This window comes from Amycolatopsis rubida (genome assembly GCF_900115345.1).
GTDB classification, from domain to species: domain Bacteria; phylum Actinomycetota; class Actinomycetes; order Mycobacteriales; family Pseudonocardiaceae; genus Amycolatopsis; species Amycolatopsis rubida.
In genome coordinates this window covers 111,501-166,939 of sequence record NZ_FOWC01000002.1, presented here as the reverse complement: position 1 = coordinate 166,939, position 55,439 = coordinate 111,501, and the positions used below count along the sequence as shown (strand labels likewise).

Annotated in this window: 57 protein-coding genes (2 of these 57 cut by a window edge); 29 read left to right on the top strand and 28 right to left on the bottom strand. The window is 69.7% G+C overall.

Going from position 1 to position 55,439, the window contains the following annotated elements:
• The 7 genes from hpaD to BM362_RS09700 form a co-directional block, all read right to left on the bottom strand.
• On the bottom strand, positions 1-734 hold the 5' portion of the coding sequence (hpaD, locus tag BM362_RS09730) for a 3,4-dihydroxyphenylacetate 2,3-dioxygenase (RefSeq protein WP_093572890.1). The gene continues 319 nt to the left of window position 1, outside the view; only the first 734 of its 1,053 coding nucleotides appear in the window; the start codon lies at positions 732-734; the stop codon falls past the left edge of the window.
• The gene (hpaE, locus tag BM362_RS09725) at positions 731-2,239 is read right to left on the bottom strand and encodes a 5-carboxymethyl-2-hydroxymuconate semialdehyde dehydrogenase (protein ID WP_093572889.1); all 1,509 of its coding nucleotides are present in this window, start codon (positions 2,237-2,239) and stop codon (positions 731-733) included. Before hpaE ends, hpaD begins: the two co-directional genes overlap by 4 nt.
• A gap of 2 nt (positions 2,240-2,241) precedes the next feature.
• The gene (dapA, locus tag BM362_RS09720; protein WP_067580707.1) at positions 2,242-3,186 is read right to left on the bottom strand and encodes a 4-hydroxy-tetrahydrodipicolinate synthase; all 945 of its coding nucleotides are present in this window, start codon (positions 3,184-3,186) and stop codon (positions 2,242-2,244) included.
• Between the two features lie 15 nt (positions 3,187-3,201).
• Positions 3,202-3,876, bottom strand: coding sequence for a GntR family transcriptional regulator (locus BM362_RS09715; protein WP_067580709.1), 675 nt, complete (start codon positions 3,874-3,876; stop codon positions 3,202-3,204).
• A complete protein-coding gene (locus BM362_RS09710) occupies positions 3,864-5,309 on the bottom strand; it encodes a fumarylacetoacetate hydrolase family protein (protein ID WP_067580711.1) in 1,446 nt (481 codons plus the stop codon). The genes BM362_RS09715 and BM362_RS09710 overlap by 13 nt, the downstream gene beginning before the upstream one ends.
• A gap of 490 nt (positions 5,310-5,799) precedes the next feature.
• Positions 5,800-6,873: a DmpA family aminopeptidase gene (locus BM362_RS09705; RefSeq protein WP_067580713.1), complete on the bottom strand. Its 1,074-nt coding sequence runs from the start codon at positions 6,871-6,873 to the stop codon at positions 5,800-5,802.
• A complete protein-coding gene (locus tag BM362_RS09700) occupies positions 6,870-7,481 on the bottom strand; it encodes a TetR/AcrR family transcriptional regulator (protein ID WP_067580715.1) in 612 nt (203 codons plus the stop codon). Before BM362_RS09700 ends, BM362_RS09705 begins: the two co-directional genes overlap by 4 nt.
• Before the next feature lie 163 nt (positions 7,482-7,644).
• Between BM362_RS09700 and BM362_RS09695 the strand changes: the two genes are divergently transcribed.
• The gene (locus BM362_RS09695; protein ID WP_093572888.1) at positions 7,645-9,039 is read left to right on the top strand and encodes an APC family permease; all 1,395 of its coding nucleotides are present in this window, start codon (positions 7,645-7,647) and stop codon (positions 9,037-9,039) included.
• A gap of 75 nt (positions 9,040-9,114) precedes the next feature.
• Positions 9,115-10,068, top strand: coding sequence for an MsnO8 family LLM class oxidoreductase (locus BM362_RS09690; RefSeq protein ID WP_093572887.1), 954 nt, complete (start codon positions 9,115-9,117; stop codon positions 10,066-10,068).
• 166 nt (positions 10,069-10,234) lie between these two features.
• Here BM362_RS09690 and BM362_RS09685 read toward each other — a convergent pair whose 3' ends face one another.
• On the bottom strand, positions 10,235-10,810 hold the full coding sequence (locus tag BM362_RS09685; protein WP_067580721.1) for a TetR/AcrR family transcriptional regulator: 576 nt from the start codon (positions 10,808-10,810) through the stop codon (positions 10,235-10,237).
• A 63-nt stretch (positions 10,811-10,873) separates the two neighbouring features.
• Here BM362_RS09685 and BM362_RS09680 point away from each other — a divergent pair, with 63 nt between their 5' ends.
• Positions 10,874-11,698 carry an LLM class F420-dependent oxidoreductase gene (locus tag BM362_RS09680; RefSeq protein ID WP_093572886.1) on the top strand — a complete coding sequence of 275 codons (825 nt, stop codon included), beginning with the start codon at positions 10,874-10,876 and terminating at the stop codon, positions 11,696-11,698.
• 61 nt (positions 11,699-11,759) lie between these two features.
• Here BM362_RS09680 and BM362_RS09675 read toward each other — a convergent pair whose 3' ends face one another.
• Entirely contained in the window at positions 11,760-13,067 is a 1,308-nt protein-coding gene (locus tag BM362_RS09675) for a lipase family protein (protein WP_093572885.1), read from the bottom strand.
• An 88-nt stretch (positions 13,068-13,155) separates the two neighbouring features.
• On the opposite strand from BM362_RS09675, the gene BM362_RS48775 reads away from it, so the two are divergent.
• The 8 genes from BM362_RS48775 (at position 13,156) to BM362_RS09635 (ending at position 19,914) form a co-directional block, all read left to right on the top strand.
• Positions 13,156-13,560, top strand: coding sequence for a RidA family protein (locus BM362_RS48775; RefSeq protein ID WP_244287097.1), 405 nt, complete (start codon positions 13,156-13,158; stop codon positions 13,558-13,560).
• 51 nt (positions 13,561-13,611) lie between these two features.
• A complete protein-coding gene (locus tag BM362_RS09665) occupies positions 13,612-13,956 on the top strand; it encodes a PadR family transcriptional regulator (protein ID WP_338080316.1) in 345 nt (114 codons plus the stop codon).
• 76 nt (positions 13,957-14,032) lie between these two features.
• On the top strand, positions 14,033-14,989 hold the full coding sequence (locus tag BM362_RS09660) for a hypothetical protein (RefSeq protein WP_093572884.1): 957 nt from the start codon (positions 14,033-14,035) through the stop codon (positions 14,987-14,989).
• 22 nt (positions 14,990-15,011) lie between these two features.
• Positions 15,012-16,739 (top strand): ArnT family glycosyltransferase, encoded by a 1,728-nt coding sequence (locus tag BM362_RS09655; protein WP_093572883.1) that lies wholly within the window; start codon positions 15,012-15,014, stop codon positions 16,737-16,739.
• 79 nt (positions 16,740-16,818) lie between these two features.
• On the top strand, positions 16,819-17,556 hold the full coding sequence (locus tag BM362_RS09650) for an IclR family transcriptional regulator (protein ID WP_067580735.1): 738 nt from the start codon (positions 16,819-16,821) through the stop codon (positions 17,554-17,556).
• A gap of 89 nt (positions 17,557-17,645) precedes the next feature.
• Positions 17,646-18,626, top strand: coding sequence for a thiamine pyrophosphate-dependent dehydrogenase E1 component subunit alpha (locus tag BM362_RS09645; RefSeq protein ID WP_093572882.1), 981 nt, complete (start codon positions 17,646-17,648; stop codon positions 18,624-18,626).
• 23 nt (positions 18,627-18,649) lie between these two features.
• On the top strand, positions 18,650-19,684 hold the full coding sequence (locus tag BM362_RS09640) for an alpha-ketoacid dehydrogenase subunit beta (protein WP_093572881.1): 1,035 nt from the start codon (positions 18,650-18,652) through the stop codon (positions 19,682-19,684).
• Complete coding sequence (locus tag BM362_RS09635) at positions 19,681-19,914, top strand: biotin/lipoyl-containing protein (RefSeq protein WP_067580742.1); 234 nt, start codon at positions 19,681-19,683, stop codon at positions 19,912-19,914. The genes BM362_RS09640 and BM362_RS09635 overlap by 4 nt, the downstream gene beginning before the upstream one ends.
• A gap of 46 nt (positions 19,915-19,960) precedes the next feature.
• Here the strand turns inward: BM362_RS09635 and BM362_RS09630 are convergent, their stop codons facing one another.
• On the bottom strand, positions 19,961-20,440 hold the full coding sequence (locus tag BM362_RS09630; protein WP_067581267.1) for a carboxymuconolactone decarboxylase family protein: 480 nt from the start codon (positions 20,438-20,440) through the stop codon (positions 19,961-19,963).
• A 183-nt stretch (positions 20,441-20,623) separates the two neighbouring features.
• Here BM362_RS09630 and BM362_RS09625 point away from each other — a divergent pair, with 183 nt between their 5' ends.
• Positions 20,624-21,592, top strand: coding sequence for an EamA family transporter (locus BM362_RS09625; RefSeq protein WP_093572880.1), 969 nt, complete (start codon positions 20,624-20,626; stop codon positions 21,590-21,592).
• On the opposite strand, the gene BM362_RS09620 is transcribed toward BM362_RS09625, so the two are convergent.
• On the bottom strand, positions 21,567-22,043 hold the full coding sequence (locus BM362_RS09620; protein ID WP_067580747.1) for a (2Fe-2S)-binding protein: 477 nt from the start codon (positions 22,041-22,043) through the stop codon (positions 21,567-21,569). The genes BM362_RS09625 and BM362_RS09620 overlap by 26 nt on opposite strands.
• Positions 22,044-22,051: 8 nt before the next feature.
• Positions 22,052-24,388: a molybdopterin cofactor-binding domain-containing protein gene (locus BM362_RS09615; RefSeq protein WP_093572879.1), complete on the bottom strand. Its 2,337-nt coding sequence runs from the start codon at positions 24,386-24,388 to the stop codon at positions 22,052-22,054.
• 184 nt (positions 24,389-24,572) lie between these two features.
• On the opposite strand from BM362_RS09615, the gene BM362_RS09610 reads away from it, so the two are divergent.
• Positions 24,573-26,192, top strand: a complete 1,620-nt coding sequence (locus tag BM362_RS09610; protein ID WP_067581269.1) for a sigma-54-dependent Fis family transcriptional regulator — start codon at positions 24,573-24,575, stop codon at positions 26,190-26,192.
• On the opposite strand, the gene BM362_RS09605 is transcribed toward BM362_RS09610, so the two are convergent.
• Positions 26,189-26,743: an SDR family NAD(P)-dependent oxidoreductase gene (locus BM362_RS09605; protein ID WP_157904882.1), complete on the bottom strand. Its 555-nt coding sequence runs from the start codon at positions 26,741-26,743 to the stop codon at positions 26,189-26,191. The genes BM362_RS09610 and BM362_RS09605 overlap by 4 nt on opposite strands.
• Positions 26,744-26,953: 210 nt before the next feature.
• On the opposite strand from BM362_RS09605, the gene BM362_RS46800 reads away from it, so the two are divergent.
• Positions 26,954-27,133 (top strand): hypothetical protein, encoded by a 180-nt coding sequence (locus BM362_RS46800; RefSeq protein ID WP_067580755.1) that lies wholly within the window; start codon positions 26,954-26,956, stop codon positions 27,131-27,133.
• Positions 27,134-27,187: 54 nt separating this feature from the next.
• On the opposite strand, the gene BM362_RS09600 is transcribed toward BM362_RS46800, so the two are convergent.
• Complete coding sequence (locus BM362_RS09600) at positions 27,188-27,673, bottom strand: hypothetical protein (protein ID WP_093572877.1); 486 nt, start codon at positions 27,671-27,673, stop codon at positions 27,188-27,190.
• Positions 27,670-28,698 carry a DNA polymerase III subunit beta family protein gene (locus BM362_RS09595; protein ID WP_208865152.1) on the bottom strand — a complete coding sequence of 343 codons (1,029 nt, stop codon included), beginning with the start codon at positions 28,696-28,698 and terminating at the stop codon, positions 27,670-27,672. Before BM362_RS09595 ends, BM362_RS09600 begins: the two co-directional genes overlap by 4 nt.
• A gap of 78 nt (positions 28,699-28,776) precedes the next feature.
• Between BM362_RS09595 and BM362_RS09590 the strand changes: the two genes are divergently transcribed.
• Positions 28,777-30,114 (top strand): aminotransferase class I/II-fold pyridoxal phosphate-dependent enzyme, encoded by a 1,338-nt coding sequence (locus BM362_RS09590; RefSeq protein ID WP_093572875.1) that lies wholly within the window; start codon positions 28,777-28,779, stop codon positions 30,112-30,114.
• A gap of 88 nt (positions 30,115-30,202) precedes the next feature.
• Here BM362_RS09590 and BM362_RS09585 read toward each other — a convergent pair whose 3' ends face one another.
• From BM362_RS09585 to BM362_RS09555, 6 genes are all read right to left on the bottom strand, one after another.
• Entirely contained in the window at positions 30,203-30,463 is a 261-nt protein-coding gene (locus BM362_RS09585; protein WP_244287096.1) for a VOC family protein, read from the bottom strand.
• Between the two features lie 24 nt (positions 30,464-30,487).
• Positions 30,488-31,918 carry a pyridoxal phosphate-dependent decarboxylase family protein gene (locus BM362_RS09580; RefSeq protein ID WP_067580762.1) on the bottom strand — a complete coding sequence of 477 codons (1,431 nt, stop codon included), beginning with the start codon at positions 31,916-31,918 and terminating at the stop codon, positions 30,488-30,490.
• Between the two features lie 289 nt (positions 31,919-32,207).
• The gene (locus BM362_RS09570; RefSeq protein WP_093572873.1) at positions 32,208-32,402 is read right to left on the bottom strand and encodes a hypothetical protein; all 195 of its coding nucleotides are present in this window, start codon (positions 32,400-32,402) and stop codon (positions 32,208-32,210) included.
• Positions 32,403-32,417: 15 nt separating this feature from the next.
• A complete protein-coding gene (locus BM362_RS09565; protein WP_093572872.1) occupies positions 32,418-32,822 on the bottom strand; it encodes a hypothetical protein in 405 nt (134 codons plus the stop codon).
• Positions 32,795-33,508: a CatB-related O-acetyltransferase gene (locus BM362_RS09560; protein ID WP_425285693.1), complete on the bottom strand. Its 714-nt coding sequence runs from the start codon at positions 33,506-33,508 to the stop codon at positions 32,795-32,797. Before BM362_RS09560 ends, BM362_RS09565 begins: the two co-directional genes overlap by 28 nt.
• 270 nt (positions 33,509-33,778) lie before the next feature.
• Entirely contained in the window at positions 33,779-34,408 is a 630-nt protein-coding gene (locus tag BM362_RS09555; RefSeq protein ID WP_067580764.1) for a DUF5701 family protein, read from the bottom strand.
• Between the two features lie 93 nt (positions 34,409-34,501).
• Here BM362_RS09555 and BM362_RS09550 point away from each other — a divergent pair, with 93 nt between their 5' ends.
• Complete coding sequence (locus BM362_RS09550) at positions 34,502-35,131, top strand: TetR/AcrR family transcriptional regulator (RefSeq protein ID WP_067580766.1); 630 nt, start codon at positions 34,502-34,504, stop codon at positions 35,129-35,131.
• A gap of 101 nt (positions 35,132-35,232) precedes the next feature.
• Positions 35,233-36,759, top strand: coding sequence for an MFS transporter (locus BM362_RS09545; protein WP_093572871.1), 1,527 nt, complete (start codon positions 35,233-35,235; stop codon positions 36,757-36,759).
• A 96-nt stretch (positions 36,760-36,855) separates the two neighbouring features.
• On the opposite strand, the gene BM362_RS09540 is transcribed toward BM362_RS09545, so the two are convergent.
• The 3 genes from BM362_RS09540 to BM362_RS09530 all read right to left on the bottom strand — a co-directional run bounded on the left by BM362_RS09540 (position 36,856) and on the right by BM362_RS09530 (position 39,187).
• Positions 36,856-37,701, bottom strand: a complete 846-nt coding sequence (locus BM362_RS09540; RefSeq protein ID WP_093572870.1) for an SAM-dependent methyltransferase — start codon at positions 37,699-37,701, stop codon at positions 36,856-36,858.
• 137 nt (positions 37,702-37,838) lie between these two features.
• Positions 37,839-38,378: a cysteine hydrolase family protein gene (locus BM362_RS09535; RefSeq protein ID WP_093572869.1), complete on the bottom strand. Its 540-nt coding sequence runs from the start codon at positions 38,376-38,378 to the stop codon at positions 37,839-37,841.
• Between the two features lie 47 nt (positions 38,379-38,425).
• Positions 38,426-39,187, bottom strand: coding sequence for an alpha/beta fold hydrolase (locus tag BM362_RS09530; RefSeq protein ID WP_093572868.1), 762 nt, complete (start codon positions 39,185-39,187; stop codon positions 38,426-38,428).
• 67 nt (positions 39,188-39,254) lie between these two features.
• On the opposite strand from BM362_RS09530, the gene BM362_RS09525 reads away from it, so the two are divergent.
• A complete protein-coding gene (locus BM362_RS09525; RefSeq protein WP_093572867.1) occupies positions 39,255-39,674 on the top strand; it encodes a MarR family winged helix-turn-helix transcriptional regulator in 420 nt (139 codons plus the stop codon).
• Here the strand turns inward: BM362_RS09525 and BM362_RS09520 are convergent.
• Entirely contained in the window at positions 39,617-40,615 is a 999-nt protein-coding gene (locus BM362_RS09520; RefSeq protein ID WP_067580780.1) for a helix-turn-helix transcriptional regulator, read from the bottom strand. The genes BM362_RS09525 and BM362_RS09520 overlap by 58 nt on opposite strands.
• Positions 40,616-40,699: 84 nt before the next feature.
• Between BM362_RS09520 and BM362_RS09515 the strand changes: the two genes are divergently transcribed.
• On the top strand, positions 40,700-41,098 hold the full coding sequence (locus BM362_RS09515; RefSeq protein ID WP_067580782.1) for a VOC family protein: 399 nt from the start codon (positions 40,700-40,702) through the stop codon (positions 41,096-41,098).
• Between the two features lie 156 nt (positions 41,099-41,254).
• On the opposite strand, the gene BM362_RS09510 is transcribed toward BM362_RS09515, so the two are convergent.
• Entirely contained in the window at positions 41,255-42,163 is a 909-nt protein-coding gene (locus tag BM362_RS09510; protein ID WP_093572866.1) for an SAM-dependent methyltransferase, read from the bottom strand.
• A 106-nt stretch (positions 42,164-42,269) separates the two neighbouring features.
• Here BM362_RS09510 and BM362_RS09505 point away from each other — a divergent pair, with 106 nt between their 5' ends.
• The 10 genes from BM362_RS09505 to BM362_RS09460 all read left to right on the top strand — a co-directional run bounded on the left by BM362_RS09505 (position 42,270) and on the right by BM362_RS09460 (position 53,658).
• Complete coding sequence (locus BM362_RS09505) at positions 42,270-43,880, top strand: thiamine pyrophosphate-binding protein (protein ID WP_067580787.1); 1,611 nt, start codon at positions 42,270-42,272, stop codon at positions 43,878-43,880.
• A 124-nt stretch (positions 43,881-44,004) separates the two neighbouring features.
• The gene (locus BM362_RS09500; protein WP_093572865.1) at positions 44,005-45,450 is read left to right on the top strand and encodes an aldehyde dehydrogenase family protein; all 1,446 of its coding nucleotides are present in this window, start codon (positions 44,005-44,007) and stop codon (positions 45,448-45,450) included.
• 162 nt (positions 45,451-45,612) lie between these two features.
• Positions 45,613-47,067: a 4-hydroxyphenylacetate 3-hydroxylase family protein gene (locus BM362_RS09495; RefSeq protein WP_093572864.1), complete on the top strand. Its 1,455-nt coding sequence runs from the start codon at positions 45,613-45,615 to the stop codon at positions 47,065-47,067.
• A gap of 17 nt (positions 47,068-47,084) precedes the next feature.
• Positions 47,085-48,086, top strand: a complete 1,002-nt coding sequence (locus BM362_RS09490; protein WP_093572863.1) for an amidohydrolase family protein — start codon at positions 47,085-47,087, stop codon at positions 48,084-48,086.
• A gap of 12 nt (positions 48,087-48,098) precedes the next feature.
• On the top strand, positions 48,099-49,115 hold the full coding sequence (locus tag BM362_RS09485) for a DODA-type extradiol aromatic ring-opening family dioxygenase (RefSeq protein WP_093572862.1): 1,017 nt from the start codon (positions 48,099-48,101) through the stop codon (positions 49,113-49,115).
• Positions 49,116-49,117: 2 nt separating this feature from the next.
• Positions 49,118-49,786, top strand: coding sequence for an RraA family protein (locus BM362_RS09480; RefSeq protein ID WP_093572861.1), 669 nt, complete (start codon positions 49,118-49,120; stop codon positions 49,784-49,786).
• Positions 49,786-50,433: an RraA family protein gene (locus BM362_RS09475; protein ID WP_093572860.1), complete on the top strand. Its 648-nt coding sequence runs from the start codon at positions 49,786-49,788 to the stop codon at positions 50,431-50,433. The genes BM362_RS09480 and BM362_RS09475 overlap by 1 nt, the downstream gene beginning before the upstream one ends.
• Complete coding sequence (locus BM362_RS09470) at positions 50,430-51,068, top strand: 4-carboxy-4-hydroxy-2-oxoadipate aldolase/oxaloacetate decarboxylase (protein WP_067580801.1); 639 nt, start codon at positions 50,430-50,432, stop codon at positions 51,066-51,068. The genes BM362_RS09475 and BM362_RS09470 overlap by 4 nt, the downstream gene beginning before the upstream one ends.
• 5 nt (positions 51,069-51,073) lie before the next feature.
• The gene (locus BM362_RS09465; protein WP_093572859.1) at positions 51,074-52,036 is read left to right on the top strand and encodes a flavin reductase; all 963 of its coding nucleotides are present in this window, start codon (positions 51,074-51,076) and stop codon (positions 52,034-52,036) included.
• 11 nt (positions 52,037-52,047) lie between these two features.
• On the top strand, positions 52,048-53,658 hold the full coding sequence (locus tag BM362_RS09460; RefSeq protein WP_067581271.1) for an FAD-dependent monooxygenase: 1,611 nt from the start codon (positions 52,048-52,050) through the stop codon (positions 53,656-53,658).
• A gap of 61 nt (positions 53,659-53,719) precedes the next feature.
• Here BM362_RS09460 and BM362_RS09455 read toward each other — a convergent pair whose 3' ends face one another.
• On the bottom strand, positions 53,720-55,096 hold the full coding sequence (locus tag BM362_RS09455; protein ID WP_067580806.1) for an aldehyde dehydrogenase family protein: 1,377 nt from the start codon (positions 55,094-55,096) through the stop codon (positions 53,720-53,722).
• Positions 55,097-55,162: 66 nt separating this feature from the next.
• Positions 55,163-55,439: the 3' end of a PucR family transcriptional regulator gene (locus tag BM362_RS09450; RefSeq protein WP_198545303.1), read on the bottom strand. The gene runs 875 nt beyond the window's last position; 277 of the gene's 1,152 nt are visible here — the last part of the coding sequence; its start codon lies beyond the right edge, outside the window; its stop codon occupies positions 55,163-55,165.

Below are 55,439 nucleotides of genomic sequence, written 5' to 3'. Positions count from 1 at the left end.
TTCGACACGCCGTGCCGTCCGGGCCCGCGCTCGATCTGGTCCGATTTCCGCACCGCGCCGAGGTGGTCGCAGATGTGCAGGATCTGGTGCCGCTCATGGGTCGCGAACGCGATGTGGTGCAGGCGAGGGCCCGCGCCGCCGGTGAGCGCGACGTCGTGCACGGTCGGTTTGCGGAACATCCACGCCGCGTACACGGTGCCCTCGTCGTCCACGATGTCTTCCGACACCCGGAAGCCGAGGCCCTCGTAGTACTTCCGCGCGGCCGGGACGTCCGGCGTGTTCACGTTGAAGTGGTCCAGCCGCGCCAGCGCACCCGGGCCGTGCACGTCGTAGCGCTGGGTGAAGCGCTCGACGTGTTCGGCCTCGTAGAAGAACTCGATCGGGAAGCCGAGCGGGTCCAGCACGCGCACCGCTTCGCCGATGCCGCGCGTGGTGCCTGCCGGCACGCGGCGCACCTCGACACCGAGTTCCCGGTAGTACGCCTCGGCGACGTCGAGTTCGGCTTCGCCGCGCACCCGGTAGGCGAGCACGGACAGCGCCGGCTCCGCGCCCTTGCGGATGATCAGCGAGTGGTGCAGGTATTCCTCGAACGCGCGCAGGTAGACCGCTTCGTCGTCCTCATAGGTCACCACGAGACCGAGAATGTCCACATAGAACTCTCGCGACGTTTTCAGGTCGCTGACGATGAGTTCCGCGTAGGCACAGCGGATGACGTCCGGCGGGGTCGTGGTCATGCCTTGTCCTTCCCGGCCCCGAAGCGCGCCGTGTGCACGTCGCCGAGCGTGATGTGCACGGCCTGCTGTTCGGTGTAGAAATCGATCGAGCGGTAGCCGCCTTCGTGGCCGAGGCCGGACGCCTTGACCCCGCCGAACGGCGTGCGCAGGTCGCGCACGTTGTGCGAGTTCAGCCAGACCATGCCGGCGTCGATGCTCTGCGCGAAGTTGTGCGCGCGGGTCAGGTCGGCGGTCCAGACGTAGGCGGCCAGGCCGTACTTGACGTTGTTGGCCAGTTCGAGGGCTTCCTCGTCGGTGTCGAACGGCGTGATCGCCACGACTGGGCCGAAGATCTCCTCTTGGAAGATCCGCGCGTCCGGCTTCACGTCGGCGAACACCGTCGGGGCCACGTAGTTCCCGGTGTCCAGGCCCTCCGGACGGCCGCCGCCCGCGAGCAGTTTCCCTTCCGTCTTGCCGATTTCGAGGTAGCTCATCACCTTGTCGAAGTGCTCCGGGTGCACCAGGGCGCCGACCTCGGTGGCCGGGTCGTGCGGGTCGCCGACCACGATGTCGCGGGCGCGTTCGGCGTACCGGGCGCAGAACTCCTCGTAAATCGGGCGCTCGACGAGAATCCGGCTGCCCGCCGTGCAGCGCTCGCCGTTGAGCGAGAAGACGCCGAACAGCGTGGAGTCCAGTGCGGCTTCGAAGTCCGCGTCGGCGAACACGACGGCCGGGGACTTGCCGCCCAGCTCCATCGACATGCCCTTGAGGCCGGGCGCGCAGTTGCGGAAGATCGTTTCGCCGGTGGTGGTTTCGCCGGTGAACGAGATCAGCCGGACGTCCGGGTGCTTGACCAGCGCGTCGCCCGCTTCCTCGCCCAGGCCGTTGACGAGGTTGAACACTCCGTCCGGCACGCCCGCCTCGCGGAAGATGTCCGCCCACAGGCTCGCCGACAGCGGCGTGAACTCGGCGGGCTTGAGCACCACGGTGCACCCGGACGCCAGCGCCGGCGCGAGCTTCCAGCTCTCCAGCATGAACGGCGTGTTCCACGGCGTGATCAGCCCGGCGACGCCGACCGGCTTGCGGTTGACGTAGTTGACCTGCTTGCCGGGCACCTGATAGGTGTCGTCGGCCTGCGCGACGATCAGATCGGCGAAGAACCGGAAGTTCTCCGCGGCGCGCTGCGCCTGGCCGAGCGCCTGCTTGATCGGCAGGCCGGTGTCGAAGGTTTCCAGCTCGGCCAGCCGCTTGTCGCGACTCTCGACGAGATCGGCGATCTTGTTGAGGATCCGGGCGCGCTGCCGCGGCAGCAGCTTCGGCCACGGCCCGTGGTCGAACGCCTCCTTCGCCGCGGCGACGGCGAGGTCGATGTCCTCGGCCTTGCCCGCCGAAGCCGTCATGTACGGCTTGTTCGTGACCGGGTCGAGCACCTCGAAGGTCTCGCCCGAGACGCTGTCGGCCGGCGCGCCGCCGATGTAGTGGCGGATGTGCTCCGGCAGGTTCTCCGGAACGTAGTGCGCGGTCATGGTCACTTTCCTTCCACGGTGAAGCCGTCGACGGGCGAGAGGTACTGCTCGCCCTGGCGCATCAGTTCGGTGATCCGGGCGATGCCCGGTTCGGTCGGGGTGATCAGCGGCGGCCGCACGAAACCCGACTTGATCAGGCCGCGCTGCTCCAGCACCCACTTGCCCGGCGCCGGGTTGGTCTCGACGAACAGCAGGTCGACCAGCGGATGCAGGCCGTAGTGGATCTCGCGGGCGCGGTCGAAGTCGCCTTCGGTCCACGCGCGGTACATCTCGGCGCTGGCGGCCGGGGCGATGTTGGCGGTGGCGCTCACGAAACCGGTGCCGCCGAGGGAGAGCAGCGGCAGGCACAGCAGCTCGATGCCCGACCAGACGAGCAATTCCTTGCCGCACAGGTGAAGCACGCGGGAGAAGTGCTCGAAGTCCTTGGTGGTCTCCTTGATCCCGACGAAGTTGCCGAAATCGCGGAACAGCCGCGCGACCGTCTCCGGCGCGAGGTCGACCGAGGTCCGGCTCGGCACGTTGTAGGCGACGATCGGCAGGTCCGGGAATTCCTTCGCGACCGTGGCGTACCAGCGGTAAAGCGCTTCCTGGGTGGGCCGCGCGTAGTACGGGGTGATGATCAGCGCGGCGTCGATGCCCGCGTCGCGTGCCTCGGCGGTCAGCTCCAGCGTCTCGTCGAGCTTCGCCGAACCGGTGCCGGGCATGAACGGCACCTTGTCGTCCACCGCCTTGGCGACGGTGCGGATCGTCTCCGCGCGCTCGGCCACCGTCATCGCGCCGGGTTCGCCGGTGGAGCCGCCGATCGAGACGCCGTGCGAACCGGATGCGAGCTGCCAGTTCACCAGGTTGGCCAGGCTCTCGTGGTCGACTTCGCCGTCTGCGGTGAACGGGGTCATCAGCGGCGCGATCGAGCCGGTGATGGCGTTCGGGGTACTGCGGAACCTCATGGGGTGGGGTCCTTCCTAGGGAGCTTCGGCGGGCGGGGCGGCCCGCCGGTCGAGGTAGGCGTCGAGGGTGGCGGTGCGGTGCCTGCGCGCGGCCAGTTCGAGTTCCAGCGGGTCGGCGTTCTGCTCGATCAGCACCAGCAGTTGTTCGTGTTCCTTCACGGATTCGTGCGCGCGGCCCGGGACGAAGCTGAACGTCGAATCGCGCAGCGAGGCCAGCCGGTGCCAGCCGCGGTGCACGAGATCGAGCACGTGCGGGTTCGGGCACGGTTCGAAAAGAACAGAGTGGAACTCCTGGTTCAGCTCGGTGAACCGGTGCGGCTCGAAGTTCTCCAGCGACAGGCGCAGCTGCTCGTTGACCGCCCGTGCCCGCTCGATGTCCTCGGCGGACAGTTTCGGGGCGGACAGCGAGGTGGCGAAACCTTCCACCAGGGCAAGCGTTTGCATGGTGTGCTCGTAGGCGGTTTCGTCGACCATCACCACCTGCGCGCCGACGTTCCGCTCGAACGTGACCAGCCCTTCGGCTTCGAGCAGCCGGATCGCTTCGCGCACCGGGACGACGCTGACGTCCAGTTCCCTGGCGATCTGCCCCAGGACCAGGCGATAGCCGGGGCCGAAGGTCCGGTCCGCGATCCGGTCCTTGATCCAGCGGTACGCGCGCTGGGATTTGCTCTCGCCGGCTACGGGCGCCACTGGGCGTACCTGGCCTTCCAGCGCTCGTTCATCGGGTAGAGGCCGTCGACGCTTTCGCCGTTCGCGACCTGCTCCGCGATGAACGTTTCCTGGCGTTCCTGCTCGATCGCCGCGTCCGCGATCTTTTCCGCCAGGTGCGGCGGAATCACCAGGACCCCGTCGGAATCGCCGACAATCACGTCGCCCGGCTGGACGGTCGCGCCGCCGCAAGCGACGGTGATGTCGACGTCCCAAGGAACGTGGCGGCGGCCGAGCACGGCCGGGTGCGGACCGGAGTGGTAGGTCGGAATGTCCAGCGCCGCCACCGCCGCCAGGTCGCGAACGCCGCCGTCGGTGACGATTCCCGCCGCGCCGCGGACCTGGGCGCGCAGGGCGAGGATGTCGCCGATCGTGCCGGTTCCCTTTTCGCCGCGGGCTTCCATGACCAGGACGTCGCCGGGGTTGAGCGAATCGATGGCGCGTTTCTGGGCGTTGAAGCCGCCGCCGTGGGATGTGAAGAGGTCCTCGCGGAAGGGGACGTAGCGAAGCGTCCTCGCCCGGCCGATGAGTTTCGTGTCCGGCCGGGTGGAGCCGAGGCCGTCGATGGAGACGTGGTTGTAGCCGTTTTTGCGCAGCTGGGCGGAAAGCGTTGCCGTGCCTACGCTGGTGAGCTTGGTCTTGAGTTCCTCGGTGAGCACGAATTCCGCCGGGAGCCCCGCGGATTCCCGGTCGCCGTAAGCCTGCTCGCGCTGGTTGTCGTCGATCTTGGGCTGAGCGCTGAACTCCGGGAGCGGTGTGGTGCCCTCCGTGACCGGCGTGACCAGCCGCCCGGTGGTCAGGTCGCCGTGGCTGACCTCGACCTCGACCGTGTCGCCCGGCTGCACCACCGACGATCCCGCCGGGGTCCCGGTGAGGATGACGTCGCCGGGTTCGAGGGTGCTCAGCTGGGAGAGGTCGGCGACGAGGGTGCCGAAGTCGAAAATGAGGTCTTCGGTGGTGTCGTCCTGGACGAGTTCGCCGTTGACCCAGGTGCGGACCCGGAGGTTCCGGGGATCGACCTCGGCGGCGGGGATCGTGGCCGGGCCGAGCGGGGTGAACCCGTCGCCGCCCTTGGAGCGGAGATTGGAACCGCCGTCAGCGTGCCGCAGATCGTATACGCCGAAGTCGTTGGCGGCGGTGACGCTCTCGACGCAGCTCCAGCCTTCGCCGGGGCTGACGTGGCGGGCCTGCTTGCCGATGATCAAGGCGATCTCGCCCTCGAAGGCGAGGAGTTCGGTGCCTGCCGGGCGCTCGACGGGGGTGCCGGAGGTGCTGATCGAGGTGGTGGGTTTGACGAAGTAGGAGGGCTTCGCCGGGGTCCGCCCGCGCTGCTTCGCGCGGGACGGGTAGTTCAGGTGAAGCGCGATGACCTTGCCCGGCCGCTCCGGCGGGGTGGTGCTCGATACGGGACTCATGGGGGTTGACCTGCCCGGATGTCGTCGGGAGAGGAAGATATCTCAAAAGATATACGATCCTGGCGTATGGGGGCAAGGGTGCGACGTGGGCTGGCAGCGGAGCAGGCATCGTGCTGTCTCCGTCTGACCGGTGAGATTCCGGGCACCTGTGACTCACGGTCCCCGCGGGGATCTCCGGAAGTGCGGCCTGCCAAGCAGCGCGGGGTGCCGGCTTGTCGGACGTGAGTCATGACAACGCATACAACTCGAAGCGGCAACATCGGCGCCGGGGCCGGGGCATGTCGTTGCGGAGTTGACTTGCTGATGCCAATGACTTCCCTGTGCGCCCTGACTCGGCCGTGCGGCGGTCGTCGTTCGCCGGACTGGGGGACCGGAGGTATCAAGGGGCTTCGAGATCTCGCGGTTCTGATCCGCCCGTCGGGGCGACTTGCGCGTCGGCGGCAGCGTTGTGCGTGGCTTTTTTCGGTGGGGCGAGCCCGCCGCGCCTGCTTCAGGCCCCCTCCTGCCAGCGGCTCAACGGAAGCGCCGGAACCCGATGCCCCCGATGCCCGGTCATCTCCTCGTTGGCCACCAGCGCGTTCAACACCGCCTCCTCCACCGCCTGCACCACCGCCTCGAAGAACGGATCGATCGCACCCCACGGGATGAACCGCATGCTCTCGTAAGGCTCATCGTCCGGCCGCGGGAAATGGCTGGTCAGCGCACCTGCGTTGGCAGTGCTGAACGCCAGGAACAGATCCCCCGAGAAGTGCGACCCGGTGGTCCCGGTCCGGGCCAGCCCCAAAGGCACCCGGCGGGCGAGCGCGGTGCACTGACCGGGCAGCAGCGGCGCGTCGGTCCCGACCACGACGATCACCGAACCCGCACCGGCGGGGGCGAGCCAGCTGGTGTCGGCCATGGGATTGTCGTCGGCCAGCGCCACGCCCAGGTGCGACCCGGCCACGGTGAGTTCCGGACGGCTGCCGAAGTTCGCCTGCACCAAAGCACCAACGGTGTAGCTGTCCGGCCCGTGCGCGACAACCCGTGACGACGTACCAGTCCCGCCCTTGAAGCCGTAGCAGGTCATCCCGGTGCCGCCGCCCACCGAACCCTCGGCGATGGGGCCGGAGGCAGCCGCGTCGATGGCGGCGACTGCGTGGCCGGTCCGGATGGTCGGGGCGTTGACGTCGTTGAGATAGCCGTCCCACGTCTCCGCGACCACCGGCAGCAGCCACTCCGCCGCGGCGTCCGGGCGTTCGCGGACAACCCAGTCGATCGTCCCCCGATGACACTGCCCGACCGAGTGGGTGCTGGTGATCAGAACCGGCAGGGTCAGCGAACCCGTCTCGGCCAGCCAGGCACGGCCGGTCATTTCTCCGTTGCCGTTCAACGAAAAGGTGCCTGCGGAGCAAGGCACGTCGAACCGGGAACGGCCGCGCGGCAGGATCGCGGTGACGCCGGTCCGCACCGACGCGCCTTCGATCAGGGTGGTGTATCCGACCTCGACGCCCGGGATGTCAGTGATCGCGTTGTGCGGGCCGGGCTTGCCGCCGAGGGCCAGTCCTAGGTCGCGGGCGCGGGTCATGCGGGGTCCTCCAGGGAGCATCGGGTCGACACGCGCGCGTAGGACAGCACCATCGCCTCGGCGACGGATCGGTCCAGCGGCGGGACGGCTTGGGTCAGGTGGAGCCCGTACCCGTCTTCGAGGGTGACGAGGTTGCGGGCGATGGTGACCGGGTCGTCGGTCAGGTCGAAAATCCCGGTCGCGGCACCGGCTTCCAGGATGCCGACGTAGCCGCGGACCTGGCGTTCGTACAGTGCGATGTGCCGCGCGGCGTAGGCCGGTTCGCGGCGGGCGATGGTGCCCAGTTCGTACAGCAGCACGCACAGTTCGTCGTTCTTGCCGTTCGGCAGTCCGCTGCCGATCATCGCGCGCATCCGGGCGCGCGGGTCGGCCTCGGCGGCGACAGCGGCTTCGCGCGCTACACAGAAGCGTTCGACGGCCTCCTGCTGCACGTCTTCGAGCAGGTCGCTCAGGGAAGGGTAGTAGTACAACAGGGAACCCGGCGACATGCCGGCGTGGTCCGCGACGTCGCGCAGCTTCAGGTTCAGCACGCCGCGTTCGACGACCGTGTGCCGTGCCGCGGCCACCAGTTCCGCCCGCCGCTCGGGGGCCTTGCTCGGTCTTGCCATGCCCTGATTCTTTGAACAAATCTCGAAAAATGCAACCCCTGGACGGATCGAGACCGCTGAAGTCTTGACGTGACGACCGTGAGGGCCTTAGCTGAACGCCCGGCTGGTTATTTGAGTTCCATTCAAACAACGTACCTGAGCAACGACTTGATGGAGGCCAGCGTTGTCCACCCCCGTCTTGCGCCGCGGGTTGCGCACCCTCGGCATGCTGCTGATCACGCTTTCCGCGATCAGCCCGGCGTCCTCGGTGTTCGTCATCGCACCGGGCGTCCTCACCGGCGCCGGATCGGGCGCCTTCTACGCCTTCCTCGCCGCCGCCGTGGTCGGCGTCTTCATGGCCTTCGTGTACGCCGAACTGGGCTCGGCCTTCCCGAGCGCGGGCGGGGAGTACACGATCGCCGCCCGCACGCTGGGCAAACTGCCCGGATTCATGGTGCTGGGCATCATGATCGTGACGCAGGTGCTGATCGTCGCGGTGATCGCGCTCGGCGTCGGCACCTACCTGAGCGTGGTGCTGCCCGGCGTCTCGCCCGCGGTCGTGGCGTCGGTGACCTGCGTGCTCGCCGCGATCGTCGCGGTGTTCGACATCAAGCTGAACGCCTGGGTCACCGGCATTTTCCTCGCGGTGGAGCTGCTGGCGCTGGCCGTGGTCGCGGTGCTCGGGCTGGCCAAGCCTGCCCGGCCGTTCACCGACCTGCTCGCGCATCCGGTCGCCCCGGGCGGCGGCCCGGCGACGATCAGCGCGGTGATGATCGCTACCGCGATCGCGATCTTCGCCTACAACGGCTATGGCTCGGCTGTCTACTTCGGAGAGGAAACCCAGGACGCCGGACGCGGAGTGGCGCGCGCTGTCCTCATGGGACTCGGGGTCACCGTGCTGGCCGAGCTGATCCCGGTCACCGCGGTACTGATGGGCGCACCGGATCTCGGCACTTTGTTCAGCTCTCCCAACATGTTGTCGTACTTCGTGCAATCCCGCGGCGGCAGCACGCTCGACACTGTGCTGAGCCTCGCGGTCGCGCTCGCCATCATCAACGCGGTGCTCGCGATCGTGCTGATCAGCTCGCGGCTGGTGTTCAGCAGCGGCCGGGACCGCGCGTGGCCGAAGGCGATGAACCGCGCGCTCGCCGCGGTGCATCCGAAGTTCGGCACCCCGTGGGTCGCGACGCTGGCGACCGGCTTCATCGCTGCCGCACTGTGCTTTGTGGACCCGCAGATCCTGACCGTCGTGACCAGCACGTCGATCGTCGTCGTGTACGCGGCGCTGTGTCTCGGCGCGATCCTGGGCCGCCGCTCCGGAGCGACGGCGGGGGCGAAGTACCGGATGCCCGGGTTCCCGATCGCGCCGGTGGTGGCGTTGGTCGCGCTGGCGTTCGTGCTGTACGTGAACGCGACCGACCCGGTGATCGGGCGGCCGAGTCTCATCGTCACGGCGGCGATTGCGTTGCTGGCCTTGGGGTATTACCTCGTGGTGCTGCGTCGCCGGGGCGGCTGGCAGCTGAGCGAAGCGGTGGAAGAGGAGGAGGTCGCGCCCGCGCCGGTGCGGGAGACCTCGTAAGCCGCGGCCGGACCGTCCACTTGAGACGCGGGCGGTCCGGTTGTCGTGGCGCACCCGGTCCGGGATGATGCGCGGATGCGGGTTTCAGTGCTGGACACATCGCCGATCGTCGCGGGGTCGACCGCGCGCGAGGCGTTGCAGCGCACGGTCGACCTCGCCGAACTGGCCGACGAGCTGGGATATCACCGCTACTGGCTGCCTGAGCACCACGGCATGCGCGGGGTCGCGAGCGCCGCGCCCGCCGTGTCGGCCGCCCGTGTCGCGGACGCGACGAAACGGATCCGCGTCGGCGCGGGCGGCGTCCTGCTGCTCAACCATCCGCCGCTCGTCGTCGCCGAACAGTTCGGCACGCTCGCCGCGTTCCACCCCGGCCGGATCGATCTCGGGCTCGGCCGGGCGCTCGGCGGTCCGCGACGGGCGGCCGATGCGCTGAACCCCGGCCCGGCGGAAAGCTTTCCCGGCCGGATCAAGGAGTTGCTGGAGTACTTCGCCGACGCCGACCAGCCGTTGCGCGCGACTCCCGCGCGAGGAAACGTGCCGGAGGTCTGGCTGCTCGGCTCAGGCACGGCAAGCGCCCGCCTCGCCGCGGAACTAGGCCTGCCGTACGCGTTCGCCTACCACCTCCGCCCCGCGGAAGCCGCCGCCGCGACCCGGATCTACCGCGAGACCTTCCGTCCCGGCCGGACGCTCGAACCGTCCATTGTGGTCAGCGTCGCCGTGGTCGCCGCTGCGACCGAAGACCGGGCCGAATGGCTCGCCAGGTCTGTTCGAGCCAAGGCGCTGAGCCGTTCGCGCGGCGAGCGGATCTTGTTGCCACGGCCGGAGGACGCGACCGTCGACCCGGCGATCGGGCCTGGTCCAGTCCTTGCCGGAGCCCCGGCCGCACTGCGGAATTCGTTGCGCGCGGTCATCGCCGAAACCGGTGCGGACGAGCTGATGATCACCACCCCGATCCACGACCACGCGGAGCGGAAACGGTCCTATGCGCTGGTCCGGGAGATCTCGGACGCTTTACCGCCGCGCGCTTGATCCCGTTTCGCCCGACCGGCCGTGACTGAACCGGTTCGTGTGCCGGACCTCTCGCACGGTGCCGAACCGGACGTCGCCGACCGCGCGAGACCGGTGCCGGGACGTGCATTCCATCGGCCGATTCGGGCGGCTGATTCGCTGGCCGGCGAGGAAAAGCCCGGTTCGCTCAGCCCGCGGGCAAGGGTTTTCCGGTGGGCAGCGCGGAAGCCGCGGCCGGGGAAAGGCCATCGAGCAGCAGGGCGAGATAGCGGCGCCAGTGCGCGCCCGCGACCGCGGTGACCATGGTGATCAGGCAGGGGAGATCTTCGAGCGTCAGGTCCGCGCGCGCCGCGCCGGATTCCTGTGCGCGGGACAGCACCTCGCCGAACGTCCCCAGATGCCGCCCGGCGATCTCGGCGGCGAGTGCGTTGCCGTTGACCAGCGCGAGGATCCCCGGGTGCTCGCGAAACGCCTCGACCCCGCTCTCCAGCACGATTTCCAGCGCCCGCCGCGGATCCTGCTCGGCAGCGACCCGACGGCGGATCGGCTCCACCTGTTCGGCGAAGTAGTCTTCGAGCACCGCGGTCAGCAGGTCGTCTTTGGCAGGGAAATGCCGATACAGCGTGCGCGCGCTGACCCCCGCGGCCTGCGCGACCTTGTCGAGCCAGACCTCGCCGCTGCCTTGGACGGCCGTGCGGGCCGCGGCGAGGATCGCGCGCCGGTTGTGCTGGGCGTCGGCTCGCGGGCGTTCGGTTCGGGGCACGGCGTCACGCTAGCACCGCCGAGATAAGTGTCATACGACTGACATTTAGGCTACGGTGGTCGCATGGACCACGGAATCGTCACCTTCCTCACCGACTACGGCATCGCCCCCGTGCGGCTTGGGAAGGCGGTGGAGGAGCGCGGGTTCGGCTCGCTGTTCCTCACCGAACACACGCACATCCCGGCCAGCCGGCTCACCCCGTACCCGGTGGGCGCGGCGGAACCGCGACCGCTGCCGCGGCATTACTCGCACACCTTCGACCCGTTCACCGCACTCGCCGCCATCGCGGCCGGCACCGAGCGGATCGGGCTCGGCACCGCGGTGTCGCTGGTGAGCCAGCATCACCCGATCACGCTGGCCAAACAGGCGGCGAGCGTCGACGTGCTGTCCGGCGGCCGGTTCGAACTCGGGGTCGGCCCGGGCTGGAACGCCGAGGAAATGGCCAACCACGGCGTCGATCCGGCGCGTCCGCTCGCGCGCATGCTCGAACACGTCGCCGCCGTCCGGACTATGTGGACCGAGGACGAACCGGAGTTCCACGGCGAGTTCGTCGACTTCGACCCGATCTGGTCGTGGCCCAAACCCGCGCGTCCGCTGCCCGTGCTGATCGGCGGGGTCGGGGTGAAGGTGCTGGACCGGGTCCTCAGCCACGGCGACGGCTGGCTTCCGCTGCCGCTGTACCCGATCGGCTTCCTGCGCGCGCGGATCACGGAACTGCGCGAGCGAGCAGGGCGTCCGGTGCCGGTGACCTTGTACGGGGCGGATCCGGAGAAGCTCGCGGACTACGCGGAGGCAGGGGTCGATCGGGTGCTGTTCGAACTTGAGGACCACGAGGAGCCCGGCGACGTGTTGCGCCAGCTCGATCGGCTGGCGGAGTTGGCCTCGTGAGCGGCTCTCCCGGTGAGAACCGGGAGAGCCGCTCACGAGGCCGGACCGAGCCGCCGCCGCTTCAGGAGCCGGTGTGCTGCTCCGGCGCCAGCGAGTTCCCCGCCGGGATGTGCCCGCAGCTGGACGGCGCGGCCTTGCCCGCGAACCGGTCGCCGAGCCAGGCGATCGCGGCCGGTGCCCACGCCGGGACGGCGGTGGCGTGGCTGAGTGCGTCGTACTGCGTGTACTTGATCGAGGTGTTTCCGGTGCCGCAGTACTGATTCGCGAGCGCGCGGACGTCCCCGGCCACCATCACGCCGTCGCCGCCGCCGATGCCCGGTTCGTTGCTGACGGTGCCTTCGAGCGCGCCGTTGCCGGCCTGCGCGATGAACCCGGGAATCGAGGGCGTCGCCGCCGAGCCGATGTTCACCTTGTTGACCGCGTCGACGTACGGAGCCACCGAGTTCGGGTTCGCATACTCCGGCTTGACCAGCTTCTGCCAGGTCAGCCCGGGGTAGCGGCCGAGCGCGTTGACGATCGACGCGTGCTCGAGCTCGGCGAGCACCTTGAGGCCGTACTCGCTGGCGTACGGCTTGAGGTCGATGCCGTAGCTGCGCGAGACGCCGATCAGCGCCATCGGGATCACGCCGGACCAGACCGGGCTGCCGCTGACGTACTTGAGGTTGTGCGCGGGGTCGACGAGCACCCCGCCCTCGGCGAACCCGACGAGGTTCTTCTCGACCTCCGGCGCGTAGCTTCCGGCGATCGCCGACGCCCAGCCGGTCGCGATCGCGCCGCCGGAATAGCCGAGGAGGCCGATTTTGGTGGATTCGGTCATTCCGGTGCCGGACGCGTGCGTCGCCGCGCGGATCGAGTCCAAAGTGGTCTTGCCGTATTCCGGACCCGCCGCGAAATCGGCACTCGGGCCTTCGGTGTCCGGGATGACGACGCTGTACCCGAGCGCGAGCGCCGGTGCGATGAGCAGCGACTCGGCGTTCGGCAGCACGCCGCCGAGCCGGACGTCGCCCGCGATCGCGCGGGACGGTGCGTCCGCGGGATCGAGCGAGTCGTACGCGGACTGGTACGAGACGGCTTTTCCGGTGTTGCTCAAGGGATTGCGGACGACTGAGGTGACGTTCGCGGTGGCATTGCCCTGTGCGTCGGCGGTCCGGTAGAGCAGCTGCGTGGCTCGCACCGGAGTGGGGAAGCCGAAAACGTGATAGGTCAATGTCCGGCTTTTCAGGACGGTGCCCGGAGCGTAGGACGAGAGCGGGGTGCTGCCGTCGTAGCTGTAGAAGGAATCGGCCGAAGCCGCGGCGGGCAGCGCGACGGCGGACGTGATCGCGAGAGCGGCGGCGGCGATCAGCGCACGGACGGGTTTCCGGATCATGACTCCCCTTTGAACCATGAAGTGGATCACGACTGGCGAGTAACTTACCAGCGAGTAGGTATCCGCACAACTACGGAAGGTGCGGGCAGTGCTGGTGCCGAGGGCTCAGGCCGGCCCGGCGCGGGCGGCGGCGATCGCGGTGGCGCGCTGGTGCAACGCGGCGCGCAATGCTTGCGGCGCAAAAACTTCCGCGGCTGTGGCGGGCTCCCACAGTGCCCGTTCGGCGTGCCGGGAATCCTGGAAAGCCGCCTCCGGGCGAAGCCGTCCGTCCGGGCCGATCTCGCCGAGCTTCGACGACCTGGAAGCGGTGCTCGCCGAAACGGGCATGGCACTGGAGAACCTGGTCCGGCTCAACGTCTACCCGACCGGCGCCGGCCCGCTTTTCCGGCGCCACGGCACCCTCCCCGCGTCGACCACGATGCTCGGCGTGCCCCGGCTGGCGATCCCGGCGCTGCTGGTCGAACTGGAGGGGACCGCGGTCGCTGACCGGTAGGTTCTTTGCTTCGCCCACCCGCATATATCGCGACGTGATATATATGGACGGGTGACCGAACGAGGCATGTCGGAGCAGGTCTTCCTGATCCTCACCGCGCTCGCCGACGAGCCGAAACACGGCTACGGCATCGTCCAGGCCGTCGAGAAGCTGTCCGAAAACCGGGTCCGCCTGCGGGTCGGCACGCTGTACGGCGTGCTGGACCGGCTGGTCGCGGACGGATGGGCGGAACGGGACAGGGAAGAGGTCCACCAGGGCCGGCTCCGTCGGTACTACCGGCTGACCGACCTCGGCGGCCGTACTTTGGCCGAGCAGTCCCGGCGGCTGGCCGCGAACGCCGCTGCCGCCGAGTCAGTCTTGCGGGCGCGGGGCTGGGCGCTCGGGGGTGGGGCATGAGCGCTCCCGGGTTTCGGTGCGCTCGGTTGGCCGAGCAGTCCCGGCGGCTGGCGGCGAATGTTCCGGAGGTAGCGGTATGACCGCGCCGGAGCTGCAGTACCGCCGGATGGTGCGGCTTCTTCCCCGCTGGTACCGCGCCGACCGCGAGGACGAAATGGTCGGCACCCTGCTGGACGCGCGGGAAGCCGGTCGCCTCGCGGAAGGGCGCGAACTGCTCGCGATGCTGGGGCTGGGGCTGCGCGCCCGGCTGGCCGCTGGCTCAGCACCGGCGCGCGTGGTCGCTTTCGGTGACACCGTTCGGCTGGTGGCCCTGCTCGGGCTCCTCTGGGGAGTGATGAAGGGCGTCGTCTCCCTCGGCCACGACGTGTGCGATGTGCTCGGCTACCCGCGGACGCATGGTCTGTATTCCTTCGCCGCTGAGGGCACTCTGTCGCTTTACTCGTTCCCGTCGGTCCAGCAGCTTGGGCAGGACGTCGCGCTGGTCGCCGCCGCGGCCGTACCGCTCGCGCTCCTTTTCGCCGGACGGCGCCGAGCCGCGCGGGGCGTTGCCGGGGTCGTGCTGGTCGCCGGGTTCGCGGCGTTCCTGTACCAGTATTCTTTCAGTTTCAGCCCTGATCTGCTTGGCTATTTCGTTCCGCAATGGCTGCCGCTGCCGCTCCTGATCGCCGGATTCCATCTCGGCGCGCCGCCGCCGTCCGCGCGAAAATGGCGGATCGCGTTGACCGGAGTCGCGGTTTCCGGGTTTTACTTCGGTTCCTTCGCCGAGTCGGATCTGCGCGGGCTGTCCTGGTTCGCGTGGGCGGCAGCGCTCGTCATTCCCGCCTATTTCGCATTCCGGCGACGTTCGCCGGTGTGGTCGTTCTCGCTCGCGGTGTGTTGTTCGCTGGTCCTGGTCCAGCCGCTTGTCCTCCTCGCGACCATGGCCGCGGGCGCCTTCGAGCCGATGGATCTGGTGCAGGTCTTCCTGGTGGGCGCGGGCATCGCAGCGCTGACCGCGGCCGGAATCATCGACTACCGCCGTCAAATCGCATAGCGCTCTTTTCGCAAGGAGTTTCATGGACACCATGCCAAGGGCGCTTCCGCGCGCCGTAAATCAGCCCGATTCCGCATTCGGGAACGGCCGAAGAAATAGCTGGATAATCGCGGGGTCGGTCCTTCTGGTCACCATTATCGGCTACGTCACCCGCTGGATCTGCGACGACGCGCTGATCTTCACCAGGATCGTCGAGCAAATCCTCGCCGGAAACGGTCCGGTCTACAACCTCGGCGAACGAGCCGAGGCTTCCACGAGCACGCTGTGGCAATGGTTGCTGGCGTTCGCCGGATTCGTGTTCGGCCAGTCGGACACCTCGGCGCTGTCCTGGATGCTCGGCCTCCTGCTCACCGGCGCCGGCTTCGGCTTCGCGGTCAGCGCGACGATCCGGTTGCACGGCGGGCGCGTCGCGGCGATGGTGCCGTGCGGCGTCCTCGTGCTGCTGGGTGTGCGGCCGGTGTGGCAGTACGCGACGTCCGGGCTGGAGACCGGACTGAACACCTTCTGGATGGCGCTCTGCTGGTGGCTGCTCGTGCGCTTTCGAGGCAGTACGTCGGCCAAACCCGTTGTCGCAGCAGCGTTCACGATGGGGTTAGGCCCGCTGGTGCGTCCAGAACAAGCGCTGGTTGCGGCGGTATTCCTGGTATCGCTGTGGCTGGTGACAAAGCCGAACTGGCGAGTCGTCCTCGCCGCGGTCGCGGCCGCCGGGGCGCTGCCGGTCGGCTACGAGATCTTCCGCATGGGCTTCTACGGCATCCTCGTGCCGATGCCCGCACTCACCAAGAACGCGAGCGAATCCTTCTGGGGACGCGGATTCGGCTACGTCGGCGATTTCGTGGACCCGTACCTGCTGTGGTTGCCGCTGGTCCTCTGCACCGTCCTGCTCGCCGGGGTCCTCCGGCGGCACAGCACCGATCGGATCGTCACGCTCACCCCGGTGGTCGCCGGCGTGCTGTCGCTGGGCTACCTGCTGAAGGTCGGCGGCGACTACATGCACGCGCGCATGGTGCTGCCGATCTTCTTCCTGCTGATGCTGCCGGTACTGGTGCTCCCGGCGGCGAAGAACACTCGCGTGATCGGCACCGTCCTGCTCGCGTGGGCGGTTCTCTGCGCCAGCATCGGCCAGTTCGTCCCGCGAGACAGCAGACTCGTCGACGACGAGCGCGGCTACTACCACGCGTGGACCGGCAAGATGTATCCCACCGAGTCGGCGGACTTCACCCCGAAGATGACCTATCTCAAGGACGCCGCAAGGCCGGACACCCTGACCTACGGAGATCCGCGGGAGCGGGTCCTCACCGCACGGTTGCGTGCGGACGTCCCGTCGAGGTCCATGATCATCGGGGTGTATCTGGGGACGGTCGGGGTCCTGTCGCCGGTGGACGTTGGCGTCGTCGACTTCTGGGGCCTGGCCAACCCGATCGGCGCGCGGTTCGAATTCCCGACGGTGAAACCGGGCCATTCGAAACCGCTGAGCAACGCCTGGCTGCTGGCGGATTACGCGGACCCGTCGGCACCGGTTCTCAGCCCGGGCAACTTCGTCCTGCGCGCGGACATCACCGCCGACCAGGTCGCCGCCGCCCGGCACGCGTTGAGCTGCGGAGACCTGGCGGAGATCCAGCGATCCACGCGCGAGCCGCTGTCGCCGGGCCGGTTCTGGGCCAACCTCACCGGAGCTGTGCACCGGACCGGGGTGACCGTCCCGCCGGACCCGTTCGTCGCGGAACGGACCTTCTGCGGCGGCCCGTGATCCCTCCGGTGGAACTGCTCTTGCCCAGGTCAGAGCGGTAGCGCATGCTGGAGTCCGCAGCGACGCGGAGGTGAGGGGAATGGCGGCTGAGCCGACCTTGATCGGGTCCGTGCAGCGCGCGCTGCACCTGCTCGACGCGGTCGGCGCGAGCGAGCGGCCGGTGCCGGCCAAGGTGCTCGCCCGCACGGTCGGGCTGCCGCTGCCCACGACGTACCACCTGCTGCGCACCCTCGTCCACGAGGGATACCTCTGCAAACTCGACGACGGCTACGCGCTCGGCAGCCAGGTCAGCGGACTGCGCCAGCACACGTCGCTGCACGCGCTGCTGCCGAAGATCCGCCCGGTGCTGCGAGCCCTGCGCGACGAGGTGCACGGCGCGGCCTATCTCTCGCTCTACTCCGACGGCGACATCAAGCTCATCGACATCGCCGACGGCCCGGCCGCCCCGTCGGTCGACCTGTGGGTCGGCGTGCACGAATCGGCGCACGCGACGGCGTTCGGCAAGTGCATCCTGTCCGGCCTCGACAGCGAGGGCCGCCGGGACTACCTGTCGCGGCATCGGCTGGCGGATCTCACGCCGCACACGATCACCGACAGCCGGGTGCTGGAGCAGCGGTTGTCGCAGAGCGGGGATGTGTTCAACGATCGCGAGGAGTATCTGCTCGGTACTGCGTGCTTGGCGACGACGGTCCGCACACCGGGCGCGTTGGGCGCGGTAGCGATCTCGTTGCCCGCGCGGCGGTTGGGTTCGGCGCCGTCGCAGTCGTTGCGTCGAGCCGCCCAACGGGTGTCTCGCGCCCTGGCCGTCACACCGTGAACCGGGCCGTTATCACCATCTGAAATCCCGCCCGTTGTCCGGCGGGCCGCGCCCGGTGAAAGTGGCCTCCAGAGCGAACGGGAGGTCCCATGGAAGCGCAGGACAGGCTGGACCTGTACCGCACGATGGTTCTGATCCGCACCTACGAGGAGGCCATCCTCCGCGAGTACCACGCCGACAAGAAACCCGTCTTCGACATCGGTGCCGGCCTCGTTCCCGGCGAGATGCACCTGTCCGCGGGGCAGGAACCGGTGGCGGCGGGCGTCTGCGCGCATCTCACCGCCGCCGACGCGGTCACCGCGACGCACCGGCCGCATCATTTCGCCATCGCGCACGGCGTCGACCTGAACCGGATGACCGCGGAGATCTTCGGCCGGACAACGGGACTCGGCAGGGGCCGCGGCGGGCATATGCATCTGTTCGACCCCGCCGTGCACTTCTCCTGCTCCGGCATCATCGCCGAGGGCTACCCGCCCGCGCTCGGGCAGGCGCTCGCGTTCCAGCGCAGCGGGACGGACCGGGTCGCCGTCGCGGTCACCGGCGAGGGCGCGGCGAACCAGGGGGCGTTCCACGAATCGCTCAACCTCGCGGCGTTGTGGCAGCTGCCGGTGGTCTTCCTGGTGGAGGACAACGACTGGGGCATCTCGGTGCCGCGCAGCGCGTCCACGTGCGTCACGTCGAACGCGGACCGCGCCGCCGGGTACGGGATTCCGGGCGTGCGCGTCGAGGACAACTCGGTCGAGGCGGTTCACGAAGCGGCGGGCAAGGCCGTCGCGCGGGCTCGCGCCGGGGAAGGGCCGAGCCTGATCGAGGTGCACACGTTACGGCTGTGGGGGCATTTCGAGGGCGACGCACAGGGCTATCGGTCTGATTTGGACGGTGTACCGGGCCGAGATCCATTGCCTACCTACGAGAACCAGCTGCGCGCCGACGGCGATCTCGACGACGCGAAGGTCGCCGGGTTCCAGGCGGCGGCGGGCGAGCGAGTCGAAGCGGCGATCGCTTTCGCCAAAGAGAGCCCCGAGCCGGACCCCGCCACCGCGCTGGAATTCGTGTTCGCGCGAGCCTGACGACACAGCGAGGAGAAGCAGCAATGACGCTCACCGAACCCTCCGCGCCCGCCGGGCGGAAACTCAGCACCGCGAAGGCCATGGTCGAGGCCATCGCCCAGGAAATGGACCGCGACGAGCGGGTGTTCGTGCTCGGCGAGGACGTCGGGTCCTACGGCGGGATCTTCAGCTCCACCACGGGATTGCTCGACCGGTTCGGCCCGCGCCGGGTGCTCGACACCCCGATCTCCGAGACCGCCTTCATCGGCACCGCGATCGGAGCGGCGGTCGAGGGCCTGCGGCCGGTCGTCGAGCTGATGTTCGTCGACTTCTTCGGCGTCTGCATGGACCAGATCTACAACCACATGGCGAAAATCCACTACGAATCCGGCGGTGCCGTGTCCGTGCCGATGGTGCTGACCGCGGCGGTCGGCGGCGGATATTCGGACGGGGCGCAGCATTCCCAGTGCCTGTGGGGAACGTTCGCGCACCTGCCCGGGATGAAGGTCGTCGTGCCGAGCAATCCCGCCGATGCCAAGGGATTGATGACCGCCGCGATCCGCGACGACAACCCGGTGGTGTACCTGTTCCACAAGGGAGTCATGGGCTTGCCGTGGATGGCGAAGAACCGCCGGTCGATCGGTCCGGTGCCGGAAGGCGACCACGAGGTCCCGATCGGCAAGGCGAATGTCGTGCGCCCGGGCAGCGACGTCACCGTCGTGACGCTGTCGCTGTCAGTGCACCACGCCCTCGACGTCGCCGGCGATCTCGCCGGACAGGGCGTCGACTGCGAGGTCGTGGACCTGCGCAGCCTGGTCCCGCTGGACACCGAGACGATTCTCGATTCGGTCGGCAAAACCGGCCGGTTGCTCGTGGTCGACGAGGACTACCTGTCGTTCGGCCTGTCCGGCGAGGTGATCGCCCGCGTGGTGGAGCGGGATCCGGGCCTGCTGCGTGCCCCAGCCGCGCGCGTAGCGGTGCCGGACGTGCCGATTCCGTACGCGCGTCCGCTGGAGTACGCGGTGCTGCCGACGCCGGCACGGATCCGGCAGGCCGTCCTCGACCTGGTGGGCGCATGACCGAAGTTCTGTTCCCCGTCCTGTCCGAAACCGACCCGGCCGGCGAGGGGGTCCTCGCCACCTGGTTCGCGACGGACGGCGCGACCGTCCGCGAGGGCGAGCTGATCGCGGAGGTCGCGGTGGACAAGGTCGACGCGGAGGTCCCGGCTCCGGCTTCCGGCGTGGTGCGGTTTCTGGCGGGGGAGGGCGAGGTGGTGAAGCAGGGCGCGCCGATCGCCCGCATCGAGTGAGCGCACGGGCCGCCGCCGGTGCCCGGCGGCGGTCCGTGCGCACGCCTCAGCCGGCGTTCGCGACCTGGCCCGGCTGGTACAGCCCGGCAGGCGTGCGCACGATGACGTTCATCCGGTTGGCCGCGTTGATCAGGCCGATCAGGACGACCAGCACGGCGAGCTGGTCGTCGTCGTAGTGCTCGCGCGCCTGCGCCCACGTCTCGTCGGAAACGTCGCCGGCGTCCGCGATCCGGGTGCCCTCCTCGGTCAGCGCGAGCGCGGCCCGCTCGGCGGGGGTGAACACGCTCGCCTCGCGCCAGGCGGCGACCAGGTGGAGCCGCTCCGCGGTCTCGCCGGCCGCGGTGGCGTCCTTGGTGTGCATGTCGGTGCAGAAGCCGCAGCCGTTGATCTGGCTGGCGCGCAGCGAAACCAGTTCCTGCGTCGCCCTCGGCAGCGACGAGTTGTGCACCAGCATGCTCAGCCCGGCGAACCGCTTGCCGATCGACTTGCCGAGGTCGTTGTTCATCAGGTCGAAGCGTGCGCTCATCGGATCCTCCAGTGTGGTGAAGCGGATGCCCATGAGATGCCGGCCGCCCGCCGGATGTGACAACCCTGGCTGTGACCCGCGTCGCACCCGCCCGGTCCGCTGCGATGCCAGAGGTTCGTTCCCCTCACGGCCTTTCCGGAAAACCGGTGGCCGCGGTGGCGGGGAGGGACGCAGAATGCGGGCATGACCGGCCAGGGCGGTATCGCGCGGGCGACCGGGCTGAGCCTGGTCTCCTGGGTGCTGTTCGCGAGTTCCGGTCCGCTCGCCAAGGCGGTGCTGGACGCGGGCTGGAGCCCGGCCGCGGTCACCGCGGTGCGGATCGGTCTCGCCGCGGTGCTGCTGACGCCCGGCGTCGCACTGCTGCGGCCGCGGGCGCTGCGGTTCCGGCGCGGGGAACTGTGGCTGCCGCTCGGTTACGGCCTGCTCGGCGTCGCGGGCGTGCAACTGTTCTTTTTCGTTGCGGTGTCCCGGATTCCGGTCGCGGTGGCGATGGTGCTGGTGAACCTGTCGCCGGTGCTGGTCGCGCTGTGGGCGCGCGTGGTCCGGCGGACGCGGCTGCCGGCGGCGGTGTGGCTGGGCATCGCGCTGGCGATCGCCGGGCTGGTGCTGATCGCCGGTCCCGGCCCCGGGGCGAAGCTGGACTTCCTCGGCGTCGCGGCCGGACTGGCGTCGGCGGTCTGTTCCGCCGGGTACTTCCTGCTCGGCGAACGCGGGGCGCGGCGGCACGATCCGCTCGGGATGACCGCCGCGGGGCTGGCGATCGGCGCGGTGGCGACCATTGCGATCAGTCCATTGTGGACTCTTGAGGTCGCGTCGGGCCCGGTGGCGCTTGGCGGCGCGACGATCCCGGTCTGGCTGGCCCTGGCGATCCTGGCCGTCTTCGGCACCGTGCTGCCGTATCTGGCGGGACTGCACGCCCTCGGCGGGTTGCCGGTGACGCTGGCCGGATTGCTGGCGCTGGCCGAACCGCTGGTCGCGGCCGTGCTCGCGGGGGTGCTGCTGGGGCAGGCGCTGGGGCCGGGGCAACTGCTGGGGGCGGTGATGCTGCTCGGCGGCGGGGCAGGGACAGCGCGGGGTCTCGTGAGTGTTCATCCCGGTTCTCACCGGGATGAACACTCACGAGTGCCTACATCCTCGCCGCCCCCGCCTTAATCGCCTCGCGAATCCGGGAGTAGGTCCCGCAACGGCAGACGTTGCGGATCTCGTCCAGGTCGGCGTCGTTGATCTCGCGACCCTTCGCCTTGGCCTCCTTGACCTTCGCGACCGCCGCCATGATCTGGCCGGGCTGGCAGTAGCCGCACTGCGCGACGTCGTTGTCCAGCCAGGCTTCCTGCATCGGGTGCAGGTCGGCCTTCACGGTGTCCGGCAGGCCCTCGATCGTGGTGATCTCGTCAGTGGCCTTGATGTCGGCCACCCGCACCGAACACGGGTTGAACGCCTTGCCGTTGAAGTGCGACGTGCAGGCCTTGCACACGTTGATGCCGCAGCCGTACTTCGGGCCGCGGACGCCGAGCACGTCGCGCAGGACCCACAGGAGCCGCACGTTGTCGTCGACGTCGACCGACACCGGCTTCCCGTTGAGGATGAAGGTGTGCTTGCTCATCGTGCTCCTCAGTAGGTGTGGCTCAGGCCGTCGGTCGGCGATTCGGGAACGGGCGGGACGAACGACTTGACCTCGAAGCCGATCGGGTCGTCGTGGTTGATCGGGAACCGCTTCGGGACCTTCCCGGTCGCGCGGGCGTACGCGCACGCGACGGCCGCGACGGAGCAGGCGACGCCCGCCTCGCCCGCGCCGCCCGGCTGCTGCCCGTTGGAGGGCATCGCGATCGCGGTGAAGTCCTGCGGGATGTTCCACTGCCGGGTGTAGAAGTAGTTGTCCCAGCTGGCTTCCAGGAAGTGCCCGTCCTTCAGGTGGACACTGCTGGTCAGCGCCAGTGCCAGCCCGTCGGCGAAACCGCCCATGATCTGCGCCTCGATGCCGCGCGGGTTGATCACGAGCCCGGCGTCGAGGGCGATGACCGCCTTCGTCACGCGCGGGCCGCCGACGCCGTCGCGGATCTTGCGGTTGACCGTCTCCGGGCGGCAGTCGATCTCCACCAGGCAGGCGCTCGCGCCCTTGTATTCCTTGTGGATCGCGATGCCCTGCGCGGTGCCCGGGGCCATCTTCTTGCCCCAGCCGCCGACCTCGGCGACCTTGCGCAGGACGCCCTTCACCTTGTCGTTCTTGAGGTATTCCAGCCGGAAGTCCAGCGGGTCCTTGCCCATCGCCCTGGCGAGGATGTCCACCATCAGCTCGTTGGCGCAGCCGACGTCGGGCGAGTAGACGTTGCGCATCGAGCCGGTGTTGAACCGCTGGTCGGTCTCGGTGAGCGTCTGGTCGACGACGCCGAAGTTGTACGGCATTTCCTGGCTCAGCACGAAAACCGCCTCGGCCACGCCGAGGTTGCCCAGCCCGGTCGGCAGTTTCGTGGCGACCGAGGTGAGCATTTCGCCGAGCCCGTGCCGGAACGACGTCTCGACCGAGGTGTGCCGTTGCTCGAAGGTGAGCACCTGGCCGGCGAGCACGGTGGCCCGCATCCGCGACGTGGCCATCGGGTGCAGCCGTCCCTGCCGCGGCTCGTCGGCGCGGTGCCACATCAGCCGCACCGGTTTGCCGAACGCCTTCGACGCCTGCGCCGCTTCGATCGCGTGGTTGCCGAACAGCTTGTGGCCGAAGGAACCGCCGCCGGTGATGACGTGCACCTTCACCTTGCCCTGCGGCAATCCGATCGCCTGCGCGACCTCGCCTTGGGAGACGATCGGCGACTTCAGCCCGGCCCAGATCTCGGCGCTGCCGTCCCGGACGTCGGCGACCGCGCAGTAGGGCTCCAGCGCGGCGCTTGAGCGGAACATGAACTCGAAGTCCGCCTCGACCGTCTTGGCCAGCACCGGAACCTTCGGCACGGCCAGCGGAAGCTCGGCCCGGCGCAGGTTGGCGAGCACGGTTTCGTCGTTCTCGCCCTCGACGCTGCCGGGGCCCCAGTCGACCTGCAGCGCGCGCACGCCGTCGATGCACTGGCCGAACGTCTCCGCGCGGACCGCGACCCCGGTCGGGATGATCGCGACGTCGGTGACGCCGGGCAGCTTCAGCACGTCGGCCTTGTTGCGGACGGCCTTCGGCGTGCCGTTGAGCGTCGGCGGACGGCAGATCATCGTCGGCAGCGCACCGGGGACGTCGAGGTCCATCGCGAACTGCTTCTTGCCGGTCACGATGTCGAGCGCGTCGAGCCGGGTCTGCGGCTTGCCGAGCACCTTGAACTCGCCGGAGCCCTTGAGCTTGCTCGGGTCCAGCCGCACCTGCTTGGTGGTGCTGGACGCTGCCTTCGCCGCCAGTTCGCCGTAGGTCGCGGACTTGCCGTTCGGCGCGGTGACGACACCGGCCTTGACGATGAACCGCTCGGCGGTGCCGCCGAGCAGGATGACGGCCGCTTCGAGCAGCTGCTGCTTGGCGATCGCGGCGGCGACGCGGATCGGCGTGTAGGTCGAGACCGTGGTGTTCGACCCGCCGGTGAGCTGGTTGAACAGCAGTTCCGGACGCGCCGGGGCGAGCGTGACGTGCACCTTCTCGACCGGGAGGTCCAGTTCCTCGGCGATGATCATCGCGGTCGAGGTGGTGATCCCCTGGCCGACTTCGGCGCGCGGGATCTCGAACGAGGCGCTGCCGTCCTTGTTGATGGTGACGGTGATCAGCTGCGACGTCGGGAGCCCGGCGTCGGTGAGCGCGTCGTTGAGGTCATACAGCTCGGGCGGCTGCGGAACCGACGGGATCGACGCCGCCGCGGGGGTGGAGAGCCCGACGTCCGCGGCCACGACGAGGGTCCCGGCCGCGACGACGTACCCGAGGAACCCGCGCCGGGAAACGCCCGGGCGCTCCTTCCCGGTGTCCGGCTCGGAGTGACTGAGAGTCACGTTGCCTCCCCTTTCGAGGGAACGAGAGCGTGCCGGATCGCATCACGTGCACGCAGGTGGTGGTGGGCAACCACCTTGCCGGGTGAACTGGGCGCCAATTGTTCAACTTCTGTACAGCGTCAGCGGAGAGCGATGGTTATGGTCCTCCGCGTCACCAACGAAGGTGGAGATCCGCGTGAGCTCGATGACGTCCTCGCGCAGCGCGACGCTGCGGGAACCGATCGCCCAGTCCTGGCGCCGTGCCTCGCTCGCCGGTCTGCGGCCCGAAACGGCGCTGTGCGACCTGCGGTCCGCGGAAGTGGACCCGGCCAGCCGGCTGCTGCTCGCGGCCGCGCCGGTGCTGGAGGACCTCGACGACCGCCTCGCCGGAACAGCCATGTCCACGGTGCTCGTCGACCACGACGGCCGGATCGCGCACCGGTGGAGCGCCGACCGTGCCGCCGAGGACTGCTTCGAGCGGCTGGGCCTCGAAGTCGGCACCTGCCTGCTGGAAGACGCGATCGGGACGAACGGCCCGGGCACCGCGCTGGAAACCCGGTCGAGCATCGTGGTGCACGGGGCGGAGCACTACGCCGAGGCGCTGCGCGGGTTCAGCTGTTACGGGCACCCGATTTTCCATCCGGTCACGCGCAGGCTGGAGGGCGCGCTCGACATCACGCTGCTGGCCGCCGAGGCGAATCCGCTGCTCGCACCGCTGGTCGCGAAGGCTGTCGAGGACATCGAGCGGCAGCTGCTGGAAGGCAGCCGGGTGTCCGAACGGTCGCTGCTGGCCGCCTTCCAGGCAGCGTCCCGCCCGACCCGGCCGGTGGTCGCGATCGGCCCGGACCTGTTGCTGTGCAACCAAGCCGCCGCGGATCTGCTGGAGGGCGCGGACGTCGCGCTGCTGTGGAACCTGGCCGGCGAGGCAAGCGGACCGTCCGAACTGGAGACCGAACTGCGCTCCGGTCAGCGCGCCCGGGTCCGGGCCGAACCGGTGCCCGGCGCTCGGGGCGGGGTGCTGGTCGAAATCCGCCCGCTGGCCGCGACCGAGGTCCGGCGGACGCGGCGGCTCGTCGCTGCCGCGCCCGGTCCGGTGACCGGGCACGTGCACATCTCGGGCCCGCCCGGGACCGGCCGCACCACCGAGGCCCGGCTGCGGGTGCCCGAGGAACCGTGCACCACGTTGACCGGCGCGGAAGCGGTGCTCGGCGGGTCGGCAGCCTGGGCCGCGAAGTTCACCGCCGCCGTCGAGACCGGCACCGGCAGCATTTGCGTCGACGGCGCGGACCAGCTGCCCGCCGAACTGGTCGGCCTGGTCGCCACCCATGCCGCCCGAGGTGTCGGCCCGCACCTCGTGCTGACCACTGGCCCACGCGAGGGACTGACCGGCCCGGAGCGGGCGCTGATCGCGTCGTGCGGGGAGAACACCGAGCTGCTGCCGTTGGCGCACCGGGCGGACTTTCCCGAGGTCGCGGCCCGAATGCTGGCCGAACTCGGGGCCGCGCGCACGCACAACATCACGCCCGGCGCGCTGCGGATCCTCGGCTCGTACGACTGGCCGGGGAACCTGCCTGAACTGCGCGGCGTGCTGAGCCAGGCGATCCGCAAACGGTCGGCGGGCGCGATCGGCCCGGGGGACCTGCCGCCCGCGCTGGTGGCCGATGCTTCGGGGCACGAGCTGGCGCCGATCGAACGGGCGGAACGGAACGCGATCGTCGCGGCATTGCGGTCGGCTGGCGGGAACAAGGTGCGAGCGGCGAGCACGCTGGGGATTTCGCGGACGACGTTGTACGCGCGGATGCGGGCGTTGAAGGTGCCGGGTTAGCGGAAGTCGCCGGGGGACTGCCCGGTCCATCGGCGAAACGCTCGCCGGAACGCGCTGGCCTCGGAAAAACCCAGGCGCTGCGCCAATTCCTCGATGGATTCGCCGCCGCGGCCGAGACTGGCGATCGCGGCGTCCCGCCGGACCGCCGGCAGCGCACGCCGCAGCAGTTCCGCGTGCGCGAGATGGTTGATCCCGACGATCTCCTCCACCCCGAACGCGCCGATCCGATGCGCCGGACCCGGACCGAACGCGCCGGCGACGACACCAGCGTTCAGCACGAGCGCGTCCAGCCGCGGCACCGCGCCGAGCCGGTCGCCGGCGCTCGCGATCGACGTCCGGTCGGCGAGGTCCAGGGGGAGGAACTCGTGCTGCCGCGGGTTCGGGAGCGCGGAAACCGCCGCGTGGCCCCGGGATTCCGAGCGGCCGAGGACCAGCACCCGGGCACCCAGTTCGGCAGGTTGCGCGGCGGCGAAGAAACCGATCCCGGAGGTGGCCCCGGTGATCGCGACGGTCTGGCCGTCGATCCGCTCGGGGTGCACTGCTTTCGGCACAGCAGCGACGCTACGTTCGCCGCCAGGACCCGGGTTAGCGGATTCCGGGACCGGTCCGCGCATTCCACAAAGGACTTCTGTCAGCGCCTTCCGGCAAGCGCGATCAGCCGGCCGGCGACCAGGTCGATGTCGGCTTCGGTGGTGCGGTAGTTCGCGCCGCACGCGCGGATCGCGGTCCGCCCGCGCCGCCGCGCCGGACCCAGCAGCGCAGTGCCTCAGCTGCACCCTCGGTACCACGGCCGGCAAAGCCTGGGCCGTGGATGCCGCAACGCGGGGACGGAGGACGGAAAACGCTCGGTCACCGTGTTCATCGACACGGCGGACTATTCGAAGGCCCAGTCGGACCGGATGGACGCGATCGTGGGCGCACTGGTCCGCGACATCCGGTAACCCTCCGGGCGGTCGCGGCGTCCCCAGCGCGGCAACCGCCCGGACCCCATCCGGCTATCCGGCCCCCGGCGCTGTAGCGCGTCGTTCGGTGGACCGGCGTTCGATGGCTTCCGCGACCCCGTCGATCGCCTGTCGGATCATCGCGCCGTATCCGTCCTCGGCCAGCGCGTCCTGGCGGTTTCGCGCGGCCGCGAGCTGTTCCGCCGCCGCGGAGAACGAGCCCAGGCGGCGGAAGTTGTCGGCCAAGTTCAGGTGCAGTGACGGGTAGCAGCCCGCGATCCGAAGCCCGGCGTCGTGGGCCTGGACGTGCTCGTCGGTGACTGCCGCGGCGGCGTCCAGGGCTCTGACATCCCAGACCAGCGCCTCCGCCGGGTCAGCGAACAGATCTGCCTGGTAGTGCGCGAGAACGCAGCGGCAGAACGGATCCCCGCCCGGTCCTAGTTCGTCCCACAGCTCCTGCAGACGCGTCCGCGCGGCGTCCGTCGCGCCCGTTCTGCCCTGGGCGACCGCGGCGGTGATCTCGGCCATCGTGTCCGTCATCCGGCAGTTCCTTTCACTGGCATGGCAAGGGTGGTCAGGTCGCCGTCGTCGGCGGAGCGCACGACGACGGGCAGGTGCGGGCCCGCGACGTCCAGCATCACGTCCGGGCCGACGGCGGTGCTGATCGCCGGGTGCAGCGTGCTCACGGCGAAGGAGAGCGAGATCGGCGGGCCGGTGACGTTCGCGGGGATTGCTTCGGTGCCGGCTGTGACCGCGGCGGCGGAGAGGTTCAGCTGGATCTGCGGGGTGGATTGGCGCTCCAGGCATGCCACGAGCGCGTTGCGCGAGATCACCGCCCGCGTAAGGACTTCCGGCAGAGACGCGAGCATCAGGCGGTAGTCGGGGAAGTCGTCGGTCAGCGTGCGGCAGGTTCGTACGGTGTCGCCTTGGAAGCAGATCTCGTCGGCGCGGAGGCTCAGGTGCAGTTCGTGCTGACGGCGCGTCCACGACATTGCTAGCCGCAGGTCGTCGGCGTCTACGGTCGCGGTCCAGGTGGACGAGCTTGGTTCGGCTGGGACCAGCGTGCGGGTCGAGAGGCGGTACCGGTCGGTGGCGGTGAGCACGATCGCCTCAGGGGAGACCTCCAGGTGCACGCCATTCAGCACGGGGAGGTCCTGCGTCGTCGCGGTCAGCACCTGCTCGGCGGCGGCGGTGAAGACCGGGCCGGTGAGCCGGACCGGCGGTGCCGGTGCCGCGGAGCCTAGTGCGGCCTTCACCGCCGCAGCGGTTTCCCGGGCCCGCTGTACCTGAGATACCAACCCGGCGACGTGGTCATCGACGATCCGCGAAGCTTCGGCTGGGCCGGCGGCCAGGGCCGCGCTGACCCGTTCCAGGGGCAGGCCGATCTCTCGCAACTGCCGGACGAGCAGGGCGGCCGAGATCTGGCCGGGGGAGTAATAGCGGTAGCCGGATTCCTCGTCGACCCGGATCGGTCGCACGAGGCCGGAATCGGCGTAGAAGCGCAGCGCGCTGGCGGTGAGGCCGCAGCGGCGGGCGAACGCTCCGATGGTCAGCAGGTCGGGCACTTGCCCATCATCAGGCTTCAAGCGGCTTGAAGGTCAACCCGCGCCACTGTGCCCACGGGATTGTGCTAGTACAGACGAATGAGTGACCCGATCGAGGAGGCGGCGCTGTCCGGTGGGACGGCCGCCGAGATCGCGCTGTCGGTCGAGGGAGCCATCTCCGCCGGACGGCTCGCGGCCGGCGCGCGGCTGCCCACCGTGCGCGAACTCGCCGCGCGGCTCGCGGTGAGCCCGGCGACCGTCAACGCCGCCTACCGGACACTGCGCAACCGCGGTCTGGTCGCGGCCGCTGGCCGCGCGGGGACTCGTGTGCTGGAACGAACCGCGCCGACGAACCGGGCGCTCGGCGCACCGGTCGGGCCGGGCGTGCGGGACCTTGCCGACGGCAACCCCGACCCCGCGCTGCTCCCGCAGTTGCGGCCCGCGCTCGCCAAGCTGTCCGGAAGGCAGTGGCTCTACGGCGAATCTGGCGCTCTGCCGGCGCTCCTGGACTGGTTCCGGGTCGATTTCGGACGCGACGGTCTCGCTGCCGAGCACCTCGCGGTCGCTGGCGGCGCGATGGACGCCATCGAGCGGGTGCTGCAAGCGCACCTGTGGCCCGGTGATGCGGTGATCGTCGAGGACCCGGCCTTCGGCGGCGTCTTGGACCTCGTGTCCGCGCTGGGACTGCGCCCGATCGCGGTGCCGGTCGACGACGACGGCCTGCGCGCCGACCTCCTGCGACGCGCGCTCGAACAGCGTCCGGCGGCGTGTGTTCTCACGCCGCGAGCGCAGAACCCGACCGGTGCCGCGCTCAGCCCGCAGCGTGCTGCCGAACTGCGGAAAGCGTTCCAGCACCGCGAAAACGTCCTGCTGATCGAGGACGACCACGCTGCCGCCGTCGCTGGCACGGAACCGGAAACCGTGGGCGGGAAGGGGGAGTTCCGGCACTGGGCGGTGATCCGGTCGGTGACCAAGTATCTCGGCCCGGACCTGCGGCTGAGCGTCGTGAGCGGCGACCAGCTCACCGTGGACCGGGTGCTCCGGCGACAGCAGGTCGGGGCGGGCTGGGCAAGCCGTCTTCTCCAGGAGCTGGCCGTGACCCTTCTCCTCGACCCGGCGACGCCCAAGCTGCTCGCCACGGCCCGCGAGACTTACCGCGAACGGCGGCGCGTCCTCGCGGATGCGTTGGGACGACGGGGAATCGCGCTGTCCGGCCGGTCCGGTTTCAACGGCTGGATCCCGACGCCTGCCGAGGGCGCGGTGGCGCAGGCGCTCCTCGCGCGAGGCTGGGCAGTGCGGACCGGGGAGGCGTTCCGGACCAACGTTCCGCCGGGCCTGCGGGTGACCTTCGCGAACCTGTCACCTGCGGAAGCGGAGGACTTCGCGGCGACGCTGCACTCGATTCTGCAGGGCGACGGACGCGGCTACCCGGCCTGAGCGCTCGCTTGCCCGGCGACCAGCCAGCACAGACAGAAGGGGTGTCCGGCCGGGAAGTCGTCCCCGGACGGGTTTCCTTCGGCCTGCTTCAGCGCGGTGGCACCGAGCGCCATGACCTGGTGGCGGGCTTCGGCGAAGTCCTCGACCCCAGGTCGGGGTGCACCTGCTGCCAGGCCGGCCCGTCCGGCCACTCCGGCGGGACGTGGGCGGGGGCGAGCTGCGGCGCGCCGTCCACGGTGACCAGATGCCAATCGCTGCTCGCCTCCAGCTGGCCGCCGAGCATGCTGGCCCAGAACGCGCTCTCCGCGGCGGGATCCGCCGCGGCAAAGGCGACGACCTGGTACTTCACCCGCGGCCAGGCGCCACATCGCGCTCAGACCCGGTCCAGAAGCTCTCGCAGCCGCGCGATGTCCTCGGTTCGCGTACGCCAGCTGATCACGCACATCCGCACCGCCGGCCGTCCCGCGACGCGGACCGGGCTCACCCACGCGGAGCCGGTGGCGTTGACCCGATCCGCGAGATCGCTGTGCCACCGCCAGGATTCCGCCGGATCGGCCGGTGCGTCCGCACGCGTCGCGCACACGATCGGCAGCGGCGTGTCGTTGAGGGCGAGCCAACCCGCGCCAGTGAGCTGGTCCCGCAAAACCTGCCCGAGCGCCGCGTCGTGCTCGATCTGGTCGCGGTAACCGGAAATCCCGTACGCCAGCAAGCTCAGCCACAGCTTCAGCCCGGTGAACCGCCGCGACCACTGAGCGCTCGTCGTGTACGGATCGGCGGTGTCGTCCACCCGGCCCGGCATGTACGAGGTCGACACGGTGAACGACGAACTCAGCTCGGCCCGGTCGCGGGTGAAGAACATTCCCGCGCCCATCGGCACCGACAGCCATTTGTGCGCGTCGACGGTGATCGTGTCCGCGCGTTCGATCCCGGTCAGGACGCCGCGCAGCCGATCCGACAGGCAGACGGCTCCGCCCCAGGCGGCGTCCACATGGAACCGCAGCCCGGCTTCGTGCGCGAGATGGGCGATGCGCGGCAACGGGTCGATCATTCCCGCCCCGGTGGTCCCGGCCGTGGCGACGACGAGAAACGGCGCTTTGCCGTCCCGCCGGTCTTCGGCGAGCAAGGCTTCGAGCGCGGCGACGTCCATCCGGCCGCTCGCCTCGGAAGGCACCAGACGGCACGCGTCGCGGCCGAGCCCGGTCGCGTGGGCGATTTTCAGCCAGGCCAGGTGGGAATCCGCACCGGCGTAGAACACCGGCGCGGCGTCGAGGGCGCGCAGGCCGCCGGTGCTGTACTCGGGAAACGCGCGGGTGAGCGCGGTCAGCACCGCGGTCGCGTTGGCCTCCGCGCCGCCGCTGGTGAAGTGACCGCCCGCACTGGCCGGCAGGCCGAGCCGTCCGGAAAACAGATCGATGCACCGCTGTTCCGCCTCGACCGCGAACGGTGCGTGACTCCACGCGGCGAGCTGCGGGTTCACCGCCGCGGTGATGAGGTCTCCGGCGACGCCAGCCCAGGTCGCGGCCGGGTTGAACAGCCCGAAATACCCCGGGTGGTCGGTGTGCACGGTCCAGCGATCGAGCGCGGCGAGCACCTCCGGGACGGCCTGGGCCAGGTCTTCCGGCTTCTCCAGCGGATACCTCCCGAGCCAGGCGCGGATCTCCGCCGCGTCAGCGGTCGCCGGGCTCGCCGGGCGTTCCGGCCGCGTGCGCCACCCCTCGACCAGCTGATCCACTACACCGTGCAGCAGCTTTGCCGCCGATTCCGCGTCCGTCGCGACCCCGCCGCGGTCCTGCCCGTCCGCCATCAGCTACTCCCAGATTGTGCTAGTACATAACTTGTTTTGTGCTAGGTTGAGGCGAGGCTAGGTGGGTCCGAGCGGGGCCGCAAGAAAGCAATTCCGGCCAGTCCTGGCCCGATTCGTGCGCTAGGCCAGAGCGAGCGCGTCGTCGATCGTGGCGTCCAGGAACGCGAGGGTGTCGCGCCGCCGCGCCAAGGGATTTCGGTAGCTGCGACGCCCTTCCGCGCCTCCGGTGCGCAAACTCAAGCTCTCCGCGACGATGCGCTGCCATCGCGCGTCGAATTCCCGTGCCGCATTATCGCCCCGCACCGCATTTGGACGTCAGTTCCCCGGTCGCCACCAGATGGTGCAGGCGGCTTACCCCGAGCACCGCCCACACCGGGAACAACGGGCTCATCCCGAGCGCGAGCGACAGCGCCCCGGTGCGCCGGTTCTTCTCCCACCACGGCCGCCAGTAGCTGCTCAGGTTGTCGACAGTGAACGCGCGCAAGGCATCCTGATCCGCCTAAACGTCCACATCGGACGGTTCCGGGCCGCGCACCGCGATCCCGCGGGTGGCGAGTTCGCAGAACGTCACCGGGTTGAGGCCGTCCCGGCCCGCCGCGGCGAACCGGCTTTCCTGCGCGCACGGAACGTCCGGACAGTCGTCGGGCCCGGCGGCGAGGTCGGCCCAGGTGAGCACGGAGCCGTCGAAACGCGGCTTCGGAAACCGGGCGACGGTGGTGGCATGAGCCTGCGCCAGCGCGGATATCCCACCCGGACCCGGACGCCGCTCGGCGACCGCGACGAAATCGATGTCGCTGGCCGTGCTCAGCCGTCCGCGCCCGGCGCCGCGGGCGTGGAAGTCGCCGAAGCAGACCGAGCCGACCAGGTAGAAACCGGTCAGCAGCCCGGGTTCGGCTCGGTCCACTGTGGACAGGAACAGCGCGGTGCTTCGGCGGGCTTCCTCGGGTATCTCACTCGGCACGCCTGCCACGTTACCGAGCTACGCGAGTTCGGCGGCGGCCTTCGCCAGGTCGTCGACGCTGCCGGCCATGACCGTGCGGACGCGCTTCGTGAGGTGGTCCAGCGGCCAGTCCACCACGCGATCGCCAGCAGCCGCTCGACATCCTCGTCGCGGTAGCGGCGGCGGATCAGCTTGGCCGGATTGCCGCCGGCGATGCCGTAGTCCGGCACGTCGTCGACCACGACCGCCCCGGACGCGACGATCGCGCCGTGCCCGATGCGGACCCCCCCCGGCATGACCATCGCCCGGTAGCCGAGCCAGACGTCGTTGCCCAGCACCGTGTCGCCGCGGCCGGGCAGGCCGGTGATGGCGTCGAAGTGCCCGGCCCAGTCGCCGCCCATGATCGGGAACGGGAACGTCGACGGCCCGTCCATCCGGTGGTTCGCGCCGTTCATGATGAACCGCACGCCCTCGCCGAGCGCGCAGTACTTGCCGATCACGAGCTTCTCCGGCCCGTAGTGGTACAGCACGGTGCGGGTCTCGAAGGCGGTCGGCTCGTCCGGGTCGTCGTAATAGGAGAACTCGCCGACGTCGATCAGCGGCGAGGTGACCAGTGGTTTCAGCAGCACCACTCGCGGCTGTCCGGGCATCGGGTGCAGGACGTTCGGGCCGGGGAAATGGGTGCTCTCCTCGCGGTGTCGGGTTCGGCGGCGGTTCCCGGCAGGGTGCCGGTCGCTTCCTTGGCATCGGCGGGTGGCGGGGTGCTGTGGCGTTGGCCGCGGGGTGACGGGGTGCTGTGGTGTTGGCTGCGGGGTGACAGGCTCAGCGGCGGGTGGCGGGGTGCTGTGGTGTTGGCTGCGGGGTGACGGGCTCAGCGGCGGGTGGCGGGGTGCTGTGGTGTTGGCTGCGGGGTGACGGGCTCAGCGGCGGGCGGCGGCGGACCCGAAACCCAGCCAGGTGTGCCGGTTGCCCCACCAGCACCACCCGACCTTGGGGGCGTTGCGGCGCTCGCTGCCGTCGCGGCCGGTGCCGTTGCTGATCCACAGCGCCGGCGTGCGGGCGTCGAACTTGCCGTTCTCCTTGCGCAGCCGGGAGCCGATGGTCATGAAGCAATGATTGCGTTCGAGTGCCGACGGCTGCTGCAGCACCCAGTGAATCCCCTCGGTGAGCAGCAGCGGACTGCGCCCGGCCTTGGTGATCGCGGGCAGGGCTTCCTCGGGGCTCCAGTTCGCCATCTCGTCGCCGCGGTCGATTCCGGTGACGAGGTACAGCGGCGCGCCGGGCAGGTCGACGTCGCGCGGTGCGAACTGGTCGACGTCGGGCATGTCGGTGACGACGAACCCGGCCTTTCCTTCACGGCGGAGCAGCGGCGGGAGCGCCGACGCGGGTGCCCGGTCCGGGTGGACCGCCAGCAGCGCGCCGTCCGCGGCACTGTGCTCGGCGGCGAAAGCACGCAGGTCATCGGCGGAAAGCTGGGCGATCTCGGGCACTTCCAGCGTGATGAGGCGCTCCGCCTGGTCCGCGAGCGACGGAAGGGCAGCGATCGACAAATGGTTCTCCTTCGGGCTATATTTACGTCGGTAGTAAAAGTATGCCGAGGTTATAGACGGGTGTCAAGGTAAATTTACGTCGGAGGTAAGTTTTTGAGGGATGTGGGCCTGCGGGAAGCCAAGAAGCAGGAGACGCGCCGGCTGATCTCCGGCCACGCGACGCGGCTGTTCCTGGAACAGGGCTTCGAGGAGACGACGATCGCCGAGGTCGCGGCGGCCGCGCGGGTCGCGAAGAAGACGGTCACCAACTACTTCGCCCGCAAGGAGGACTTGGCCCTCGACCATCAGGACGAGTTCGTCGCGACCCTGGCGGCCGCGGTGTCGTCGCGCGAACCGGGGGAGTCGGCGCTCGCGGCGTTGCGGCGGGCGTTCGAGGCGGCGGTCGCGGCGAAGGACCCGGTCGCCGGGTTCGCCGGGCTGGAGTTCAGCCGGATGATCGCCGAGAGCCCCACGTTGTCCGCGTGCCTGCGCGGTCTGCACGAACAGCGGGAACGGGCGTTGGCGCAGGCACTGGCGGACGCGGTGGGCAGCCCCCGATCGGACATCACCGTCCGGACGGCGGCCGCGGTGCTGGGGGCGGTGCACCACAGCCTGTTCCAGCGGATCGAGGAGCTGACGCTGGCCGGACGGCCCGTCGACGAGGTCGCGGAGACGGTCGCGGCGGAGGCGGCGCGGGCGTTCGACCTGCTGGAACCTTCCCTTGGGGGCTACGCGGTGGCATAACTGAGGTCCGTCCGGAGAAATTTCCCCGTGCTGTCGATCCGAGCACACCCCGATCGTCGCTTGAGTGAGACGACCGGAACGACAGCACAGAGGAGACAGAAATGAGTGCCGGACGACGCGAATGGCTGGGCCTGGCGGTGCTGGCCCTGCCGACCGTGCTGTTGTCGCTGGACATGAGCGTGCTGCACCTCGCGGTTCCGCACCTCGCCGCGGATCTGCGGCCCTCAGCCACGCAATTGCTGTGGATCATCGACATCTACGGCTTCATGATCGCCGGGTTCCTCGTCACGATGGGCACCCTCGGCGACCGGATCGGCAGGCGCAAGCTGCTGATGATCGGCGGCGGCGCGTTCGGGCTCGCGTCGGTCGCGGCGGCGTTCTCGACCAGTCCGGAGATGCTGATCGCCGCGCGGGCGGTGCTCGGGATCGCCGGGGCGACGCTCATGCCCTCGACGCTCGCGCTGATCAGCACCATGTTCCGTCATCCCAAGCAGCGCGGCACCGCGCTCGCGGTGTGGATGAGCTGTTTCATGGGCGGCATGGTGGCCGGCCCGGTCGCGGGCGGGTTCCTGCTGGAGCATTTCCGCTGGGGTTCGGTGTTCCTGATGGGCGTGCCGGTGATGGTCCTGCTGTTCGCGACCGCGCCGAAACTGCTGCCCGAATACCGCGACGCCGACGCCGGACGCCTCGACCTCGCCAGCGTCGCCCTCTCGCTCGCCGCGATCCTGCCGGTCATCTACGCGCTCAAGGAAATCGCCAAGAACGGCTTGTCCCTGACCGAAATCCTCGTGCTCGCCGCGGGGCTCGCGGTCGGCGCGGTATTCGTCCGGCGGCAGCGGCGGCTCGAGCATCCGCTGCTGGATCTGCGGCTGTTCCGGGTGCGCGCGTTCAGCGCGGCGGTGGCGATCACGCTGGTCGGCGCGGTCACCATGGGCGGGGTGTTCATGCTGGTCAGCCAGTATCTGCAGATGGTCGCCGGACTGAGCGCGGCCGGCGCGGGGCTGCTGCTGGTCCCGCAGGCGCTCGCGGTCGTCGCCGGCTCGATGATCGCGCCGCGGCTGGCGCGCCGGATCCGGCCGGAATTCGTGCTGGGCTTCGGCATGCTGGCCGCGGCGGGCGGAATCCTGTTGTTCACGCTCGCCGGCGCGTCCGGCGGCGTGGCTTTCGTGGTGCTGGGCATGTCGATCGCCAGCTTCGGCATGGGGCCGCAGGGCGTGCTGTGCACCGAAATGGTGGTCGGCTCGGTCCCGCCGCGGCGGGCCGGCGCGGCTTCGGCGATGTCGGAGACCAGCGCGGAATTCGGGATCGCCATGGGGATCGCGGTGTTCGGCAGCGTCGCGACGGCGGTGTACCGCGACCGGATCGCGGTCCCTTCCCCCGTGCCCGCGGCGGCCGCCGCCCAGGCGACCGACAGCATGGCCGGTGCGATGGAGGCGGCGGCGACGCTGCCCGGCGCGACTGGCGAGCAGTTGCTGGCCACGGCGCGGGACGCGTTCAGCTCGGGACTGCACACGGTCGCCGGGATCGGTGCGGCGATCGTGGTGGTGTTCGCGGTGGCAGGGATGGTCGCGCTGCGGCGTTCCCCGGCGGCGGCGAAGACGGCGGAACCGGTGCCGGTCGCGTCCTGACCTGGTGTGCGGTCAGAGTTTCCCCGGGACACGACGGCGGGCCGGTGTTCCAGCCGAGCGTTCAGCCCGGCCGGAGCACCGGCCCGCAGTCGTGAATCAGGGTTTCCGCGCGACCCCGACCGCCACGATCCGCTGCGCGATCGTCGGCTCGTCCAGCAGCGGGCCGTCCGGCCACCATTCGATCACCGGCACGACCTCGGCCGGCCTGTTCGGCCCGCTCGGAATCAGCTCCAAGCCGTGGAACAGGTCCTTGATCTCGGCGCGGGTGCGGGACGAGATGTCCTTCATCGATCCGTTGTGGACCGATTCGATGATGCTCTGCACCGTTTCGGCGTCCTCGGAGCCGTCGTGGGCGTCGAGCAGGTGCGAGATCGCGACGTACGATCCGGACGGGAGCCGGTCGATGAACTCCTTCGTCACCTTCCCCGCAAGCTCGCGGTCGCCGGTCTGGTGGTGCAGGGCGAGCAGGAACAGCACCGCGATCGGCTGGTTCCAGTCGAGGTGCTCGTCGACCGTCGGGTGGTCGAGAATGCTGGGCGGGTCGAAGAAATCCGCCTGGATGTACTCGGTGAACTCGTTCTCGTCGAGCAGCGCGCGTCCGTGGCTGGCGACTACCGGATCGTAGTCGACGTAGACGACCTTCGCGGCCGGATCCGCGCGCTGGACGATCTGGTGCACGTTCTCCGCGGTGGGCATGCCGGAACCGCAGTCGATGTACTGGCGGACGCCCGCGTGGTAGGCGAGGAACCGGCAGATCCGGGTCAGCAGGTGCCGGTTGACCCGCGCGGTTTCCGCGATGTCCGGCATTACCCGGGAGACTTCCTCGGCGACCCTGCGGTCGATCTCGTAATTGTCTTTCCCGCCCAGCAGATAGTCGTAGACGCGAGCGACGCTCGACTCGTTCGGGTTGACCCCCGGCGGTGCGTTGACTGCGTCGGTCACGACGCGTACCTCCCGCGTATTGACACGGTGATAGATGCCGCACCGAGAGTAGCGGACTTCGGGGAAGCCGCGAAACCGGTGTCGTCCCGATGCCGGGCGCGGCTCTCGCAGTCCGCTGACCAGCGGCGAGTTCGCACTCAGGTCCACTCGGCACACGACATGACCGTGAATCCGCGGCTGGGGAACACCTTGTCGAGCAGGACGTCGTTGACGGACTGGTCGCTGTCGGCGCATCCGTCGCGCAGCACGGTCACCTGGTAGCCGCGGTCCGCCGCGTCGTAGCACGTCGCGGTGACCATCGCGCTGGTCGCCACCCCGGCGACCGCGACGTGGCGGATGCCCCGGGCACGCAGCACCAGGTCGAGATCCGTTCCGGCGAACGCGCTCGCCCGGCGCTTCAGGACGACGACATCCTCTTCGGCGACCGGCAAGGTCAGTTCGGTGCCCGGCGAACCTTCGTGGAAAGCGTCTCCGGCGTCGAAGAAAGAGCGGTACAGCGCGCCGCCGGGAAGGTCGGTTCCGTTGTCCCGCATGGCGAAACGCACGAATACGACGAGCGTGCCGGTTTCGCGGGCGCGGGGCAGCAGTTCGGTGAGCGGCGGCACGACCTGGCGGGCGAATGGATAGCCGTCGGTGATGCCCCGCTGGATGTCGCCGACGATCAGTGCGGTGGTCATGAGATTTCCCCCTTGTGCGCAGTAGCCGCTAGTTAACCCGCAGGCGATCAGGTGTCGAAGGCGAGCACCGCGCCGAGCAGTTCCTCCGGGGTTTCGACCTGCGGCAAATGTCCGGTACGGGGAAGCACGGTGAATGTCGCGCCCGGGATCGCGGCGGCGTAGGCCTCGCCGTAGCGCGGGTCGGCGATGCGGTCGCTCTCGCCCCACAGGACGTGGATCGGAATGTCCGCTTTGCCCAGTCGTTCGGCCAGTGTCGGGTCGGTCATCGCCGGGCCGGTGTACCCCACCAGTGCGACGACATCCGGGCTGGGGCCGGTGCGGCCGGCGGGCGGGACGGGGGCCTTCGCCGGGTCGTGGAACGAGAACTGCTGGATTTCGGCGACGGTTTTGCCGCGGACGTCGGCCAGCGGATGCCCGGCGACCTCGATGCTGATGCCGTCGACGACCACGGCGCGGCTGACGCGCGGGCTGTGCAGCAGGGCGATTTCCGCGGCCAGCCAGCCGCCGAAGGAGTTGCCGACCACGGTGACGTCCGAGACGTCGAGATGGTCCAGCAGTGCGATGTACGCCTTGGCCAGTGCGGTGACGTCGGTGAGCCCGGCGGCTTTCGGCGTTCCGTTGAAGCCGGGGTGGGTGGGCAGCAGGACTCGCGAGCGGGTGCGTTCAGCCAGCAGGTCGGCGAAACCGGCCATGGTCGCGACGCCGCCTCCGCCGTGCAGCAGCAGGAACGTCCGGGTGCGGTCGTGGTCTTGGACGGTGATTTCGGCCGGTCCGGCCGAGGGGAGCCGGAGCGTCGGGGAGGAAGTCATATCAGTAACCTTATATAAGTAAGCTGATATAAGCAACCTGTTTCGCGGCCGGGTAGGCTCCCCGGCCATGAGGTACCGCCACGCCGACGTCGCCCTGGCCGTCAAGCGCCTGCAGCACCGCCATCACCGCGCGCTGAGCCAGGCGCTGCAGCCGCTCGGGCTGTCGCTCGTGCAGTGGGACACCTTGCGGCACTTGGACAATCACCCGGATGCCTCGCTGCACGACCTCGCTGTGCTGACCTTCCAGACCGACCAGTCCTTCGGCACGCTGGCCGCGCGCATGGTCGACCGCGGCCTGATCGAGCGGGTGCCCGGGCCGGGCCGGGCGGTGCGGCACCGGCTCACGGAGAAGGGCGCGGAGCTGCGAGCGGCGGGGCAGGAACTCGCGGACGTCGTGGTGAAGGCGTCGTTCAGCCGGCTTTCGGCGGCTCAGCTCAACGAGCTCGGTGCGTTGCTGGAGGTCGCGCTGGAGGAGGATCCGGCGTAACCGGTCAGCCGGGCGGCGAGGGCGCGCATCCGGTCGAGGAGCGCGTCCGGCCGCTCGATGACGAACGGCCGGTCGAGTGCGGCGAGCCGCGGCGGGATCCAGTCGAGGTGCTCGGCCCGGATTCGCGCGCGGACCCACGGGCCGTCGGCTTCCAGTACGGCGATGGACGGCGGGAACACCGCGCGGATTTCTTCCGCGGTCGCCTGGATCCGCACCGCGACCTCGTGCCGGTGCGGTGCTTCGGCGATGCCGGTCAGCACTTGGCGGGCGGGGTCGAAACCCGTTGGCGCGCTGAAGGTTCCGTCCTGCGGTTCGGCCCGCTCGATCCGGTCGACGCGGAATGTGCGCACCTGACCGGCGCTTGAGTCGAAGCCGGTGAGATACCAGCGGCCGGAATGCGCCACGACACCGTACGGCTCGACGACGCGTTCGCTGCTTCGGCCGTGAGCCGCGGTGTAGGCGAGTTTGACCGGTCGCTGGTCGCGGGCCGCCTCGGCGACCGCGAGGAGCACCTCTGCCTCCGCGGTGAGCGAGGGACGGGCGGGCGTGGTGAAGTCGGCAACCTCCAGCAAGGCGTCGAGCCGGCGGCCGAGCGCCTCGGGCAGCACCCGGCGGACCTTCGCGACCGCGCTTTCCGCGGCCGCGACCGACGTGGTGACCAGTCCGGCGCGGCGTCCCGCGACCAGCCCGAGCAGGACTGCGAGCGCCTCCTCGTCGGTGAGCATCAGCGGCGGCATCCGGTAACCGGGGGCGAGCCGGTACCCGCCGTGGCGACCGCGCACGGAACGGACCGGGATGTCCAGGTCGAGCAGGTGCTCGACGTACCGGCGGACGGTGCGTTCGTCCACGTCGAGCCGCCCGGCGAGTTCGGCGACGGTCCGGGTGCCGCCGCCCTGGAGGATCTCCAGCAACGCGAGCACGCGGGCGATCGGCCGGGTCATGCGGAGAATTCTCGCAATACCGGGCGGATCCTGTCCACTATTGCTTCTAGCGTGGCCACTGAGCAACCAGAAAGGAATGTGGCCGTGCAGTTGACTTCTGTCCGCATCATCACCGGTGACGTCGACCGTCTGACGTCGTTTTACGAGCAGGTGACCGGTCTCGTGGCGAGCCGTCCGGCGGAGCAGTTCGCCGAGTTCGCCGGCGCGACGGCGACGCTGGCGATCGGCAGCGCCGAAACGATGGCGTTGTTCAGCGCGGGTGCGGCGGTGCCGGAGGAGAACCGGACCGTCATCCTGGAGTTCCTGGTCGAGGACGTCGACCGGGAGTTCGCGCGGCTCCGGCCGCTGCTCGCCGAGGTCGTGCAGGAGCCGGCGACGATGCCATGGGGCAATCGTTCGCTGCTGTTCCGAGACCCGGACGGCAACCTGGTCAACCTGTTCGCGCCGCAGACCGAGGAGGCCCGCGCCCGGCTCGCCCGGTGACGGGGAAAACACCTCGCCGGACCGCTCGCCGACCGGCCAGGATCGCCGCATGACACGTGCGCTTCTGCTGGACCGGTTCCGCTGGGCGGAGTGTCGTGAGGGGAACCCTGCGGGAATCGGAGTCAATGAGGGTTCCCCTCACGACACGTCGAGGAGTTAGGCCAGGACGCCGCGGATGTACCGAAGGTCGCCCATGCGCAGATCGTCGTCCTGAAGCGGCGGCAGCCCGTTGGCCGCGAGCAGCTCCCGGACCGTGCTTCCCCGCACCGTCCAGCCGAGCCCGCTCAGGTACGGAGCCGCCTCGTTGCGCTCGCCGAAGTAGCGCAGCCGCGTCATGTCGGTGTGGAAACCCTCGCCCCGCCATTGTTCGGAGATGCGGTCGAGGCGTTCCTTCGTCTTGTCCTCGTCGCCGGGACGCGGGTTGGGCCGGTTTTCGGTGGCGACCCGGCTTCCCGGCGCGCTGAGTTCGGTGATGGTGTCCAGCAAGCGATCTTGCGCTTCGGGCGGCAGGTATCCGAGCAGGCCTTCGGCGCTCCACGCGGTCGGCTGGGCCGGGTCGAAACCGGCGGCGCGCAGGGCGGCAGGCCAGTCGTCGCGCAGGTCGACGGCGACCGGTCGCCGGTCGGCGGTGGGCTCGGCGCCAAGACCGGCCAGCGTGCGGGCCTTGAACTCGACCACCGGTTCCTGGTCGATCTCGTACACGACGGTTCCGTCCGGCCAGGGCAGCCGGTAGGAACGGGAGTCCAGTCCGGACGCCAGGAGCACCGCCTGTGCGATGCCCGCGGCGGACGCGTCGAGGAAGAATTCGTCGTAGAACTTGCCGCGGATCTTGGCCGCGTCGATCCAGATCCGCCCGACCAGCGTGCCTGACCCGGTCTCGCCGGACGCCAGTTTGGCGAGCAGGTCGACGCCGACTGCCCGGACGAGCGGTTCGGCGAACCGGTCGGAGAACAGCGTGCTGTCCTCGCGGGTGGCGATCGCCCGCGCCGCCGCGGCCATCGTCGCGGTCGCTCCGACGCTGGAGGCCAGGTCCCAGGTGTCTCCGTCGTGCCGGGAAGAAGTCATTGGCCGGAACCTACTCCGATCCCGACACCGTGTCGCACAGTCCGCCCAGTTTCTTCCGGCGCCGCGTCGGAGCGCCCGGCCCGGCGCGCTGCGTAGCGTGCTGGGCATGACGGCTGCCGCGCGGTTGCTGGAAACCTTGGCGCAGTGGGGAATCGAGCACGTTTTCTGCTGCCCCGGCACCAGCGAGATACCAGTGCTCGACGCGCTTGCCGCCCGGCGAGGCGGACCCGAGTTCGTGCTGACCACCCACGAGGCGATCTCGGTGTCGATGGCCGACGGCTACGCGCGTGCCTCCGGCCGGATCGGGGTCGCCTACCTGCACACGAACGTCGGGGTCGCGAACGGCTTGGCGCATCTGTACGCGGCTCAGGTCGCGCGCAGCAGCGTCGCGATTCTCGCGGGGATCAAGGGAACGGCGACGCTCCCGCACCGCGCGTTGACGACTTCGCCGCGTTTGCTCGAAACGGCCGCGCCGTACGTGGGTCATGCCTGGCAGAACCTCCGCGCCGAGGACCTGCTGGAGGATGTCAGCCGGACGCTGTGGCATACCACGGTGATCCCGGAGCAACCGGCGATTCTGACGATCCCGCAAGACCATCTGGCCGCCGAACCCGGTGTGGCGCCTCCGGTCCGCTGGGGCGCGCGGCAGGGCCCGGCCGCGGAGGCGGTCCGGCACGCGAGCGCATTGCTCGATGCGGCGCGACGGCCGGTGCTCGTCGCGGGGTCGGACGTCGCCCGGCGCGGGGCCGAGACGGACTTGGCGCGGTTGGCTGAGCGGCTCGGCGCGCCGGTGTTCGTGGAGTCCCGGCGCGACCTCGAACGATGGTCCTTCCGCACGGATCATCCGCTGTACGCCGGATTGTTCGAGCCGCGCGCGCCGATGCTGGCGGAAGCGGACCTGCTGGTGCTGGCGGGCATGCCGACCCCGCTGGAGTTCTCGGCCGAGGTAGCGGCGCTGCCGTCCGGCGTCCCGATCCTGCATCTCTCGGAAGACGCGGCCGAGCCTGGCCGTCGGTATGTCCCAGCCGGCGCGGTGGTCGGCGATACCGTGGCGGCGCTGCGCGGAGTGGCCGAAGGAGTCCGCGCGCCTTCGCGGGGCGAATGGCCTGCCCGGGTGCTCAAGAACAGCGCGGACCGGCACGCTCGTTGGGCGGCGGAAGTGCCGTTGGACGGGGAATTCAGTGCTGCGGTGGCGATGCGCACTCTCGCCGACGTCATTGGCGGGGAACGGCTGCTGGTCCTCGACGCGGTGACTTCGACGTTGCCGTTGCTGCGGTTTCTCCAGCGCACGCGGGCGGATTCGCTGTTCGCGACCGCGAGCGGCTCGCTGGGCTGGGGAATGGGCGCCGCGGCCGGTGTGGCCATGGCGCGACGCGAGCGCGTGCTCGCGGTGGTCGGCGACGGCGTGGTCCAGTTCGGCGTGCCCGCGTTCTGGACCGTGGCGCGCTACCGGCTGCCGGTGACCTATCTCGTGGTGAACAACGGGAAGTACCAAGCCGTGGTCGCCGGGATGCGGAAAAGCGGAGGCGAGCGAGGGGAGTATCCGCTCACCGACATCAGCGGCGTGGAGATCGCCGCGCTGGCGACGGCGTTCGGCATCAAGGCGGTGACGGTCGACGGAGTCGCCGGTTTGCGGGCCGCGCTCGCCGAGGACCCGGGGCCGGAGGACGGGCCCCGGTTGATCGAGGTCCGGGTGAACGACCAGCTGTGGCAGTAGTTTCCGACACCGTGTCCAGTCGCGGGCGCGGGATTTGCGTCGCCGGGGCGATGAAGCGAGGGCTCGCGCCGGCCTAGCATCGCGGAGATCTCCGCACCCGCACCAGGATTGGCAGGCGACGCACATGGCCCGGTGGGATCTCAGCGAGGCAGACGGGCGGATCTGCTCTGGCGGCTGGCGTGCCGGAGGGGGCGGCACACAACCGGTTGTCTCGCCGGGCGACGGCGGGAAAGTCGGCCTGGCCGGCCTCGCCGATCAGCACGATGTCGAGCGGGCCGGGGCACGTGCCGCGCAAGCGCAGGCCGAGTGGAGCCGTGCGTCGTACCGCGAGCGGGCCGGCGTCCTCACCCGGGCCGCGGACGCGTTGCGCGACATCCGCGCCGACGTCGAGGACGTGCTCGTGCGCGAAAGCGGTTCGCTGCCGGCAAAAGCGAAGCACGAGGTCGACAAGGCGATCGACGAACTGATCGCCGCGGCCGGGCTGGTCACGATGTCGCAGGGCGATCTGCTCCCGGTCGAAGACCCGGCGACGCTGGGGTTGGCCCGGCGGATCCCGGTCGGCGTCGTCGGGGTGATCGCGCCCTGGAACGCACCGTTGATGCTCGCCATGCGTTCGGTCGCCCCGGCGCTCGCGCTGGGCAACGCGGTGCTGGTCAAGCCGGACGTGAAGACCGCGTTCTCCGGCGGCGCGGTGCTCGCGCACATCTTCGGACAAGCCGGTCTGCCCGAAGGCGTGCTGCACGTACTGCCCGGCGGTGCGGCGACCGGTGAGGCTGTGGTGCGTTCGCCGCACACGAACGCGATCTCGTTCACCGGCTCGTCCGCCGCGGGCCGCCGGGTCGGCGAAATCGCGGGCGGCCTGCTCAAACGGGTGGTGCTCGAACTCGGCGGCAACAACGCGTTCATCGTACTGGCAGACGCGGATCTCGACCGCGCCGCCGCCGGTGGCGCCGGCGGAACTTTCCGGCACCAAGGCCAGATCTGCATGGCGACCGGACGGCATCTCGTGCACGAAAGCATCGCCGGCGAATACGTCGCGCGGCTCAAAGCGGCGGCGGAGAAACTGCGGCTCGGCGATCCGAAGGCACCCGGGACGACGCTCGGCCCGCTGATCACGACCGCGCAGGCCGAGCGGGTGCACGGCATCGTCGAAGCCGCGGTCGCCGGCGGCGCGCGGGTCGTGCACGGGGCCACGCACGACGGCGCGTTCTACCAGCCGACCGTGCTCGACGGCGTAACAGCGGACAACGCGGCTTTCCGGAGCGAGATCTTCGGCCCGGTCGCTCCGGTAACCCGGTTCTCGACCGAAGAAGAAGCACTCGAACTCGCCAACGCGACCGAATACGGCCTGTCCGCCGCGATCCACAGCCGCGACGTCGCGCGCGCTCTCGGGTTCGCTTCCCGGTTGCGGGCCGGGATGGTCGCTCTCAACGGCCAGACCATCTACGACGCCGCGCACATCCCGATGGGCGGCCTCGGCGCGTCCGGCAACGGCGGACGGCACGGCGGGCACTGGAATCTGGACGAGTTCACCTGCTGGCAATGGGTGACGGTCCCGACGATCCGGTGATCCGGTCGTGCGCGGTTCCGACACCGCGTCGGACTTTCCTACACGGTGTCGGACGCCCTCGGCGGAGATTCCCGCAGCGGACCGATTCCCCGGCGCGGCGATTTCCGTAGCTTCGAATCGTCGCCCGGTGCGGGCCCGTCACAGCCAAAGGAGTCGGAGTACATGGACATTTCCGGTGCCACCGGGGCGCTCACCGGCGAGCAGTACAAAAAGAGCCTGAACGACGGCCGCGAGGTCTGGCTCGATGGCAAGCGCATCGGGAACGTCGCCGAGCACCCGGCGCTCAAGCCGACCGTCGACGAGTTCGCCCGGCTGCTCGACCTGCGGTTCGCCACCCCCGAGGGGCGGGCGGCGACCCTGTTCAAGTCCGCGGAGACCGGCAACGAGGTCAGCTACGCGTTTTCGCTGCCGAAGACTCCGGAGGAATTGCGCGCCAAATTCGGCGCGTCGGAATGGTGGATGCGGGAAAGCCTCGGACAGCTCGGCCGTTCGCCCGACTTCATGTCGAATGTCGCCGCCGGACTCGCCGATTACGCCGGCGAACTCGACCAGAACCGCGAAGGTTTCGGCCAGAACGCCCGGGATTACCGCCGGTTCGCGATGGAGCACGACCTCGTCCTGACCCACGCCCTCGGCGACCCGCAGATCGACCGCAGCGCCAGCCCGCTCGACGACCCGGACCTCGCCCTGCGCGTCGTGGCGGAACGCGAGGACGGCGTAATCCTGCGCGGTGCGAAGCAACTCGCCACCCTCGCGCCGTTCTCCCACGAGGTGCTGGTGTACCTCAACGGCGTCACCGCGGCGCGCGGGGCGGAAGACTTCGTCATCTGGTTCGCGTTGCCGATGAACACGCCGGGCCTGAAGATCCTGCTGCGCGAACCGCTCGGCGCGGCCGGCAGCGGGCACTCGCACCCGCTCGGCAACCGGTACGACGAGCAGGACGCGATGCTGTTCTTCGACGACGTTTTCCTGCCGCGCGAACGCATCTTCCTGCTCGGCGACTCCCTGCGCGCGCTCAAGGGCCTCGGCCGGATCAACGTCTGGAGCCTGCAGAGCACGCACATCCGCTTCCTCGCCCGGATGAAGTTCTTCACCTCGGTCGCGAAGAAGCTCGCGCACTCCATCGGCGTGGACACCTTCCGCGGCATCCAGGAACAGCTGGGCGAACTCATCTCCTACGTCCAGACGCTCGAACTGGCGATCAAGGGCGCCGAGGCCGACGCCGTCGTGACGCCGGGCGGGCACCTCGCCCCGGGCAACACCAACGGCGTCGGCTTCTGGTCGGCCGACATCTCCGCGCGGATGGTGCAGATCCTGCGTCAGGTCGCCGCGTCCGGCCTCATCATGCAGCCGACCGAAGCCGACCTGGCGAACCCGGAACTGCGCCCGTTCCTCGACCTTTACATGCGCGGCCACGACATCGGCGCGGCGGAGAAGGCGCGGCTGTTCCGGCTCGGCTGGGAACTCGCCGGTTCGAGTTTCGGGATGCGCCAGGAACTTTACGAGTACCTGCACCGCGGCGATCCCGGCGCGGGCCGCACCCGGCTGCTGCGCTTCTACGACACGTCGGCGACGGACGCACGCGTCGACGAACTCATCAGCAAGCCGCTCGGCTGAGACGCAAGGAGCATCCCGTGATCATCGACGTCCACGGCCACATGTCCGCGCCGGACGCCTACTACGCCTGGAAAGCCTCGCTGCTCTCGCACCGCGGCGCGCACGGCGGCAAACCCCCGGCCATCAGCGACGACGCGCTCGCCGCCGCGTATCACCACCCGCACCCGAGCTTCGGCGACCTCTCCCATCTCGCGCACCTCGACGGCGCCGGGATCGACCTGCAGATGATCTCGCCCCGCCCGTTCCAGATGATGCACAGCGAACGGCCTGCCAAGCTGGTGCAGTGGTTCACCGAGGAAACCAACAACCTCATCCACCGCGCGACCGAGCTGTTCCCCGGCCGGTTCAAGGGCGTCGCCGGACTCCCGCAGAGCCCGGATCTGACCCCTCGGGACTGGACCGCGGAGCTGCGCCGCGCAGTGACCGAACTCGGCTTCGTCGGCGCGATGCTCAACACCGATCCGTACGAGGGCACGGAAACCCCGCTCGCGCTCGGGGACCGGTATTGGTACCCGGTGTACGAGGTGCTGTGCGAACTCGACGTGCCGGTGCTGCTGCACGCGGCCGGGTGCAAGCCGCCCGCGCGCGAGCCGTACAGCCTGCACTTCATCCAGGAAGAAACCGTCGCGGTGTGGAGCCTCGTGAACTCCAGCGTGCTGAAGGACTTCCCAGCTCTCAAGGTGATCGTCTCGCACGGTGGCGGCGCGATTCCGTACCAGGTGGGCCGTTTCCTGCCGTCGGTGGTGCGCACCGGAGTGTCCTATCTGGACAAACTGCGTCTGCTGCACTTCGACTCGTGCCTGTACACCCAGGACAGCCTGGAACTGCTGATGAAAGTCGTCGGCACCGACCGGGTGCTGTTCGGCTCGGAGAAACCGGGCACCGGCTCGCAGCTCGACCCGGAGACCGGCCGCTGGTTCGACGACATCCACCTGCTCATCGACGACATCGCCTGGCTCGGCGAAAAGGAGCGCGCCGACGTCCTTGAGAACAACGCCCGCGCGCTCTTCCAGCTCTGAGAGGGGAAGGTCATGACCGAGATCGTCGCCGGGATCGGCACCTCGCACGGACCGCAGCTGAAAGCGCCACCGCCGCACGCCTGGGACACCAGGGGGACCGCGGACCGCGCCAGCACCGGGCTGAAGTTCCGCGGCGGGACCTACAGCTACGAGGAACTGCGCGAGCTGCGGGAGGACTTCTCGAACGAGATCACTCCCGAGGTGATGGCGCGTCGCTGGGAGAGCTGCCAGCGGTCGATGGACCGGCTCGCAAGCTTCATTCGCACCCAGGACGTTGACGTCCTCGTCATCGTTTCCAGCGATCACAAGGAAACCTACGGCGACGAATGGCTCGCCCCGTTCTCGGTGTTCTGGGGCGACGAGGTCGCGCACGTGCCGTTCACCCGGGCGCAGCTCGACGCGATGGCCCCCGGCCTGGCCGAGGCCGCGACCGGCGACGTCCCGGACCGCACGATCATGCGGCCCGCGCACCGCGCGCTCGGCAAGCACATCATCCAGTCCACCCAAGCCGAGGACTTCGACACCGGAGCCACCGAGGTCGTCCCGGCCGGGCGGTACGAGAACCACACCATCCCGCACGGCTTCGGGTTCATCTACCAGCGATTCCTCGGCCAGGAGTCGATGCTGCCGATGGTGCCGATCTTCATCAACACCTTCTGGGAGCCGAATCCGCCGGGAGCCAAACGCTGCTACGAGTTCGGACGCGCGGCCGGCCGGGCGATCCGGTCCTTCCCCGGCGACCTGCGCGTCGGCGTCGTCGCTTCGGGCGGGCTCAGCCACTTCGTGATCGACGAGAAGCTGGACCAGGAGTTCCTCCAGGCGCTGCGGGACCACGACGCCGACTACCTCTCAAGCGTCCCGGCCGCCGAGATGCGGTCCGGAGCCTCGGAGCTGCGCAACTGGATCGCGGTCGCCGGGATCGCCGAGGAGGCCGGTCTCGCCGTGACCAGCGTCGACTACGAGCCGTGCTACCGGACGGAAGCCGGTACCGGCAATGCGATGGGTTTCCTTGCCTGGGAACGGAAGTGAGCATGTCTCCCGAAAAGATCATCTCCGCGCTGCGCGGGCTCGACAGCTGTGCGGTTTCCGACGCACTGGACACGCTTGGCCTGCCGGGCGCGGTCACCGCGTTGAAGCCGATGTGGCCCGTCGGCACCGTCGTCGCCGGCCGCGTGCGCACGGTCACCGCCGCACCCAAAGCGACTGCCGGACCGGCGACGCACATCGCCACTCCGCTGGTCGCGATCGCCGAGCCGGACGACGTCGTGGTGATCGACAACCACGGCCGCACGGACGTCTCCTGCTGGGGTGGCCTGCTCGCTGAGGCCGCGGTCCGGCGTGGCGTGGCTGGCGTCATCGTGGACGGCGCCTGCCGCGACGTCCAGGAGAGCGAAGCGCTTAAGCTCCCGGTCTTCGCGTGCACGGCCGTTCCGGTCAGCGCGCGAGGCCGCATCGTGCAAGCAGCGATGGACGAGCGGATCCAGATCGCTGGTGTCTCAGTGGCCCCGCGAGACTTTGTGCTCGCGGACGTCAACGGCGTCGTCTTTGTCGCGGCTGGCGAGGCGGAGCGCGTTGTCGGGCTCGCGCGGCGAATCGCCGAGCGGGAAGCCCGGATGGCGGAGGCGGTCCGGTCCGGCCGTGACGTGCAGGAGGTCATGCACGATTCCCAATTCCCCGCAGTCACTGTGGAGCCGCGCTGATGTCTCTCCTTGACCGGTTCGCCGGGCTCGGCACCGCGACGGTCTCCGACGCCCTCGACAAGCTCAAGCGTCCGGGCAGCCTGCTCGGCCTCGCCCCGCTCGCGGACGGACAGCGCATGGCCGGCCGCGCGTTCACCGTGCGCTATGTCAGCGCACAGGTCCCGGCGGGCACCGTCGGCGATTTCATCGACCAGGTCGAACCGGGCCAGGTGATCGTGCTCGACAACGACGGCCGGGTCGACTGCACGGTGTGGGGCGACATCCTGACCGCCGTAGCGCACCAGCGCGGGATCTCCGGCACGGTCATCGAAGGCGTCTGCCGCGACACGCATCGCGCGCTGTCCATCGGCTATCCGATCTACAGCCGCGGTCGCTTCATGCGCACCGGCAAGGACCGGGTCGAGGTAGCCGAGGAACGCGGGCCGGTGACCATCGGCGGCGTGACGGTCCGCCACGGGGACATTCTCCTCGGCGACTCGGACGGGGTCGTGGCGATCCCGCAGGATTGCGAGGACGACGTGCTGGAGGTCGCGGAGATGATCCAGACGCGCGAAGAGGCGATCCTCACCGCCGCGCTCGGCGGCGCGACGATCGCCGAAGCCCGTGCGAAGTACGGCTACCACGATCTGCAGCGGGCGGGCGCATGACCACGTTGGCTGAAGACACCGAGGAACTGCTGACGCTCGGCACGGCAACGCTGTACGAGGCTTCCGGCCTCGACTGCTTCCTGGACCCCGCGTTCCGGCCGGCCTGGGACGGCGCGCAGATGGTCGGCCGTGCGGTGCCGGTGTCGGCGCAGATCGGCGACAACCTAGCGCTGCACCACGGCATCGAAGCCGCTGGGCCGGGTGACGTGCTCGTGGTCGACGCCGGTGGCGCGCCGTTCGGGTACTGGGGCGAGGTGATGGCGGTCGCGGCGCAGGCACGCGGTCTCACCGGACTGGTGATCGACGGCGGCGTCCGCGACACCCAGCAGCTCGCCTCGCTCGGGTTCCCGGCGTTCAGCACGGCGATCTCGATCCGCGGCACGGTCAAGAGCTGGCCGGGAACCGTCGGCCGCCCGATCACCTTGCGCGGCCGGGTGGTGCGCCGCGGCGACCTCGTCGTGGCCGACCGGGACGGGATCGTCGTGTTCCCGGCGGACGAGTACGGCCGGGTGCTGGCCGCGTCCCGGGCCCGGGCGGAGAAGGAAGCGGCCTATCTGGACCGTCTTCGTTCCGGGGAGACCACGTTGGACGTCTACGACTTCCGTCAGCTCGGCGTTCCGGACGAGGCGAGGTGAATCCCATGACCTCCGACCAGCAACGGATCGACAGCTTCCGCCGGGCCGCCGGACGGTTCGCTTCCGGGGTCACGGTGGTGACGACCGCGCTTGAGGGCCACCTTTACGGGATCACCGCGACCTCGTTCGTTTCCCTTTCGCTGAACCCGCTTCTGGTGACGGTCTCGATCAATTCGCACAGTCCGATCCTCGGCGAGATCCGCGCGAGCGGGGTCTTCGCGATCAACGTGCTCGGTCGCCATCAACAGGACGTCTCCGCGTGTTTCGCCCGACGTGGGCGCGGCCGGAGCAAGGAACGGTTCGACGAGGTCGAGACGCGCACCGAGGCCACCGGTGCGCCCGTCGTCACCGGCGCGCTGAGCTGGTTCGACTGCACCGTGCACACGATGCTCGGCGGCGGCGACCACATCATCCTCGTCGGCGAAGTCGTTTCCGCGGGCGGCGGAACCGGGCAGCCGTTGCTGTACTGGTCCGGCGAATACCGCGAACTCAACACGGCGGAAGAGGCCGAGGCGGACATCGGCCGGATCGCCGATTCGCTGTCCATCCAGCTGCATTTGCACGGGATGCGAACCGAACAGCTGCTGGAAGCGCAGCACGCGGTCGAACCCGCGGCAGCCGCGCTCGCCGCTCGTGCCGCGGCCGACGATCAGATCGCGCAACTGCGGGCGCTGGTCGAGGAATCGGAGAAACACGTCCACGACGCCAGCCGCTACAACCCGCTGTCGCTGGAATTCCACTCCCGGCTCGGCTTGCTCAGCGGGAATCCCGCCATCGCCGCGTCGGTCGGTGCTTTGAACCGTCCCCGGGAGAGCGTGTACGCCGTGCACACCAACGCCGAACGGGCGTCCCGCGCCGTCGATGCGCACCGCCGCATCCTTCAGGCCATTGAGGACCGTGACGAGGATGCTGCCCGCCGGCTGATGACCGAGCACCTTGGCGTGGTGGCGCAAGGAATGCCGTGCTGAACGGAGAAACCATGGACGCAGACGTCCTCATCGCCGGCGCGGGTCCGGTCGGGCTGGTCGCCGCTTTGGACCTGAGCAGCCGCGGCGTGCCGGTGACCGTCGTCGAGGAACGGGAGTTCCTGGAACCGCCGAACGTCAAGTGCAACCACGTCGCCTCGCGCACCATGGAAAGCTTCCGGCGGCTCGGGATCGCGGACCAGGTGCGCGCTGCCGGACTGCCGCGCGACTACCCGCAGGACGTCGCGTTCCGGACCTCGCTGACCGGACGGGAACTGTCGCGCATCCCGATCCCGGCGAGCGGAGAGCGGTACACCTCCCGCCTCGGCCCCGACACGAGCTGGGCGACGCCGGAACCGCCGCACCGGATCAACCAGACGTTCCTGGAACCGATCCTCGCCCGCAACGCCGCTGCCGCACCCGGCGTGACACTGCTCAACCGGACCAGGTTCCATTCGGTCGAGCAGGACTCGTCGTCCGTCTCGGCGGTAGTGTCCGACGGATCGGGCGAACGCACTCTGCGCGCTCGGTACTTCATCGGCGCGGACGGCGGGCGCTCGGCGGTACGCAAGCAGATCGGCGCGAAGCTCAGCGGCGATCCGGTGCTCCAGCACGTGCAGTCGACCTGCATTCGCGCGCCGGAGCTGTACTCGCTGATGTCCGCCGACGAACCGCGGGCGTGGGGCTACTACACGTTCAACGCGCGCCGCGTCGGGCATGTGTACGCGATCGACGGCACGGAAACCTTCCTCGTGCACACCTACCTTTCCTCGGCGGACGAGGCGGTCGATCGAGACGAAGCGATCCGCGCGATCCTCGGTGTGGACGAGTCGTTCGAGTACGACGTGGTGTCCAAAGAGGACTGGGTGGCCCGCCGTCTGCTCGCCGACCGGTTCCGCGACCGGCGGGTGTTCCTCGCCGGGGACGCTTCGCACCTGTGGGTGCCGTTCGCCGGATTCGGGATGAACGCGGGCATCGCGGACGTGCTCAACCTGACCTGGCTGCTCGGCGCGCATCTCGCCGGCTGGGCCGGGGAAGGGATCCTGGACGCCTACGAAGCCGAGCGACGGCCGATTACCGAACAGGTGTCGCACTTCGCGATGAACCACCAGCGGAAACTTGCGCGGCCGGGGCTTCCGGCCGAACTCGAAGACGACACCCCGGCCGGAGAGGCCGCACGTTCGTCGTTCGGCGCCGTCGTACGGGACCTGAACGAACCGCAGTTCGCCGCCGCGGGGTTGAATTACGGGTACGCGTACCACGATTCCCCGATCATCGCCTACGACGGCGAGGAAGCGCCCGGCTACACGATGGGCGCCTACACCCCGTCCACTGTGCCCGGTTGCCGAGCCCCGCATTTCACGCTGGCGGACGGATCTTCGCTGTACGACCATTTCTCGCCCGGCTATACCGCGGTTACCGCTCACGGCGTTGATCTCTCGGTGCTGGCCGGTGAGGCGGAGTGCCGGGGCATCCCGTTCGCCTCGATCGAGGCCGACGCTTTGCCCGCCGAGTACCAGCAGCCGATCACCTTGGTACGTCAAGACCAGACGGTGGTGTGGCGAGGCGCTCCACCCGCCCCGGAGTTCGCCGCCCGCCTCTGGGAACGCCTCCGCGGCGGCTGATCAAGTCCGTGAAGGGGGCTCCTTGCGGGACTCAGATTCCCGCAAGGAGCCTTCACGCACCTCAGCGGCGGATGATTTTGCTGGCGGCCATGGCTTTCAAGCCTTCGACGCCGAACTCCAGCCCGTAGCCCGACGACTTCGTCCCGCCGAAGGGGATCGCCGGGTCGACTCCGCCGTGCTGGTTGATCCAGACGGTGCCCGCCTCCATCCGCTGCGCCACCGCGTCGACCGCGTCCGCGTCCGCACCCCACACCGAAGCGCCCAGCCCCTGGTCAGTGCCGTTGGCCCGGCGCACCGCGTCGTCCACTTCGGAGTACCGGATCACCGGCAGCACCGGTCCGAACTGCTCCTCGTCGACCACCGCGGCACCGTCCTCGACGTCCGCGATGATCGTCGGCCGGTAGAACAGCGGTCCCAGTTCCGTCGCTGGCGTCCCGCCGGTGACGATGCGGGCCCCGTGCGCCCGGGCTTGCTCCACCAGCCGGGAGACGATCTCGAACTGCGCGGGATTCTGCACCGGCCCGAGCCGGTTGGCCTTGTCCTGCCCCGGTCCCATCGGCGCCTTTTCCGCGCGTTCGGCCAGCGCGGAGACGACGTCGTCGTAGATCGACTCGTGCACGTAGAGCCGTTTGAGCGCGGCGCACACCTGGCCGGTGTTCATGAAAGCCGCCCAGAACAGCTTGTCCGCGACGGCGGCCACGTCCGTGCCGGGCAGCACGATCGCCGCGTCGTTCCCGCCCAGTTCCAAGGTGAGCCGGGCGAGGTTGCCCGCCGAGCTCTCGACAATCCGGCGACCGGTCGCGGTCGAACCGGTGAACACGATCTTGGCGATCCGCGGATGCGCGGCCAGCGCGGCACCGACTTCGCGGTCTCCGGAAACCGCGGTCAGCACATCCGCGGGGAGGTGGCGGCGGAAGATCTCCGCGAGCGCGAGCACGCTCAGCGGCGTGTTCTCGGAGGGTTTCAGCACCACCGTATTACCCATGCGCAACGCCGGCGCGACGTGCCACACCGCGATCATCACCGGGAAGTTCCACGGGCCGATCGACGCGACGACGCCGAGCGGGACGTAGTGCTGCTCCGCACCGTCCGGCAGCGACTGCGGTTCGAGCACCGTGTCCGCCGCGGACCGGAGCCAGTGCGCGGCACCGTGTGCCTCACCGGCGCCACCAGCCTTGCCTTGCTCGGCAGTGATGATCTGGCCGAGTTCTTCGGCGTGCGCGTCGATGTCGTCCGCGATGACGTGCAGGATGCGCGACCGTTCAGCGTGTCCGAGCGCGGCCCAGGACGGTTGTGCTGTGGCGGCCGCGGCGATCGCGGCGTTGAGCTGGTCGACCGTGTGCACCGGTGCGTGGCCGACGACTTCCCGGGTCGCGGCGTCCAGGATCGGCCGCCCGCGGTCGTCGGCGACCGAGACGGTGGTCAGCAGTGCGTTCATGCGGGACCCTTCCGGTAAAAGTTCACATTGAATATAGTCAATTGTGAGCGGTGCGGCTAGGTGCGGCTAGCGAAGACCGGCGAGCGTCGCGACCCGCAGTCCGGTGTGGAGTTCGCGGCGGACCTTCCCGTCGGCGAGATCGACGTCGGCGACCGCGCGCACGCGATCCAGCCGGTAGTAGAGGGTGCTGCGGTGGACGTGCAGGGTCAGCGCGGTGCGTTGGGCGTCGCAACCGCAGTCGAGGTAGGTCTCCAGGGTTTGCGCGAGATCCGGGCCGGACTGCGCGTCGAGCAGCCGCCGTACGGCGTCGGGGAGATCTGCGAGAGCGAGGTCTTCGAGGGGC

Excerpts from the sequence above, each read along its gene's own strand:
- hpaE (WP_093572889.1), bottom strand. The coding sequence starts at position 2,239 with ATGACCGCGCACTACGTTCCGGAGAACCTGCCGGAGCACATCCGCCAC.
- dapA (WP_067580707.1), bottom strand. The coding sequence starts at position 3,186 with ATGAGGTTCCGCAGTACCCCGAACGCCATCACCGGCTCGATCGCGCCG.
- BM362_RS09710 (WP_067580711.1), bottom strand. The coding sequence starts at position 5,309 with ATGAGTCCCGTATCGAGCACCACCCCGCCGGAGCGGCCGGGCAAGGTC.
- BM362_RS09705 (WP_067580713.1), bottom strand. The coding sequence starts at position 6,873 with ATGACCCGCGCCCGCGACCTAGGACTGGCCCTCGGCGGCAAGCCCGGC.
- BM362_RS09700 (WP_067580715.1), bottom strand. The coding sequence starts at position 7,481 with ATGGCAAGACCGAGCAAGGCCCCCGAGCGGCGGGCGGAACTGGTGGCC.
- BM362_RS09690 (WP_093572887.1), top strand. The coding sequence starts at position 9,115 with ATGCGGGTTTCAGTGCTGGACACATCGCCGATCGTCGCGGGGTCGACC.
- BM362_RS09680 (WP_093572886.1), top strand. The coding sequence starts at position 10,874 with ATGGACCACGGAATCGTCACCTTCCTCACCGACTACGGCATCGCCCCC.
- BM362_RS09675 (WP_093572885.1), bottom strand. The coding sequence starts at position 13,067 with ATGATCCGGAAACCCGTCCGTGCGCTGATCGCCGCCGCCGCTCTCGCG.
- BM362_RS09660 (WP_093572884.1), top strand. The coding sequence starts at position 14,033 with ATGACCGCGCCGGAGCTGCAGTACCGCCGGATGGTGCGGCTTCTTCCC.
- BM362_RS09655 (WP_093572883.1), top strand. The coding sequence starts at position 15,012 with ATGGACACCATGCCAAGGGCGCTTCCGCGCGCCGTAAATCAGCCCGAT.
- BM362_RS09650 (WP_067580735.1), top strand. The coding sequence starts at position 16,819 with ATGGCGGCTGAGCCGACCTTGATCGGGTCCGTGCAGCGCGCGCTGCAC.
- BM362_RS09645 (WP_093572882.1), top strand. The coding sequence starts at position 17,646 with ATGGAAGCGCAGGACAGGCTGGACCTGTACCGCACGATGGTTCTGATC.
- BM362_RS09640 (WP_093572881.1), top strand. The coding sequence starts at position 18,650 with ATGACGCTCACCGAACCCTCCGCGCCCGCCGGGCGGAAACTCAGCACC.
- BM362_RS09635 (WP_067580742.1), top strand. The coding sequence starts at position 19,681 with ATGACCGAAGTTCTGTTCCCCGTCCTGTCCGAAACCGACCCGGCCGGC.
- BM362_RS09630 (WP_067581267.1), bottom strand. The coding sequence starts at position 20,440 with ATGAGCGCACGCTTCGACCTGATGAACAACGACCTCGGCAAGTCGATC.
- BM362_RS09625 (WP_093572880.1), top strand. The coding sequence starts at position 20,624 with ATGACCGGCCAGGGCGGTATCGCGCGGGCGACCGGGCTGAGCCTGGTC.
- BM362_RS09620 (WP_067580747.1), bottom strand. The coding sequence starts at position 22,043 with ATGAGCAAGCACACCTTCATCCTCAACGGGAAGCCGGTGTCGGTCGAC.
- BM362_RS09610 (WP_067581269.1), top strand. The coding sequence starts at position 24,573 with ATGACGTCCTCGCGCAGCGCGACGCTGCGGGAACCGATCGCCCAGTCC.
- BM362_RS09600 (WP_093572877.1), bottom strand. The coding sequence starts at position 27,673 with ATGACGGACACGATGGCCGAGATCACCGCCGCGGTCGCCCAGGGCAGA.
- BM362_RS09590 (WP_093572875.1), top strand. The coding sequence starts at position 28,777 with ATGAGTGACCCGATCGAGGAGGCGGCGCTGTCCGGTGGGACGGCCGCC.
- BM362_RS09580 (WP_067580762.1), bottom strand. The coding sequence starts at position 31,918 with ATGGCGGACGGGCAGGACCGCGGCGGGGTCGCGACGGACGCGGAATCG.
- BM362_RS09560 (WP_425285693.1), bottom strand. The coding sequence starts at position 33,508 with ATGCCCGGACAGCCGCGAGTGGTGCTGCTGAAACCACTGGTCACCTCG.
- BM362_RS09545 (WP_093572871.1), top strand. The coding sequence starts at position 35,233 with ATGAGTGCCGGACGACGCGAATGGCTGGGCCTGGCGGTGCTGGCCCTG.
- BM362_RS09535 (WP_093572869.1), bottom strand. The coding sequence starts at position 38,378 with ATGACCACCGCACTGATCGTCGGCGACATCCAGCGGGGCATCACCGAC.
- BM362_RS09530 (WP_093572868.1), bottom strand. The coding sequence starts at position 39,187 with ATGACTTCCTCCCCGACGCTCCGGCTCCCCTCGGCCGGACCGGCCGAA.
- BM362_RS09525 (WP_093572867.1), top strand. The coding sequence starts at position 39,255 with ATGAGGTACCGCCACGCCGACGTCGCCCTGGCCGTCAAGCGCCTGCAG.
- BM362_RS09520 (WP_067580780.1), bottom strand. The coding sequence starts at position 40,615 with ATGACCCGGCCGATCGCCCGCGTGCTCGCGTTGCTGGAGATCCTCCAG.
- BM362_RS09510 (WP_093572866.1), bottom strand. The coding sequence starts at position 42,163 with ATGACTTCTTCCCGGCACGACGGAGACACCTGGGACCTGGCCTCCAGC.
- BM362_RS09505 (WP_067580787.1), top strand. The coding sequence starts at position 42,270 with ATGACGGCTGCCGCGCGGTTGCTGGAAACCTTGGCGCAGTGGGGAATC.
- BM362_RS09500 (WP_093572865.1), top strand. The coding sequence starts at position 44,005 with ATGGCCCGGTGGGATCTCAGCGAGGCAGACGGGCGGATCTGCTCTGGC.
- BM362_RS09495 (WP_093572864.1), top strand. The coding sequence starts at position 45,613 with ATGGACATTTCCGGTGCCACCGGGGCGCTCACCGGCGAGCAGTACAAA.
- BM362_RS09485 (WP_093572862.1), top strand. The coding sequence starts at position 48,099 with ATGACCGAGATCGTCGCCGGGATCGGCACCTCGCACGGACCGCAGCTG.
- BM362_RS09480 (WP_093572861.1), top strand. The coding sequence starts at position 49,118 with ATGTCTCCCGAAAAGATCATCTCCGCGCTGCGCGGGCTCGACAGCTGT.
- BM362_RS09475 (WP_093572860.1), top strand. The coding sequence starts at position 49,786 with ATGTCTCTCCTTGACCGGTTCGCCGGGCTCGGCACCGCGACGGTCTCC.
- BM362_RS09470 (WP_067580801.1), top strand. The coding sequence starts at position 50,430 with ATGACCACGTTGGCTGAAGACACCGAGGAACTGCTGACGCTCGGCACG.
- BM362_RS09465 (WP_093572859.1), top strand. The coding sequence starts at position 51,074 with ATGACCTCCGACCAGCAACGGATCGACAGCTTCCGCCGGGCCGCCGGA.
- BM362_RS09460 (WP_067581271.1), top strand. The coding sequence starts at position 52,048 with ATGGACGCAGACGTCCTCATCGCCGGCGCGGGTCCGGTCGGGCTGGTC.
- BM362_RS09455 (WP_067580806.1), bottom strand. The coding sequence starts at position 55,096 with ATGAACGCACTGCTGACCACCGTCTCGGTCGCCGACGACCGCGGGCGG.